Annotated in this window: 47 protein-coding genes, 3 pseudogenes and 2 riboswitches (2 of these 52 only partly in view); of the genes and pseudogenes, 30 read left to right on the top strand and 20 right to left on the bottom strand. The window is 61.9% G+C overall.

Going from position 1 to position 56,888, the window contains the following annotated elements:
* On the bottom strand, positions 1–493 hold the 5' portion of the coding sequence (locus ACIPZB_RS10245) for a metallophosphoesterase (protein ID WP_400640111.1). The gene continues 197 nt to the left of window position 1, outside the view; 493 of the gene's 690 nt are visible here — the first part of the coding sequence; it begins with the start codon at positions 491–493; its stop codon lies beyond the left edge, outside the window.
* Positions 494–567: 74 nt separating this feature from the next.
* Here ACIPZB_RS10245 and ACIPZB_RS10240 point away from each other — a divergent pair, with 74 nt between their 5' ends.
* On the top strand, positions 568–1,083 hold the full coding sequence (locus tag ACIPZB_RS10240; RefSeq protein ID WP_008095644.1) for a DUF3016 domain-containing protein: 516 nt from the start codon (positions 568–570) through the stop codon (positions 1,081–1,083).
* Positions 1,084–1,102: 19 nt separating this feature from the next.
* On the opposite strand, the gene ACIPZB_RS10235 is transcribed toward ACIPZB_RS10240, so the two are convergent.
* Positions 1,103–1,603 (bottom strand): methylated-DNA--[protein]-cysteine S-methyltransferase, encoded by a 501-nt coding sequence (locus ACIPZB_RS10235; protein WP_400640140.1) that lies wholly within the window; start codon positions 1,601–1,603, stop codon positions 1,103–1,105.
* A gap of 86 nt (positions 1,604–1,689) precedes the next feature.
* On the bottom strand, positions 1,690–2,478 hold the full coding sequence (locus ACIPZB_RS10230) for a lipopolysaccharide biosynthesis protein (RefSeq protein ID WP_400640110.1): 789 nt from the start codon (positions 2,476–2,478) through the stop codon (positions 1,690–1,692).
* A 191-nt stretch (positions 2,479–2,669) separates the two neighbouring features.
* Here ACIPZB_RS10230 and ACIPZB_RS10225 point away from each other — a divergent pair, with 191 nt between their 5' ends.
* On the top strand, positions 2,670–2,888 hold the full coding sequence (locus ACIPZB_RS10225) for a hypothetical protein (protein WP_400640109.1): 219 nt from the start codon (positions 2,670–2,672) through the stop codon (positions 2,886–2,888).
* Between the two features lie 143 nt (positions 2,889–3,031).
* Positions 3,032–3,394 (top strand): osmotically-inducible lipoprotein OsmE, encoded by a 363-nt coding sequence (osmE, locus tag ACIPZB_RS10220; RefSeq protein ID WP_008095652.1) that lies wholly within the window; start codon positions 3,032–3,034, stop codon positions 3,392–3,394.
* Positions 3,395–3,416: 22 nt separating this feature from the next.
* Here the strand turns inward: osmE and ACIPZB_RS10215 are convergent, their stop codons facing one another.
* The 3 genes from ACIPZB_RS10215 to ACIPZB_RS10205 all read right to left on the bottom strand — a co-directional run bounded on the left by ACIPZB_RS10215 (position 3,417) and on the right by ACIPZB_RS10205 (position 4,923).
* Entirely contained in the window at positions 3,417–3,776 is a 360-nt protein-coding gene (locus ACIPZB_RS10215) for a hypothetical protein (RefSeq protein WP_400640108.1), read from the bottom strand.
* Between the two features lie 181 nt (positions 3,777–3,957).
* Positions 3,958–4,326, bottom strand: a complete 369-nt coding sequence (locus tag ACIPZB_RS10210; RefSeq protein ID WP_400640107.1) for a hypothetical protein — start codon at positions 4,324–4,326, stop codon at positions 3,958–3,960.
* Positions 4,327–4,494: 168 nt separating this feature from the next.
* Positions 4,495–4,923: an anti-virulence regulator CigR family protein gene (locus ACIPZB_RS10205; RefSeq protein ID WP_400640106.1), complete on the bottom strand. Its 429-nt coding sequence runs from the start codon at positions 4,921–4,923 to the stop codon at positions 4,495–4,497.
* A 319-nt stretch (positions 4,924–5,242) separates the two neighbouring features.
* Between ACIPZB_RS10205 and ACIPZB_RS10200 the strand changes: the two genes are divergently transcribed.
* Both ACIPZB_RS10200 and ACIPZB_RS10195 read left to right on the top strand, forming a co-directional pair.
* Positions 5,243–10,477: a hypothetical protein gene (locus ACIPZB_RS10200; protein WP_400640105.1), complete on the top strand. Its 5,235-nt coding sequence runs from the start codon at positions 5,243–5,245 to the stop codon at positions 10,475–10,477.
* Between the two features lie 11 nt (positions 10,478–10,488).
* Positions 10,489–15,918: a hypothetical protein gene (locus ACIPZB_RS10195; protein WP_400640104.1), complete on the top strand. Its 5,430-nt coding sequence runs from the start codon at positions 10,489–10,491 to the stop codon at positions 15,916–15,918.
* Positions 15,919–16,026: 108 nt separating this feature from the next.
* Here ACIPZB_RS10195 and ACIPZB_RS10190 read toward each other — a convergent pair whose 3' ends face one another.
* On the bottom strand, positions 16,027–16,467 hold the full coding sequence (locus tag ACIPZB_RS10190) for a CopD family copper resistance protein (RefSeq protein WP_400640103.1): 441 nt from the start codon (positions 16,465–16,467) through the stop codon (positions 16,027–16,029).
* Between the two features lie 9 nt (positions 16,468–16,476).
* Positions 16,477–17,664, bottom strand: coding sequence for an NnrS family protein (locus ACIPZB_RS10185; RefSeq protein ID WP_400640102.1), 1,188 nt, complete (start codon positions 17,662–17,664; stop codon positions 16,477–16,479).
* A 693-nt stretch (positions 17,665–18,357) separates the two neighbouring features.
* Between ACIPZB_RS10185 and ACIPZB_RS10180 the strand changes: the two are divergent.
* The 3 genes and pseudogenes from ACIPZB_RS10180 to ACIPZB_RS10170 all read left to right on the top strand — a co-directional run.
* Positions 18,358–18,588, top strand: a pseudogene (locus tag ACIPZB_RS10180) (site-specific integrase); the annotation flags it as partial.
* Positions 18,589–18,608: 20 nt separating this feature from the next.
* A complete protein-coding gene (locus tag ACIPZB_RS10175) occupies positions 18,609–20,195 on the top strand; it encodes an ABC-F family ATPase (RefSeq protein WP_008089163.1) in 1,587 nt (528 codons plus the stop codon).
* Positions 20,196–20,284: 89 nt separating this feature from the next.
* Positions 20,285–21,586, top strand: coding sequence for an MFS transporter (locus ACIPZB_RS10170; RefSeq protein ID WP_400640139.1), 1,302 nt, complete (start codon positions 20,285–20,287; stop codon positions 21,584–21,586).
* Here ACIPZB_RS10170 and ACIPZB_RS10165 read toward each other — a convergent pair.
* Both ACIPZB_RS10165 and ACIPZB_RS10160 read right to left on the bottom strand, forming a co-directional pair.
* The gene (locus tag ACIPZB_RS10165) at positions 21,557–22,594 is read right to left on the bottom strand and encodes an alpha/beta hydrolase family protein (RefSeq protein ID WP_400640101.1); all 1,038 of its coding nucleotides are present in this window, start codon (positions 22,592–22,594) and stop codon (positions 21,557–21,559) included. The genes ACIPZB_RS10170 and ACIPZB_RS10165 overlap by 30 nt on opposite strands.
* Positions 22,595–22,730: 136 nt before the next feature.
* On the bottom strand, positions 22,731–23,342 hold the full coding sequence (locus tag ACIPZB_RS10160; RefSeq protein ID WP_400640100.1) for an FMN-dependent NADH-azoreductase: 612 nt from the start codon (positions 23,340–23,342) through the stop codon (positions 22,731–22,733).
* Between the two features lie 134 nt (positions 23,343–23,476).
* On the opposite strand from ACIPZB_RS10160, the gene ACIPZB_RS10155 reads away from it, so the two are divergent.
* Together ACIPZB_RS10155 and ACIPZB_RS10150 are read left to right on the top strand one after the other, a co-directional pair.
* Positions 23,477–24,379 carry a LysR substrate-binding domain-containing protein gene (locus ACIPZB_RS10155; protein WP_400640099.1) on the top strand — a complete coding sequence of 301 codons (903 nt, stop codon included), beginning with the start codon at positions 23,477–23,479 and terminating at the stop codon, positions 24,377–24,379.
* Positions 24,372–24,731, top strand: coding sequence for an MmcQ/YjbR family DNA-binding protein (locus ACIPZB_RS10150; protein ID WP_400640098.1), 360 nt, complete (start codon positions 24,372–24,374; stop codon positions 24,729–24,731). The genes ACIPZB_RS10155 and ACIPZB_RS10150 overlap by 8 nt, the downstream gene beginning before the upstream one ends.
* Positions 24,732–24,739: 8 nt before the next feature.
* On the opposite strand, the gene ACIPZB_RS10145 is transcribed toward ACIPZB_RS10150, so the two are convergent.
* Positions 24,740–25,102, bottom strand: coding sequence for a DUF1294 domain-containing protein (locus tag ACIPZB_RS10145; RefSeq protein ID WP_400640097.1), 363 nt, complete (start codon positions 25,100–25,102; stop codon positions 24,740–24,742).
* Positions 25,103–25,933, bottom strand: a complete 831-nt coding sequence (locus tag ACIPZB_RS10140) for an undecaprenyl-diphosphate phosphatase (RefSeq protein ID WP_008089245.1) — start codon at positions 25,931–25,933, stop codon at positions 25,103–25,105. It lies immediately after the preceding gene.
* 298 nt (positions 25,934–26,231) lie between these two features.
* On the opposite strand from ACIPZB_RS10140, the gene ACIPZB_RS10135 reads away from it, so the two are divergent.
* From ACIPZB_RS10135 to ACIPZB_RS10090, 10 genes are all read left to right on the top strand, one after another.
* The gene (locus ACIPZB_RS10135; protein WP_400640096.1) at positions 26,232–27,866 is read left to right on the top strand and encodes a methyl-accepting chemotaxis protein; all 1,635 of its coding nucleotides are present in this window, start codon (positions 26,232–26,234) and stop codon (positions 27,864–27,866) included.
* A gap of 95 nt (positions 27,867–27,961) precedes the next feature.
* The gene (gene pnuC / locus ACIPZB_RS10130; protein ID WP_400640095.1) at positions 27,962–28,525 is read left to right on the top strand and encodes a nicotinamide riboside transporter PnuC; all 564 of its coding nucleotides are present in this window, start codon (positions 27,962–27,964) and stop codon (positions 28,523–28,525) included.
* Positions 28,522–29,073 (top strand): AAA family ATPase, encoded by a 552-nt coding sequence (locus tag ACIPZB_RS10125; protein WP_400640094.1) that lies wholly within the window; start codon positions 28,522–28,524, stop codon positions 29,071–29,073. Before pnuC ends, ACIPZB_RS10125 begins: the two co-directional genes overlap by 4 nt.
* Positions 29,074–29,369: 296 nt before the next feature.
* Positions 29,370–29,807 carry a hypothetical protein gene (locus ACIPZB_RS10120; protein WP_400640093.1) on the top strand — a complete coding sequence of 146 codons (438 nt, stop codon included), beginning with the start codon at positions 29,370–29,372 and terminating at the stop codon, positions 29,805–29,807.
* Between the two features lies 1 nt (position 29,808).
* Positions 29,809–30,387, top strand: coding sequence for an adhesin (locus ACIPZB_RS10115; RefSeq protein ID WP_400640092.1), 579 nt, complete (start codon positions 29,809–29,811; stop codon positions 30,385–30,387).
* Positions 30,388–30,452: 65 nt separating this feature from the next.
* Positions 30,453–32,036, top strand: a complete 1,584-nt coding sequence (locus ACIPZB_RS10110) for a heme utilization protein (RefSeq protein ID WP_400640091.1) — start codon at positions 30,453–30,455, stop codon at positions 32,034–32,036.
* A gap of 74 nt (positions 32,037–32,110) precedes the next feature.
* Positions 32,111–32,791 carry a C39 family peptidase gene (locus ACIPZB_RS10105; protein ID WP_400640090.1) on the top strand — a complete coding sequence of 227 codons (681 nt, stop codon included), beginning with the start codon at positions 32,111–32,113 and terminating at the stop codon, positions 32,789–32,791.
* 32 nt (positions 32,792–32,823) lie between these two features.
* Positions 32,824–33,570: a hypothetical protein gene (locus tag ACIPZB_RS10100; RefSeq protein ID WP_400640089.1), complete on the top strand. Its 747-nt coding sequence runs from the start codon at positions 32,824–32,826 to the stop codon at positions 33,568–33,570.
* Between the two features lie 48 nt (positions 33,571–33,618).
* The gene (locus ACIPZB_RS10095; protein WP_400640088.1) at positions 33,619–34,899 is read left to right on the top strand and encodes a hypothetical protein; all 1,281 of its coding nucleotides are present in this window, start codon (positions 33,619–33,621) and stop codon (positions 34,897–34,899) included.
* Between the two features lie 139 nt (positions 34,900–35,038).
* Positions 35,039–37,240 (top strand): LTA synthase family protein, encoded by a 2,202-nt coding sequence (locus ACIPZB_RS10090; RefSeq protein WP_400640087.1) that lies wholly within the window; start codon positions 35,039–35,041, stop codon positions 37,238–37,240.
* A 235-nt stretch (positions 37,241–37,475) separates the two neighbouring features.
* On the opposite strand, the gene ACIPZB_RS10085 is transcribed toward ACIPZB_RS10090, so the two are convergent.
* Positions 37,476–38,801 (bottom strand): sigma 54-interacting transcriptional regulator, encoded by a 1,326-nt coding sequence (locus ACIPZB_RS10085; protein ID WP_400640086.1) that lies wholly within the window; start codon positions 38,799–38,801, stop codon positions 37,476–37,478.
* 343 nt (positions 38,802–39,144) lie between these two features.
* Between ACIPZB_RS10085 and ACIPZB_RS10080 the strand changes: the two genes are divergently transcribed.
* Positions 39,145–39,411 carry a hypothetical protein gene (locus ACIPZB_RS10080; RefSeq protein ID WP_008089269.1) on the top strand — a complete coding sequence of 89 codons (267 nt, stop codon included), beginning with the start codon at positions 39,145–39,147 and terminating at the stop codon, positions 39,409–39,411.
* A gap of 105 nt (positions 39,412–39,516) precedes the next feature.
* Here ACIPZB_RS10080 and ACIPZB_RS10075 read toward each other — a convergent pair whose 3' ends face one another.
* The 4 genes from ACIPZB_RS10075 to cobW are packed head-to-tail and all read right to left on the bottom strand — an operon-like array spanning position 39,517 to position 46,020.
* Positions 39,517–40,149 carry a VWA domain-containing protein gene (locus ACIPZB_RS10075; protein WP_400640085.1) on the bottom strand — a complete coding sequence of 211 codons (633 nt, stop codon included), beginning with the start codon at positions 40,147–40,149 and terminating at the stop codon, positions 39,517–39,519.
* A gap of 35 nt (positions 40,150–40,184) precedes the next feature.
* Positions 40,185–41,186, bottom strand: a complete 1,002-nt coding sequence (locus tag ACIPZB_RS10070; RefSeq protein ID WP_400640084.1) for an ATP-binding protein — start codon at positions 41,184–41,186, stop codon at positions 40,185–40,187.
* A gap of 1 nt (position 41,187) precedes the next feature.
* Positions 41,188–44,949 carry a cobaltochelatase subunit CobN gene (gene cobN / locus ACIPZB_RS10065; protein ID WP_400640083.1) on the bottom strand — a complete coding sequence of 1,254 codons (3,762 nt, stop codon included), beginning with the start codon at positions 44,947–44,949 and terminating at the stop codon, positions 41,188–41,190.
* A 3-nt stretch (positions 44,950–44,952) separates the two neighbouring features.
* A complete protein-coding gene (gene cobW / locus ACIPZB_RS10060) occupies positions 44,953–46,020 on the bottom strand; it encodes a cobalamin biosynthesis protein CobW (RefSeq protein ID WP_400640082.1) in 1,068 nt (355 codons plus the stop codon).
* 99 nt (positions 46,021–46,119) lie between these two features.
* Positions 46,120–46,332, bottom strand: a riboswitch (cobalamin riboswitch).
* Positions 46,333–46,581: 249 nt separating this feature from the next.
* Positions 46,582–46,806, top strand: a riboswitch (cobalamin riboswitch).
* A gap of 95 nt (positions 46,807–46,901) precedes the next feature.
* On the opposite strand from cobW, the gene ACIPZB_RS10055 reads away from it, so the two are divergent.
* From ACIPZB_RS10055 to ACIPZB_RS10025, 7 genes are all read left to right on the top strand, one after another.
* Positions 46,902–47,087, top strand: a complete 186-nt coding sequence (locus tag ACIPZB_RS10055) for a CbtB-domain containing protein (protein ID WP_008089280.1) — start codon at positions 46,902–46,904, stop codon at positions 47,085–47,087.
* Between the two features lie 10 nt (positions 47,088–47,097).
* Positions 47,098–47,790, top strand: coding sequence for a CbtA family protein (locus ACIPZB_RS10050; RefSeq protein WP_400640081.1), 693 nt, complete (start codon positions 47,098–47,100; stop codon positions 47,788–47,790).
* 17 nt (positions 47,791–47,807) lie between these two features.
* Positions 47,808–48,200 carry a cobalamin biosynthesis protein gene (locus ACIPZB_RS10045; protein WP_400640138.1) on the top strand — a complete coding sequence of 131 codons (393 nt, stop codon included), beginning with the start codon at positions 47,808–47,810 and terminating at the stop codon, positions 48,198–48,200.
* Positions 48,201–48,232: 32 nt separating this feature from the next.
* Positions 48,233–48,985, top strand: a complete 753-nt coding sequence (cobM, locus tag ACIPZB_RS10040; protein ID WP_400640080.1) for a precorrin-4 C(11)-methyltransferase — start codon at positions 48,233–48,235, stop codon at positions 48,983–48,985.
* 67 nt (positions 48,986–49,052) lie between these two features.
* Entirely contained in the window at positions 49,053–49,295 is a 243-nt protein-coding gene (locus tag ACIPZB_RS10035) for a DUF1272 domain-containing protein (RefSeq protein ID WP_400640079.1), read from the top strand.
* Positions 49,296–49,512: 217 nt separating this feature from the next.
* Positions 49,513–50,127, top strand: a complete 615-nt coding sequence (locus ACIPZB_RS10030; RefSeq protein WP_400640078.1) for a response regulator — start codon at positions 49,513–49,515, stop codon at positions 50,125–50,127.
* Positions 50,128–50,140: 13 nt separating this feature from the next.
* The gene (locus ACIPZB_RS10025; protein ID WP_400640077.1) at positions 50,141–53,416 is read left to right on the top strand and encodes a transporter substrate-binding domain-containing protein; all 3,276 of its coding nucleotides are present in this window, start codon (positions 50,141–50,143) and stop codon (positions 53,414–53,416) included.
* Here the strand turns inward: ACIPZB_RS10025 and ACIPZB_RS10020 are convergent.
* From ACIPZB_RS10020 to ACIPZB_RS10010, 3 genes and pseudogenes are all read right to left on the bottom strand, one after another.
* A pseudogene (locus ACIPZB_RS10020) lies at positions 53,391–53,822 on the bottom strand (methyl-accepting chemotaxis protein); the annotation flags it as partial. The gene ACIPZB_RS10025 and the pseudogene ACIPZB_RS10020 sit on opposite strands and share 26 nt — an antisense overlap.
* Positions 53,823–53,927: 105 nt before the next feature.
* Positions 53,928–54,710 (bottom strand): annotated as a pseudogene (locus tag ACIPZB_RS10015) (PAS domain-containing protein); the annotation flags it as partial.
* 127 nt (positions 54,711–54,837) lie between these two features.
* Positions 54,838–55,857, bottom strand: a complete 1,020-nt coding sequence (locus ACIPZB_RS10010) for a LacI family DNA-binding transcriptional regulator (protein WP_400640076.1) — start codon at positions 55,855–55,857, stop codon at positions 54,838–54,840.
* A 208-nt stretch (positions 55,858–56,065) separates the two neighbouring features.
* Between ACIPZB_RS10010 and ACIPZB_RS10005 the strand changes: the two genes are divergently transcribed.
* Positions 56,066–56,605: a gluconokinase gene (locus ACIPZB_RS10005; protein ID WP_400640075.1), complete on the top strand. Its 540-nt coding sequence runs from the start codon at positions 56,066–56,068 to the stop codon at positions 56,603–56,605.
* A gap of 113 nt (positions 56,606–56,718) precedes the next feature.
* Positions 56,719–56,888, top strand: partial view of a GntP family permease gene (locus tag ACIPZB_RS10000; RefSeq protein ID WP_400640074.1) — the 5' portion only. Its footprint extends 1,183 nt past the window's final position; 170 of the gene's 1,353 nt are visible here — the first part of the coding sequence; the start codon lies at positions 56,719–56,721; the stop codon falls past the right edge of the window.

The following is a 56,888-nucleotide window of genomic DNA, read 5'->3' as shown; positions in this document are numbered from 1 at the left end:
GGCAAACCTCCCGAACACGGGCGTCGTCATCGAACAGCAGGCTCTCTCGCAAGGCGGCCCAGTCATTGAACGGGCTGTCTGCATGCAGCACGCCGACCAACCCGGCTGATGTCTGAACCTCCAGGGCAATGGGCAGTTGCAGGAACTGTTCGACGAACACTTCCTGCTCATGCCTGGGCAGATCGAGGAACCAGCCGCCCCCGGCCGCACGGTACATCTCCAGGTCAAGGCGCCCTCCGTACAGGTAGGTAATCGCCAACGACTCATGATTGCCCTGCACGGCGTGGAACCAGGGTTTGGCCAGCCACGCCAACGCTTCGGCGCTGTGCGGGCCGCGGTCGACCAGGTCGCCGACACTGATCAAGCGGTCCGTTTCAGGGTCGAAACCCGCTTGATCCAGGCACTGTTGCAGGCGCTGAAAATGGCCGTGGATGTCGCCGACGGCCAGGTCGCGTCCCTTGCTGTTGGCGGCTATCCGCCGAAACCGGCTCATTACAATCTTCCTCAGCTGCCGCATCCGGGCAGGCGTAAAATGGAGCGAAACGCAGTACGCCCCGGAGGTGCATCATGCGTAACACTCTGGTGTGTGCCGTGCTCATGGCGCTCTCTCTCAACAGCATGGCACAAGGCACCTCACCTGCGCAGGTCGAGGTGCGTTTCGATCACCCGGAAAAATTCCGCGACGCAAGCCTGGACAGCGCCGGCTACGAACGCGGCGCCGACGACTACGTGATGAAAACCCTCACCCAGTACCTGCAGACGCTTGGCCAGCGCTACCTGCAGCCAGGCCAGCAACTGGTGATCGACATCCGTGACATAGACCTGGCCGGTCGTTTCGAGCCGTGGCACAGCCGCGCCTACGATGTGCGTTTCATGCGCGATATCACCTGGCCGACCATCGACCTCAGCTACACGCTCAGCCAGCCCGGCAAACCGGATCAACAAGCCCAGGAGCGGGTCAGCGACAAGATGTACCTCAGCCGCCCAGGCCGCATGGCCAGCAGCAATGACCGCCTGTACGCCGAGAAGGCCATGCTGAACGACTGGTTCCGCCAGCGCTTCGCCCCGCACCCGGCCACGTGAGTGGCCCGTGGAGCGTCGGTCAGAAGTCCAGGGCCAGGCTCTGGCGCCCTTCCAGTGCCAGCAGGTACTGCTTGGCCGGCAAACCACCGGCGAACCCGGTCAGGCTACCGGAGGCTCCGATCACCCGGTGGCATGGCGCGATGATCGAAATCGGGTTGCGCCCGTTGGCCGCACCCACCGCTCGCACGGCGCTGGGGTTGCCGATCTGCCGGGCGATATCGCTGTAACTTCGGGTCTGGCCAAAAGGTATGGTCAACAACGCGGCCCACACCTGGCGCTGGAACTCGGTGCCGGCAAAATCCAGCGCAAGTTCGAAGCGCTGGCGGGTGCCGGCGAAGTACTCGCCCAACTGTCGCGCTGTCTCGCGCAAGATCGGGCGCTGGTCATCCCGGTGCAGTTCACCCAGGCGCACGCGGTTTTCACGCTCTTCTTCCCACAGCACGGCAGCAAGCCGTTCGCCGCGAGACACCAGCGTCAAGGTGCCGACAGGGGATTGCAAAAGCGTGAAGGCGCAAGACATAGAGCGGTTTTCCATGGCAAAACACGTTCTGCGCACTCTAACGCCGCACGCTGGCTGGCGCACTCCGTTTCTTGTGCGGCAAATCCTCAGATAGCGATGCGACGTGCTTCAGCCAGGTCGATCCTGGGGATCAACGAGGGGGGAATGCGCGAGGTCGCAGACAGGTTGTAGACACGGAAATGCTCGTTTACCACCTGCTGGGCCATCAAGGTCAGCGACGGCAGGATGCGGCTATCCCAGTGCTGATCGAGCCCACAAGGCGAACGCTCCCCCGTGCCGTTCTCATAAAAGCGACCCGCATTCTGGTCGAGATCCACGCCCACCAGCAGCACCTGCTCGAAACCCAGGTGATAAGCCAGCTGCAGGGCGACGTAAGCCACCGTGCGCGCATCGTAGTAGCCGCTCGACATGTCCTTGCTGAAGGCGATCGAACGCGCCCGTTTGCTCCATATCGAACGGTTGCAGACATGCCTGTCGCCATACCCACGCAAGCCATCCAGCACGCCTGGGTTGTCGGCCTTGTGCAAGGGATAGCACTGTGTATCGGGGGGCACGTCGGCATCGACGAACTGTTCCGGCCACAGCGCCAGGCGTTGGCTGTCGCGCAAGGCCTGGGCAAACAGTGCCGGTTGTTGCTTGCGAAAGCTCTTGTCGGTGCAGACATAAAAGAACGGTTTCACGCCACACGCTGCGGTAAGTGAGACTGAACCATTCATGGCAATCACTGGCAGGTGAGCGAACTCTGCCAACGGGAATTGTTTGGCAGAAGCGCCCGAGGCAAGAATGATCACGGGGCCTTTCTGGGTATTGCGACACGCCTCGAAACTGGAGAACGCCCCGCGTTGCGCATTGAGCTGCGACGGAAGTGGGTTCATCAGGTACATCATCAGGTCTGAATTATTTCAACAGGATACGCGCCCCAGAGCCTTCGGAGAACTCTTTTACAAAACGCTTACAGACTGCGACTAATGAGTCTTATTTCGCAAGTCCAAATATTCATGAGCAACCTTGATGGTTACCCACGCACGAACTAATACTTAGGTCTCTGCCTGGGGAGGCACGAAACATGCAACCAAGATTCGTTATCGTTCCGGCTGTGCCGATCGAAAAGGAGTCTTTTCGCGTCGGTAGCAGGTATTACGCGGCGACCGTATGCGGTGGCTTCGACATCTATGACAACCAGGCGAAGGAGCGCCTCAAACCCAGTTACCCCAGCAAGACTGCTGCAGAACTGCAATGCCAGCGCTTGAACAAGAATATCGAGCAACCACTGCCGGGGCATTGAACCGGCCAATAGATCAGCCAGTGTCCGGACCTGTTGCTGCCCCCTGCTGATCAAACGCCGGGGGCTGCAGCACAAGCGTATGATGAAGAGCCGACTGGATCGATGAAGTGCCTTTCCGGCGTTCTCAATACGGGAGCACTGTCATGAACAAATCGACATACGCACTGATGTTCGCCTTGTCAGCGTTGGCCGGGTGCTCAACCAACGCCTCGCTCTACCAGGACAACCCGCTGGTGTCGAAAGTGAATACCGGGATGAGCAAGGATCAGGTCATGCAAATCGGTGGCAAGCCCGATGCAGTGTCAGACCGCACAGTCGTACCGGGTACGTGTTTCGACTACATGCTGGCCAAGTCAGGCCAGAAACAACCCTTCAACGTCAGCTTCGACGCCAACGGCAAGGTCGACAAGACCGATTTCATGACCTGTGCCGAATGGAGCAATGCGCAATACCGGGCCAGGCAGCCGCTGCCAAGCATGGGCGGTGTGGGAGGTTCTGGTTACTAGCGACCGCGCGGGTCGCCAGGGATCACTCCAGACAATCCCTTGCGGCCCGGCGCAGTTTGTCGCCCGACAGGAAACTCCCTTTGTAGAAGGTGGCACGGCTACCTTCGCGGTACTCGACGACTTCCAGCACCTCGTCCGAAGTGACCGCGCTGGGCGCAATCAGCCGGTAGCCATGGGCGATGGACTTCTGCGTGGTGAGCGGTGCCACTGCCTGCCATTTTGGCAACACACACGCCGCATATTCGCTGGGCGTCTTGTGAGTAAGCTTGCTGGCCGTCGGCTTGCCGGGATTGGCACAACCCACCAGGCTGACACCCAGAGCGGCACAGAAAAGAATACGAAAATTGAGCATTTGCAATTGACCGAGAAGGACCTGACGCATTTTAACCACGCTCTTGGCAAAGTACTAATCAACCAAGGTAGTGCACACGCAAGACTTCCGTCGAATTCAAAACGCCGACAACTCCCGTAGAATCCACGGCGCTGATGGATCAGCACCCATCACAAAAAGCCCGCACTCCAGAGGGCGGGCTTTTTGTTCTACCGTGCTACAGGAACAGCCGCTAGGCCTTCTTGCACATCAGCGCAGCATCGAGCAGTCGGCCATGGTCATACCAGGCATCCCGTTGATAGGCTGTGAATTGCCGATGGGCACCGGACCCCTGCACTTCTATCAGGCCGTTGGCCTTGTCAGGATCCGTGCTATCGACGAAGAGCTTGACCGAATCACCTGTTCCGACTTCGAACGTAGTTGCATCGCTCTGCAATTCGCCTTTTACGCACCCCAGGTAATCAGGTGCGCTTCTTTCGGTGGTGCCTGAGGTGTAATCGTGGCCCGCCCGAACATCAGGGTTTTGTGCACATCCCGTCATGAAGATCGTTGCAAAGGCCGACATCACTATTGCGCTTGCTAGCGGCGTTGAGCGCTTCACGCGACACACTCCTGGCCCCCATCAAAAAGGTCGAACAAGATAGCGAATGCGTGTAACCCTTGTTTTAGTTTTGTGATCACCCATATTACCCCTCGTAGTGTGTGGGTAATATTCTTGTTTGCTATATGAGTCAGAGAGCGCTCTTGGAAGCGGCAGCGCTTCGCTCACTCAATCCAGCGCGCGATCCAGTACCTCATAGATGATCCCGGTGGCAACGGCCACGAGTATCAGGTCGGCGCCCGCTTGCATCCACTCGTAGCCCTCATAGTAGGGAAGCTGGCTTATCAATCTGCCATCGAGCTTCTTGGCGATACCGGGCGGTAGGGGCTTTCCGCGAGCCAGGTTTTTCTTGATACCCGGGGGCAACGCTTTCCCCGGCGTCCAGTAGCTGCGGTATCCGCTCAGGATGCCAAGTACATCACCTCGATCTATTGAAGGCGCTCCATGCTTATAATCGTAAGCGGCGCTGTTCTTGTTTCCACCGGAGTTTCCGTGGCCTTGTCCCTTGCCTTTACCGGGGTCCGCTAATGCCAGGCAAGGGCCCAGTGCCAATGCAATTGAAGTGACTGCTGCAACGGCAAATCGACGCGTCGCCATTGATGTTTCCTTGCGTGATGGGAAGTCTCTGCACGCTAGACGATGCTCGAAACATCGCTAAGTACCGCGGTTTTGACTGCTGGGATAACGGTCAAGTTCACTCCCTGGGCGAATCCTCGTTCAGGGCCGGGCCCCTTCCCCGCCTTCCACACTGGCAATAAATATCTCTTGCCAGTAAACCTCTCGCTGGCGCCGAACAGCGGCTGAACTAAAGTCCGATAAATCACCTGACAGAACTGCCTGCATTCGTCAGTGATTGGCCTGAGCGGCGCTCGTCCGACACAGGCCCTGTCGCCCTTCACTAGCAGGAGTCAACGCCATGACCACCTTCAAAACGGACTGGAGAAAACATGTCGACGAGGTTGAGGGTGGATTGGCGCAAATGCGTCGTAGCAGCAGGATCAGCCTGTTGCCAAGCTTCGATATTGGCAGCGGTGCGCTGGAGCTTCGCCTCGAGCTGAATAACGCCGCGACCTTATCGTTCAATCCTATCCCGGCACAGGTCTCCGATGTCTCTTGGGCTGGTAACGGATTGAAATTGAACAGCGCGCCTGCTGAGGTGTATATCGATGGTCTTTCGTTTAAGTTCGCCGCGTCAGGCCATAGCGCCAATCTGGACATTCGCGAAAGCGCGGACTACTACAGCTTCGTACGCCTGCAGCTGAGCCAGGCCCAACTAAGCCCGGTCTACCCCAAGAAACCAGAGCTACACGCAGCCCTGCAAAACATGTCGGCCAGCGAGGTAGAGCGGGAGTGGGACAGCTTCGTCGGCCACATGGGCGAGAAGATCACGCTCCCGTACGATACACAATCCGCAACGTTCTATCTGGATGTGGAATACCAGAATCGCGCAGCAGACCGCGACGCAGTGTGGATCATGCGTCTCTATGCGACACCGGTCCCTGCGTCGCAGTCCAAGCTCAACATTCAGGTCTCGCACTCACCGTTTTCGCTCGCTGCCTGGCACTTGCCGGCGTTCGACCTGCAAGCCGGCGAACTGCTCGCCGTGTGGATGAGCAACGACAGCGAAGGCGCGCAATGGCGTTTCGCGGTGCCGACTGTCAAGTTGATACTGCCCCCCCCGGCCATCGGTGAGGCCATGGAGCGAGGCATTCGTTTCTGGGGGGGCGCAGCGCATTCACCCATCGACGACAGTCAGCCAATCGCCCAACGCTTTTCTCCCCCGGTCCGTCTGCAGGTCAGCCCCGGGACCATGCTACGTCGCTACACCGTGCATCCCGGCGACCTGCTCTCGGTACTCAGGAATGCACAGCTGGAAAGCATGAGCGTCGAACTGGGATATCCGCTGGAGCTCAACTATCAACGTAACGAGCATTCGACCCGGACCATCAGAATCGGCGAAGTCAGCGAGCAGATGGGTAAACCGGCAGTGTCTTTGCCACCGGACTATTTCCAGGGCAACCTCGGAACGGTGCCAGCCTGTCTGAGTAGCTCGCTGAGCGATACCTTGGCAGCTTGGTGTGCGGCTGACTCGGGCAGGCGAGATCAGTTGCTACAACGCTACCGACAGCTACGACTTGTGCACCTGGCCAACAGGGCGTCATTGAGTACGCGCCTGGCAGCCTTTCGCCTCAGCGATGCCGCCGCTCCCAACAATGCGCTGAACCTGACTGAAAACCTCAGCGCCCACTTTCGCTCCACCCGCGAAGGTGCCTTGCCGGTATTTCCCCTGGCCGTAGACGAGGTCCCGGAACGTTTTCTCGATCAGGACTGGTATGAAGCGTACATGCCCCAGACTGCAGCCGACATCAAAACTGCGCGCCAGTTACCCATTGGCTTGCTGTACACCTTGGAGTTCGCCTCGGAACTCGAAGCAGTATTACGCAACCCGAAGACTACCAGCGTCTGCCTGGGTGACTTGACCCTTTCGGCCTTGGGCGCGACAGGCAACATGAAGGCCTCATTCGACAACGGCCGTACCACCTTTGAGGTCAACACCAGCGATGGCCAGGCCTGGCGTATCGTGAAGAGTCGCATAGGGCGCATCGCAGCTGCATGGAACCTGGCCCGTCATGTGGTGGTGTATGGGCGCAGCACGGTCCCCAGCGACCAGTTCAAAGGTGAGCAGGCCAGTGCTCCCCATCATGGTCGGCCGATCTTGCGCAAGCTGGAGGAGTACATCGAAATTCTAGAGCCTGACCGGTTGTTCGCCGAGGAAGGCCGGGTTGACGACTACCGCCATGGCAGCTTGCGCTCTTATTGTTTCGCCACCACCCGAATTTATGTCAACGGCGCCTGGGGACGCGACCGCAGCAACCCCAGCGGCTATGAAATCGCCTTGTTCAACCCCGGTGATACCAGCGGCTTTTACGTCAAGCCGTGGCTGGGGCCCGTCACCTTCGACGCCAGCGCAGGCCAAGTCAACCATTGGCATGAGCACCCCGAAGATGTCTATTTCTACAGCAACACCGAGCCAGGAGGGTCAGCCGACCCGCAACGCTGGGAATCGGTGCCCGGCATTGACCGTCCAGCAAGCAAAACGCTGGGCATCATTGCTGATGCAGCCTCCGTCGACCTGAAGGCCAAGCACTTGCCCGGGGTGCACCTCGCGGCGGTAGAGGATCCGCGTTTTGCCCAACGGGTGACGCCACAAGGCCAAACCAACATCGCTCACGGACGCTCTGACAAGGCAATGATGGCCTTGCTGCGTACGGTACATATTGAAAGATCCGGCGATACCACCCGGCTCGACCTCACAAGCGCCAGTAACGCGGCCGCAGCCGACTTGCTGCGCACGGTTGCCCAGTACGGCGCCGCGGCACGCAACCTCGACGGGATTATCAAACGTGTCGCCAACGATGCCCGCACCCTCTGGGAGAATGTCGGGATCAGCGACTGTGAAACCTTCAAGAAGCGCCTCAAGGACGAGGTCAACCGCAGTTTCGGCCAGGCCAAGGCACTTGTCGACACTACCTGCAGTGGGGTCAGTCAGCAGATCGCGCTGATTGCTGACGTGGTCAATGCGCAAGTGAAGGACGCTCGACGCTGGCTTGAAGCGATACTCTCCCCCGCTTTCCTCGAAACCAGCATTGTCAAACTGGCTGATGGCGCGCTGCCAAGGCTCGAGTCGCTCATCAAAAAGGTCGACGCAAACGCTGCCGACACCGGTGAGTCCATGCTGACTCTGGCGCTCAACGAGCTGAGCGATTTGCGCTTCTTCCTACAGCAAGTGGCTCGGCCCCTCAGGAGCCTCGCCAGTGGTCTGAGCAGTGAAGTCGAACGCCTCGATGTCTTGCGCAGTGCCTGGCCAAGTACGGCTGACCTGCGCGCACGTCTAGCCCAGATCGATGCAATGCTCAACCTACCGTGGGATGCTAACGTCGAGCAGCAAATCAATCAGTGGGTCACTTATATCGACACCCGCCTGGCGGCACTGGATGGGCCAATGGAAGCGGCACAAATCAAGCTGGCTTCGCTGGTTAGCCAAGGCACGCTGCATCCACTATTGAAAATGGCAGGCGAGCAATTTCAGCAAGGGCTCGATCAATCTCGAGCGACTCTGCAGCAGGCAATGTATGCGCTGAAACTCTTCAAACAGGACCTTCCTGTCGAGGGCCCGCGAGGGCGCGCCCCGGACTTGTTCACCAAGGTATTTCACAGCGCCCGTGAAGAAGTGAGCCAACTGCTGCCGCTCTGGGAGCGGTACGAAAATCCCGCCAGCTCAAAGCTGGCTGTTTTCCAACATGAACTGGACCTGTTAGCCGGCACCCTGAGCTCTTTCGCCGAGGCAGTGGAGACGCTGGCACCGCAATTTGAAAAGGACCTGGAAGACGCGCTGGTCGCGGCAAAAGCCACCGCAAGCGCGCAAGTACGTAGCCTCTGCGACAAGATGCTTGGGTACCTGGCCGATTTCATTCGCGCCTGCCGTGATCCTGCTATTGGGTTAGTCCATGACTATCGAGAAATGCTGAAAACCGCCCCGCTCGATAAATCTTTGAGTGCACTGGCAACGCTGCTGATCGATAGTCGACAACTGTTAGGGGAGTTCCTGGCCACTAGCAATACACGTGTAATCAAGGCCCTGACGGACGAACAAGAAATCTTGCTCAACACCATCGATCTTATCAACTGCAGCGCGATCAACAGTCTGTTCGAGGCAATCGACACGCAGGTCCAGGGCCTTGCCAACGAACTACGAGAACAAGTAGCAGATCAGGCCACCCGCTTGCTTGATGAAGCGACCGCCCACTATGCCGAATCCATCACCAACGTCGTCAGTAGCGCGGGCTCTGCCATCAAGCTGACCAAGTTACTGATCGACCCCCCGCAAGTCCCCCATTTCACCATCAATACGGACCGCATCGAGTGTGTCTTCGATGACTTGAAGACCCAGATCGAAACTTCACCTTTCGTGGCGCGCTTACGTGAACTTGAAAGTGGTATCCAGGATCTGGGCATGACACTCCCCGTGCAGCACTTTGACGGCAGCTTGAAGATGCTGGAGGACAAGGTTAACGGCACAGACTTTCGCGACATCATTCAGAAAGCCGGCCTGGACTTTGCGCATTTACTGGAAAAATTCACTTTGCAAAACATGCCCGCGGGTGCAATCCGCGTGAGCCACCAGGTAGACCCGCAAAAGCGCAGTGCCTCGGCCCGGGTAGATATCGATCATCAATTCAGCACCACCGAAGCGCTGTTCGAGGTTGCCGGGTTCAGCCTGGATATCAAGCAGCCACAGTTGAAGGTGAGTTCTCAGCTACAGGCCACAGAGAACAGCCTTGTCAGCCATACCGATGCCCGCTTTGCCGGCGACTGGATTCTCAACTTCGGTGGCCAGCCGCTGGTAACTTTTCGCGATGCCGCAGTGCGTTATAACGACGCCGGAGGTTTTCAGTTCGACCTTGACCCTCGCAACGTTGAACCCCATCCGGCCTTGCTGTTCATCACCCAACTGTTGCAAAGCGAAATGCCCAAGTTGCCGGAGGGAGTCAAGGTCGAAAACGGCGCCGATGGCCGACCGATTGGTGTCAGTTTGTGCCAGCAGAGTGCTATCGGCCCCTACACGCTGGGCACCGTGTCGATTGGCCGAGCCACCATCAAGTCATTGTTCGCGGTGCGTGTCGTAAACGGGCAAATGACCATCGACAGCGGCTTCGACCTTGGCACCAAGGCCTCGCCGGTGTTCATGCAGGTGGGGCCGTACGGGGGTGGGGGTTGGCTCAATGCCAGGGCGGGCCTCAGGCCCAAGCACAACTCATCGGACCTGGAGCCATGGTACGAAGCTTCGGTCGCCGTGACCCTGGGCTCAAGCCGCAGCTTTACCTTGGCCAGTGTCGCGACAGGCTCGTATGACGTACGCCTTTTTGTCGAGGCGTCCATCAGCTCCTCGGGGAATACTTTTGTTGCCGGGCTTTACGTCAAAGGCAGCGCCCGCCTGCTCGGCTACCTCAATGCCTACCTGGCCCTTGCTCTGGAGGTCGAACACCAATCTGGCAGCGATATGAAGGGCCGCGGTCGGATCGATGTCGAAATAGAAATTTGCTGGTGCTACAGCGTACGTGTCAGTCGCACGGTGGAACAGACTATCTAGGGGAAAAGACAATGCCCAACTACAGTTGGCTGCTGCACTGCAGCCGCGAAACCGCGAAACCCGACCCCGCAGGCGAAGTCGATTACGCAGTAAATTGGGTAATGCCTCGTTCCGATGATGGAACGGCCCTGATCGACGACAGTTTCTGGGTCACCACCGGCAATCTGTTCTTTCCTTGGCGCCTGGAGGTTGATCACTGGTGGGTGGTGACTGGCACGCTGCCGGGCACGCTTGGCAGTTTCACGCCACTGCTGCACCAAACGGTGCATGATCCAGTACGTAACGGCTTGCAAGCGCAGATCAAGCAGCGCACCAAAGATCAGCCCCTGAGCAGATCCACCCAAGATCTGGATGCAGGCGCCGGTATCACCCTGGTCGACGCAATAGCCCCACTGAGTCACCTTCCGGCAAAGCTGTCCAGCGATGTGCTCGGCACCACAGTGATCGTCAGCACGCCTGCGCCGCTCAATGAGATCCAAGGGCTGGTTCCGGAATTTAACGCAGTGATCGGTGGGGAGAGGATCAGGTTCACCCCTGACAGCATTGATTTGGCTTCGCACTCCCCTCAGGTTGAATATCACTATGCGTTGTCGTTCGCTCAGGCACAGGTGCCCGAGACCCGCACCCTGCCTACCTTCACCTTCTCGGTGGTCAGCAACACGCCCACCTGCTGCGCTACTACTCCCGCGATAGGCCTGGGGCAGGAAGTACCCGGCGGCGCATTGGCGCGGATCAATGACGTCGCTCCCGTACTGAGCCCAGTCAGCGTTCTGGGCACGATGCTGGATGAGCTGCTCAAGGCTTGCGAGGCGCTTGATGTTGCGGGGGAGCCGTCCTGGAAATCGCGTCTGTCCACACTCACACTGGAGGCCTGCCTGGTGCGATTGTTGGGCAGTGGCGAGCAGCGCATGCGACCCGCACCAGGTAGCGTACATCTGACACACTGGGCTCGCGAACTTGGCTTCACGCAGGACAATTTCCTGCTCTTTCTGGACAGACCGGCAACGCTCACCCTAAGGCTGTTTATCGAAGAAGTTTCCAAACTCGTTGCACGGCAGGCTACAGAGCGGCTGCCCTCTACCCTGGCAGATTTGTGCCAGACACTTTCCCCGCTGCTCTCCACTGTCGGCGACCAGATGGTAAATCACGTCCAACAGCCGTTAAGCCAACCTGGGACTCATGCGACAGTCGCAGCCTTCAAGGACTGCCTGACCAACGCGCAGAGCGCACCGAGGCTCTACGCAGCATGGCTCGCAGCCTGCGTAGTGAACTACCACACGGCCCATCCTCCGGTAGAGGAGTTCGATGCACTGTACCTAGCGATATTGCCTAACTTGCATCCTGGCGATGTGAGTCAGATGATGAATTTGCACGTACTCCAAGTCTGTATAGAACACCTTCACGTCAACCCCACTCTGGCTGCCAGCATCGAGACCTGGACACCACCGCCCGGCGTGCAACTTTCACCACTGAGTCACTTCTACGCTCAGGCGTTTTTTGCCGTCTTGCTGGATAGTCAGCCAGAGAATGTCCCGCCGCTGCTGCAATCTGTACTCGATACCTATTTGGGCAAACTTCAACCGCCACGGCTCGGCATGCTGGCCGAAGATGGCGACCTGAGCATTCAGTTCGCGTTGGCGGCAAGCCAGATGGACGAAGCGAAGACCAACAAAGACTTGCGCGGCTATGCCATCGCGGTAGGCGCCGGGTACCAGGACGACCACAACGTTTTCCACTTGAAAGACGAACTTGGTAGCGCCTGGATTACGAACGTTGCCTGTCGAGTCAGGGACGGCGCTGCGCTGTGGAAACCCTTCGAAACGCAAGGCGCACTGCAGGAGTTCCACGAAACCGTGGGTGCCACCCGTGAGAATGGCCGGCAAACAGCCAGTTTCAATTACAGTGGTTTACCGTTGTGCGCGCGTTTGTTGGACAAGGTCGTCGATAGCCCGCCACTAGAAAATGATGTACAGGCCAATCTGGCGCTGGAATTCTATTGGCCAGAAGGACAAGCGAATACACCAGGCTCTCCGTTCTATCTGCCAAAACTTGCTTACGGTGTAACGTATTGCACCGTTGCAAGTGCCCTGTCCAATGCCGGGCGCATACTCGTCGAAGCGCTAAGTGCCGATACGAAATGTCGCGAGTTGCTACCCGCCAAAGAAGCGCTGGCGGACGCCAACGCCACACTCTCGATAGTGCGCTACCTGTCGCGTGTACCACCGGGCGTACCGCATGTTGCAATCGACAAGCGTGATGTTGGCGCACAGTGCGATCGCTATGGCAATGAATCTCGCGCCATGGCCTACCAAGTGCAACAACAGATCACCGATCTGCCGCGGATCGCCTTGATCCGACCTAACACAAAAGAGTGGCGCGGTGGTCTCTCCCAATTGCGCCTCAACTTGAATGGCCCCGATGCCACCCCCCGTGTCATCGAGCGTTGGCTGGAAGCAGACTGGGCGGCACGAACGGCTGGCCAAAATGATTACTGCGATGATTTAACTCTGCTGGAACAACCCTCCAAGATCAAGCAACTGCAGCATGACCTGCTTACCCGCAAAGCGGATGCCACCGCAGAAGGTACAGTGCGCCATCCCGCCGTACGTGCGTTCGGCGTTGAACTACTGTTCCATGATGACAGCTCCAACATCCGGCAGCCTCAGCGTCTGCTGATCGAACCAAAGCTGGACGTAAGCAGTGGCTACATCGCTGCAGTGCCGTTGCTGGTCAAATACGTCGATAACCCGAAAAAGGCCGGTGCAACCGTCACTGCCAATAATGAACTGCACATTTCCCTGGCAGCAGGCTGGTTCGTCAGGGCCACGTTCATGAGCCTTATCCCCGATAAGTTCTTCAGTGGACCGCTGGCCCGTATCGAGACACTGGACAAACGTCAGGACTGGATAGATCCCTCAGGAACCTTTCACTACTTCAACAGCAGCGAACATTGGTTTGAATGCCTGCGCACCCCTGACTGGACCACTGCCACTCACGTGTTGAAACAGATTAGCGACAGCACCCGTGTGGGCAAGAACGGCAACAACGTACAAGCGGTGCTCGAACATCAAGGCGGTATCGTGAGCGAACTGCTCAGTGGGCTCTACATCGAACGCCACGAATGGCACTGGACCGGTTACCCGCTGGCCTTCGCCCATCCGACCTTGGCCGACGGGCGTCTGGAAGACTGGGCCGGGCCTTTCCTAGGAACCGAGTCGACCCGTGACAGCATCGTCTATCGACTGGAGGACGAACTGGATGCCACACGCGGGCTGCGTCTGGCGATGAAACAGCCAAGGATTCTCTCCAGCTATCGCCTTCCCCGCGACCATGGTGCCAACTATTCAGCTTGCCTGATGCGGCCATTGTGGCGCTTCGAGGAGTGGCTGTTCGTGCCCAAGGAACAACATCTCCAGGTAGTCGGTGTCGGTGGCCTGATTCCCGCCTGGGTCGATTGGGCCGACCGCAGCCTGCGCCTGTCGCCCCCCCGCGTACGGCGAGTTCATCCACTGGTGCGCACCTACCAGGTGGATGATCAGCAACGATGGCAGACCAGTACCAATGCGGCGGTACTGGAGCTTGACGATATTCTGTATCGCACCGAAGCCGGCGTACGCTTGGGAGGTGTTGGCGAGAGCATCGAAGTCGACTTGCAGGGCACGCGCCTCAGTCACGTCTACGAGATAGGCCCCAACCCTTTGTTTCATGCCGGGCCGAGGAATACTGGCAACAACACCCAGTCCATGAGCCTGCCCTATCCCAGTGCTTATAGCCTGGGTAAAGGTCGCGCTGCTCAGCAGGACGCCAAGCCCGATCGCGCGCTGGACTGGGGGATCACCGCTGACGCCCCGTTCGGCCTGACTTATGATCTGGACCGCAATGCAAAGGTGGCACAGACAGCGATCATGGTCCGCCCTCACGGTACCGATGTATTTCAGTACTGGGTCATGGCCAGGGTACGCCTGCGCAGGATGCTAGAGCCCGACCCGCGCTGGACCGAGCATGCGGGTATCGAGAAAATCACCCTGGACCAAGACAACCAGGTTGCCACCCTCCAGCGCCGTCCGGATGGTAACGACTGGGTAGCGCAGGACTTCTGTCTGAGCGTTGCCGCGGGCAGCTTCAACCTTGCTTTGAAGGTTGTGGCCGATACGGCTACCGATCCCGTGACTGCCCCGTCCGCTGTATTCAGGCCCGACGACCTCGCCATTGCATGCAGCGAGCCACGCCGGCTGATCTGCAGTTGGCACAAAGGCGGCTGGAACAATGATTCAGAGCAGTTCTGGGGGCTGCAGGTGGTGGTTCAGGCGATCTCGCCAGGACCCGCTAACCAGCGCTGGATAACCCGCAGGACCTATTCACCATACGCAAGCGCTATTCGCCTGAGCCTGAACGAATGCAAGCAGGACACACCGATCAACCTGCTACTTACCAGCAGCACAATGCCCCAAGTGAATGCCAGCCTAAGCCCGGTGTTGCTCAGCGACTATAGCGAAAGCCACTGGCTGACCTTCATTGCAACGCCTTATCGCAACCTGTCCTTCGCCCAGGAGAACGTATGGTTGGAGGAAAGTCGGCAGAGGACGCTGGCTATGTTCCGCAGCAGCAGCAAAGCCAAAGAGTTGAAGAAGGAAAGCATCTCGCGCGACCTGTTGATCAACCCAGTAAGCGCAGGTGACTACAACGCTAGTCTGGAAGAGCGCTTTGAGGTCGAGTCCGCCAGCTTCCACCTGCTACTGGTATTTGAAGCGGTGCATGATGTTGCCACCCCACAGGCCGGCGAACCGCTAGGCAGACTCAAGCATGTGTACAAGCCCACACGACCAGCAATAACCGACGCTACGCCCTCACCGCAAATCGTCTTCACCTCTTTCATGACCAGCAACCCGGGGCAGATCAACTGGCAGAGTTCCAAACATGTCGGCTACCTCTACCGATTTCATCGTGCCACCCTTTCGCCGGCACCCTCAAACTGGGAAGCGATGCTCGAATTGATGTTCCCCGAGAGCCAGGACGATACGCCTGTTGAGGCCAGCATTCGCTGGACGCCAGAATTTCTCGGGCCGATGCCAATCCTTGGCATAGGGCAGGACTGGGAAAAGGAGCAATGGGCCCAGCGTGTTTCGGCGTTCTCGGGGCAGAAGATCAGCCTGAGACTGAAGTCTGCGGCCAGTAAACCATGGGTCAACCTGCAGATCGATCCGCAACTGGGCTGGTATGTCGATGGAAATCTGCCCCCCCCAAAACTGTTCGATAACAGAAACCATGGCAGTTGTCGCGTCACCCACGATGGCAATATCCAAGTTCTGGAACTGTTGGCGGCAGGCGACTGCCTGGTTGCGCAGCTACTCGACTGGCCTGGCAACGCCAACCAGGCAGAAGCCCGGCTGTTCAACAGCGAGGGTGATGCCTGGCAACAAACTTACATATGGAAGAAGTGACAGCGGTCTTTGCTGAAGCACAAAAGGAGATGGGGTGCTGCACGGTGGACCTATCTGCTGGGCTTCACGTTGGTCACAGCAAGCGCCGAAGACCGGGGCTGACGGAACCTACCCGCTCAGCAGAAACATCGCCTTGGCCAGGAACAGGATGCCCAGCATCTGCACCAACACGCTGAGGTGGATCAGCCGTGAACGTGCCGGGGTCATGCGGCCGGTGCGCATCAGGAAGACCACGCCGAGGAAATGCCCGAGGATGCTCACGGCCAGGCAGATCTTCACCGTCAGTAGCGTACCGAAGCTGCTGGCGAAGGGCTCGGCCAGCGCGGCGCGATAATGCCAGGCCAACCCCAGGCCGGCCCCAAACAGCACCAGCACCACCCAGTGCATGACCTTGCGCGCCCGTTGCCCCAGCGCCCTGGACAGCTGCTCGCGCGGCCCGGGTTCCAGGCTGCGGGCAGCCCGGCTAAGGATCATCACTTCGAAGAACACGCCACCGATGAAGAAGGCGGCAGCGGCCAGGTGAGCGAACTTCAGCAGCAGATAGACCATTTCAGCTCCTCATCCGGGATGACCGTCGGCGCGGGTGCGACAGAGCATGGGGGCGTAGCGATAGAGGTACAGGCCGAAGGCGCAGGCCCAGCAGGTGGCCGACAGCCACAGCGACGGCACATACAGGAAGCCGACGCCGAAGACGCGGATCAGACCTCCCAGGTTGAGTAGCAAGAAGGCCAGGGCCATCCCGGGAGGCAATTCCAGCGGCCTGCCGGTATGCCCCAGCGACACCCGCGCCAACATCGCCAGAATCATGCCGCCCGTGGCTCCGACTGTCAGCGCATGCAGCGCCTGGCTGGCGCTGGCGATCAGCCCGCCATGCCACAGCGCCATGCCCATGCAGGCAACGACAATCCACCCATAGGCCAGATGCAGCGACCACAGCAGCGGCAGGCGCAGCAGGCCGGCGTCGAACCAGCGCACCAGGCGGATGCCATGACCGAGCGCCAGCGCGGCGAATGGCAACACGAGCCATGGCTGCGGCGCCAGTCCTGCACCGGCGGCATACAGGACGGCCAGCAACGCGGTGAGCCCCAGCAGTGCCCAGTCCAGCCAAGGCCAGGGCTGGACCATGGCCGCCCGCCCCAATCCGCGTTGCGTGAAGAAGGGAATCACCCGGCCACCGATCAACCCCATCATCGCCGCCACCAGCCAGACGGAGGCCCAGACGCCCTGCCGCTGCCAGCTATCCTGCCCCTGAGCAACCCCGACGAGTGCCAGCAGGTCGGCCAACGTGAACAGTGCCAGCACGGCGACAACCGGGTAGTTGCGGCGCTGACGCACCGCCCAGAGCAGGCGAGCCATGACCCCTGTCGCCGCGACCAGGAACGCTAGGTTGGCCAGGATCAGCAATGCGGGCGAACCCAGCCACCAGGCCAGCCGGGACAGCACCCAGATGGCCACCAAAGCGGCCAGAGGCTTGCCGGACAGGCTGGGCTGGCCCGTCCAGGTTTGTACTGCGGTGAGCAGGAAGCCGGCGATGATGGCACCGGCGAAGCCGAACACCAGCTCATGGCGATGCCAGGCCAGCCATCCGCCCATGGGCTGTGGCAGAGCCTGCGTACCCAGCAATGCGGTGATCCAGAGAGGAATCGCTAAAAGCGCGAGCAGGCTGCCCAGCAGGAAGAAAGGTCTGAAGCCGAGCCGAAACAGCGGTGGTACGCGCATGGCCTTGCGTGCATCGAGAATCTGCATGTTTCATCCTCCAGCGGCATTGGCATCATGCCAAATCCAGCTGTGCCACCCGTGATCGACGTCAAGGAGTGATCACAAGGAAGAGGTATCCGCAGTGGGTATCTACCCTACCGGGCAGAACACCGAGCGCCGGGCGTTTGTATTACCCCTTCTCGGAACAAATTGCCAAGATGCCCCGGTTCGGGGTGTGGCTGAGCCCGCGAGTGGGTCAAACGAGGAGCTTCAGAAACACTAAAGTCGCTAACAGATCCAAGATCAGTACAGCAGCAACAACGAAGATCATGTAATAGCAGTCATCCTGAGTCATTGTTGCCTCTGCACTGTGAGCAATGTTTCTGAATCACAGCAATTCCCATTCCAACATCCTGCCGCACCCCACCATGGATGCGTGGTGAGGGAAACAGCTGGCCCTCAAGGCCACGATCAGGTCTGGGCTGCTATCGATCCAAAGCTGCCACCTGTCCAAAGGACTTCTGTCAGTACCGGCCCCATCGCCGGCAAGCCCGCTCCCACAGGAATCGCGTCAACTTTTAGAAATTGTGCAAGACAGTGCTCCCACCATCGGGTGCCGCGACAGCAATTCCCAGCCCTCCTGGGCGATGTTTGAGCGGATCCTGCTTGAGTCCATCGGGTGTATGCCCTCGTGAGCTCTACGTAACGGACCAAGCCCACCCGCGCGCCCTAGGTCTCCCCAAGGAATTGGGGATCAAGCGTCGCCCCCCATACAACTGCCGTCACACCTATGCGACAATACGCTCAATGTCCGGCCTCAACCCCGCATTTATCGCCCAACAGCTGGGTCACAGCGTTCAGATGCTGCTGTCGACGTATGCCCGTTGGCTCAACTCAAGCTCCGACTGGAGCGAGCTGGAAACACTCAAGATTGGTATCAAATCGGTATCAGCTGAAAATCCAGCGTCGTAAGTTACTGATAGGTAAGCCCTTTGATCTCCACCGCTAACATCACCATGCAGTTCGGCTCCAAGCCGCTGTTCGAAAACGTCTCGGTCAAATTCAACAACGGCAACCGCTACGGCCTGATCGGCGCCAACGGTTGCGGCAAGTCGACCTTCATGAAGATCCTCGGCGGCGACCTGGAGCCGTCCGGTGGTCAGGTCATGCTCGAACCGAACACCCGCCTGGGCAAGCTGCGTCAGGACCAGTTCGCCTACGAGGAATTCACCGTGATCGACACGGTGATCATGGGCCATGGTCAGCTGTGGAAGGTCAAGGCTGAGCGCGATCGCATCTACTCGCTGCCGGAAATGACCGAGGAAGACGGCATGGCCGTCGCCGAGCTGGAAACCGAATTCGCCGAAATGGACGGCTACACCGCCGAATCCCGTGCCGGTGAGCTGCTGCTGGGCCTGGGGATTCCGCTGGAACAGCACTTCGGCCCGATGAGCGAAGTGGCACCCGGCTGGAAGCTGCGTGTGCTGCTGGCCCAGGCACTGTTCTCGGACCCGGACGTGCTGCTGCTCGACGAACCGACCAACCACCTGGACATCAACACCATCCGTTGGCTGGAAACGATTCTGACGGCGCGTAACAGCACCATGATCATCATTTCCCACGACCGTCACTTCCTGAACAGCGTATGCACGCACATGGCCGACCTGGACTACGGTGAGCTGCGCCTGTTCCCGGGCAACTACGACGAGTACATGACCGCAGCGACCCAGTCGCGCGAGCAGCTGCTGTCGGACAACGCCAAGAAGAAAGCCCAGATCGCCGAGCTGCAGACCTTCGTCAGCCGCTTCTCGGCCAACGCCTCCAAGGCCAAGCAGGCGACTTCTCGGGCCAAGCAGATCGACAAGATCCAACTGGCCGAGGTCAAGCCTTCGAGCCGGGTCAGCCCGTTCATCCGCTTCGAGCAGACCAAGAAGCTGCACCGCCAGGCGGTAGTCGTCGAGAAAATGGCCAAGGCCTTCGACGAAAAAGTCCTGTTCAAGAACTTCGACATCACCGTCGAAGCCGGCGAGCGCGTTGCGATCATCGGCCCCAACGGTATCGGCAAGACCACCCTGCTGCGCACCCTGGTAGGCGAGATGACGCCGGATGCAGGCTCGGTGAAATGGACCGACAGCGCTGAAGTGGGCTATTACGCCCAGGACCACGCCCACGACTTCGAAGACGACTTGAGCCTGTTCGACTGGATGGGCCAGTGGACCAGCGGTGAACAGGTCATTCGCGGCACGCTCGGGCGCATGCTGTTCTCCAACGACGAGATCCTCAAGTCGGTGAAGGTGATTTCCGGTGGTGAACAGGGCCGCATGCTGTTCGGCAAACTGATCCTGCAAAAGCCGAACGTGCTGGTGATGGACGAACCGACCAACCACCTGGACATGGAATCGATCGAAGCGCTGAACCTGGCGCTGGAGAACTACCCGGGCACCCTGCTGTTCGTCAGCCATGACCGTGAGTTCGTATCGTCGCTGGCCACCCGCATCATCGAGCTGTCGCCCGATGGCGTAGTGGACTTCAGCGGCACCTATGACGATTACCTGCGTAGCCAGGGCGTCTTGGTCTGAATCAGCTGAGGCTGTAATGGCCTCATCGCCGGCAAGCCGGCTCCCACATAAAAGCACCGTAATCCGGGGTGGGAGCTGACTTGCCAGCGATGAGGGCAGCGCCTCCACAAACCTATAAAATATTAGTTAGCCTGCTTTCTTTTCTTTCGCGCAACGGCCATGATGAAGCCACGCCCCGCCCGCCCGCGAACGAGCCCATGACCGCGCAGCAACCCGCCCCCGCCAGCAATACCTTCGGCATCACCCAGCAGATCCTGTCGATCGTCTTCTACACCTTCATTGCCTTCCTCTGCATCGGCTTGCCGATCGCGGTGCTGCCCAGCTATGTCCACGATCAGCTCGGTTTCGGCGCGGTGATCGCCGGGGTGACCATCGGACTGCAATACCTCTCTACCCTGCTCAGCCGTCCCTTCGCTGGGCGCGTGGCCGATACCCTGGGCGGCAAGAAGGCCATTCGCTATGGCTTGCTGGGGATCGCCGGTTGCGGGGTGTTGACGCTGCTTTCAGCCTGGACCCTGAGCATTCCACTGGTGAGCCTGGCCTTGCTGTTGGGCGGGCGTGTACTACTCGGGCTTGCCCAAGGCCTGATCGGCGTGGCGACACTGAGCTGGGGTATCAACCAAGTGGGGCCGGAGCACACGGCCCGGGTGATTTCCTGGAACGGCATCGCGTCCTACGGTGCCATCGCGATTGGCGCGCCCATGGGCGTGGTGGCGGTCGATGGCTTTGATTTCAGTGTGCTGGGGCCAGCGCTGCTGGTGCTGGCCGGCTTCGCTTTGCTGGTGCTGCGCAAGCGCGCCGATGTGGTCGTGGTGCGCGGGGAGCGCCTGCCCTTCTGGTCGGCGTTCGGCCGGGTGGCCCCGTGCGGCCTAGGGCTGACCTTGGCGTCGATCGGCTATGGAACCCTGACCACCTTCGTTACCCTGTATTACCTGGAGCGCGGCTGGGTCGGCGCGGCCTGGTGCCTCAGTGCCTTTGGCCTGTGTTTCATCGTTTCGCGGCTGCTGTTCGTCAACGCGGTCAACCGTTTTGGCGGCTATAACGTGGCCGTCGCCTGCATGGCCACCGAGGTGCTCGGCTTGGGCCTGTTGTGGCTGGCGCCCTCGCCTGCCTGGGCACTACTGGGTGCCGGGCTTACCGGATTCGGGCTTTCACTGGTGTACCCCGCATTGGGTGTCGAAGCGATCAAGCAGGTGCCGAGCAGCAGCCGCGGTGCCGGGTTGGGCGCCTATGCGGTGTTCTTCGACATGGCGTTGGCCATCGCAGGGCCAGTGATGGGCGCGGTGGCGATGCACCTGGGCTATGCCTCGATCTTCTGTGTAGCGGCCTTGCTGGCCCTGGCCGGTGTTGGCCTGACGCTGCTACTGGCGCGGCGCGGCCGTCGCGCCTGAACGACCTGCATACGCTGGCGCGCCCAGGGTCTGGCTGAAGAACGCCGCGGTGTCGCGCTGCAGGGAATGATGGATATGACGCCGATCGACACCCTCGGCATCCTTGCACAGTACCGGCATACGCGCATGCTGCTCTTCGTCACAGCGGGCCATGAACACGAAATGCCCGGCGCCGGCGAGCAGGCGATAGTCCGGGGTCACGGGCAATTTGCGCGCCAGCGCCTCGGCATTTCGGTCCACCGCCACCAGCTGGTCGCTGTCGCCGCTGTAGATCAGTGCCGGGACCTTTACGCCGGCCAGGGCATGACGGCCGAACATCAGGCTCAGAGGCGCCATCAGCATCACCGCCCCCACCCGTGAGTCAGCCTGGGGGGCCAGCTCGTTGCGGTCGGCGATCAGCACCCCGTGAGTCTTGCAGGCGTCGGCATCGTTGGGGCGTTCGAGGCAGTATTTGCGCAGGCGGTCAAGGTCGGGCCGCGCGCCTGACAGGATCAGCGCCGTCTCGCCACCGGCCGAATAGCCGATCACGCCAACCTTGCCATCGTTCAGGTAGGGGCCCAGCAGCGCATCAACGCGGGCTGCGCTGATCGCGGCGCTGACCTGCAGCGGTCGGCCATACAGGTTACTCAAGGTGCCAAGGCGGCTGTGGTCGCGTGCGTTGTCGCCTGGATGCACCACCGCCACCACCACGAACCCCTGGCGAGCCAGAGATGTCGCCAGGTAATGCAAGGCCAGGGGGCTGCCGGTGTTGCCGTGGGAAAGCACCAGTAGGGGGAACTGGCCTGAGGCAACCGGAGCTTCCTCGGCGACGTCGACGGGGTAACCGTCGATGCGCAGGCTGCGGGGTGTGCCATGGGCGGGGTAGAAGGCCAAGGCCTGCATCGGGCGCGAATCGACCGGATCGTCCAGGGTCATGTGGTGCAGGCCGGCGACCCACGGGGCGGCCTCGGCATGGCCCAGCAGGCCGACGCACAGCAACGGTGCCAGCAAGCAGCGGAGGATGTTCATTGGCCGGCTACCCGAGCGGAGCGAGGGGATCACCAGAGGATAGGGCCGGTCGAGCGAGCAGCAGATGAAAGCTGGATGAAAAATGCGCCTGCACCGGCCTGTGGGTTAACAGGCCGGTGCAGTCAGGCTGGCCAGATCAGGCCGCCGCGAACAGCTCGTTGGCAATCTGCGCCTGTGCAGCATCGATCGCCTTGCTGCGGTGTTCCGGGCCGTAGGCCAGGCCATGGGCGCGGACGATTTCCAGGTCGGTGATACCGATGAAGCCCAGGAACACCTTGAGGAAGTCTTCGTGGCCGGCGCCGCTAGGCTGACCTGCGTGCAGGCCGCCGGCCGTGGACACCAGCACCACTTTCTTGTCACCGCACAGGCCTTCAGGGCCAGCCTCGGTGTAGCGGAAGGTCTTGCCAGCCTCGGCGACGCGGTCGATCCAGGCTTTGAGCTGGGTCGGCACGGTGAAGTTGTACATCGGCGCGCCAATCACCACGGCGTCGGCGGCCAGGAATTCTTCCAGGGTCTCGGCACTGAGCTTGGCCTCGAAGGTCTGGGCGGCATCACGCATGTCTTCCGGGGTGCCTGCCGCCACCAGGGTGGCCGCCGAGAAGTGGGCGATGGCATCGGCAGCGAGGTCGCGGTACACCACTTCGATGCTCGGATCAGCGGCTTTCCAGGCCTCGACCACTTCGCGGCTGAGTTGGCGAGAGGCGGAATTGTCGCCCAGGATGCTCGAATCGATATGCAACAGTTTCATGGGAATCTCCTGTGAATGAAGACCGCGGCGGTGGGCGATCACGATGGGGAGAATCCTACCTAGGCGTCGAATAGCTGATAAGTCGGCAAAAATGCGTTAGTTTGTCCCACAGGTAGAACAGTGAGACAGCCCTCATGCAAGACCTCAATGACCTCTTCTATTTTGCCCAAGTGGTCGAAGCCGGTGGTTTTGCCGCCGCCGGGCGTCAGCTGGGCATTCCCAAGTCGCGTTTGTCGCGCCGCATCGCAGAGCTCGAAGAACGTCTCGGCACCCGCCTGCTGCAACGCACCACGCGGCAGCTGAAGCTGACCACGGTCGGTGAACGCTACCTGCACCATTGCCAGGCCATGTTGATGGAGGCCGAGGCGGCCGACGAAGTAGTGGCCAGCATGAGCAGCGAGCCCCGGGGTCGCCTGCGGGTGTCCTGCCCGGTGGCGTTGGCTCATGCCTTCTTACCGGATGTGATCAGCCGCTTTCTGCAGCAGTACCCCCAGGTGCAATTGGACATGGTGCTGCTCAATCGCCGTGTCGACCTGATTTCCGAAGGCATCGATGTGGCCCTGCGCGTGCGCGACCTGGGCGACGAAGACCCGGCGCTGGTCACCCGCCGCCTGCGCCAGGCGCAGATGCAGCTGGTGGCCGCACCGGGCTTTGCCGACCATGTGCGTGACCCTGCCGAACTGGCCTCCCTGCCGGTGCTGGGCGCTGCCGAAGCCGACCGGCTGGTGCACTTTCGTTTACTTGGGCCCAATGGCCGGCAGCAGGAAATTGCCCTGGAGCCACGCCTGGCGATCGATGACTTCGTGGTACGCAATGCTGCCGTGCGCGCCGGGCTAGGGTTCACGGCCCTGCCGAGCATGTTCTGTGAAGAAGAGCTGGCACGCGGGGAGCTGGTACGGCTGCTGCCGGAGTGGTCGTTGCCAGGGGGCTACTTGCAGGCGGTGTACCCGCACCGGCGTGGGCTGTTACCGGCAGTGCGGGTGTGGATCGACCACCTGGCTACCTCATTCGAAGCCTGTGGAGAGCGTTATGTCTAAGCAGAAGATGACCGAGGACCAGGTGGCAGCCTTCTGCCTGAACCTGCCGGGCGCACGGGAAGACTACAAATGGGGCGGGATCCGAGTGTTCTCGGTGGCGGGCAACAAGATGTTCGCGGTCATCGGGCTGGCCGGGGCGGGATTATCGTTCAAGGTGGGCAACGAGCTGTTTCTGGGTTACTGCGACCGCCCTGGGGTGCGGCCGGCGCCGTACCTGGCGCGGGCGCACTGGGTCATCATGCAGCCCCCCTACCCGATGGGACGCGAGGAGCTGTGCGACCTGTTGCAGCGCTCGCACCAGCTGGTGGTGCGGCGGCTACCGAAGCGCTTGCAGGTGGGTTTGCTGATGTAAGCGGAGCACTACGACAGCAGGTGATTGCCCAGAAACAGCCAGTCGGCCCAGAACACCTGGTGAACCACCACGATGATCCAGAACACGACTTGATAGGAAACCTTGCGCGTCTTGTGCCGAAACAGTTGCTGGGCCACCAGCGCCCCCGGCCAGCCGCCGAGCAGTTCACTGGCGTGGAGCACCTTTTCGGGTGTACGCCAGCCCGCAGTGCGGGCCTGGTGCTTGTCCTGCCAATACAGCAGGACGGTGACCAGGCTAGCCGCCGGATACAGCCCCAGCGGCAACCACGATTGCCCGCTCCAGGCCATCTGCAGCGCCCCTGCCATGGGCAGCAGACACAGCACTGCCAGCGCCAGTAGCTTGATCCGCATTCAGCCGTTCGCCGTCGCCCAGTCGACCCAGCCGAACTGCCAGGTCGCCAGGATCAGCAAGCCGAACACGATGCGGTACCAGGCAAACGCCGCATAGCTATGGTTGGCGATGAACTTGAGCAGCGCACGCACCGCGATCATGGCGAAGATGAACGAGGTCACGAAGCCGATGGCGAACACCGGCAAGTCACTGGGCTGGAACAGATCACGGTACTTGTAGCCCGAGTACACCGCTGCACCGACCATGGTCGGCATCGCCAGGAAGAACGAAAACTCGGTGGCCGCCTTGCGAGACAGGCCGAACAGCAGGCCGCCGATGATGGTCGAGCCCGAGCGCGAGGTACCCGGAATCATCGCCAGGCACTGGACGAAGCCGATTTTCAGGGCATGCGACCAGCGCATGTCATCGACGTGATCGACCTCCACGCGGTGCGAACGGCGCTCGGCCCAGAGCATGATCACGCCACCCACGACCAGCGCGGCCGCCACGGTGATCGGGTTGAACAGGTAATGGTGAATCAGGTCGGCGAACAGCACGCCCAGCACCACGGCCGGCATGAACGCCAGCAGCAGGTTGCCCGTGAAACGCCGCGCCTTCGGCTGGCTGGCCAGGCCGAACACCACTTCGAGAATCTTGCCCCGAAACTCCCACACCACCGCCAGGATCGCCGCCAGCTGGATGATGATGTTGAACGCCATGGCCCGCTCACCGCCAAAACCGATCAGGTCGGCAACGATGATCTGGTGGCCGGTACTGGAGATCGGCAGAAACTCCGTCAGTCCTTCGACCACGCCTAAGATGATTGCCTGGAAGGCAGTCCAAAAATCCATCATTCCCCCGTTGAAGCACTGCTGATCGCAGGCCCCTTGTTCTTGATTTGCTTGTGATTGCCGCTCGCGGCGCGGCTCTTTTACAGCGACTGTTGGGTATAACGCCAGTAGAAAAGTTCACCCCGCCTAAAGGTTTCATCTTGCGCGGCCGAAATCCTAGCAGAGCAACCTGGCGATGGCTCGCGCGGCATGCCGTAACGTCACAACTAAATGGCACTTAGCCATTAGTCGGATACAGACTGACGGCAAAGCATGCTTGGATGCACTGAATAACAAGAACAATGCGGGAGTGCCGTTCATGAAGACCTTGAGGTCGATGTCGATCAGTCGCCGTCTGTGGCTGATCCTGCTGGTTGCGGTGGCGATGCTGGTGGTCCTCGGCCTGCTGATGCTGCGCCAGATCCACGGCGACCTGTACCAGGCCAAGGCAGAAAAGACCCGCCATGTGGTGCAGACCGCCGCGAGCGTGCTCACCTATTACCAGGGGCTGGAAGCCGCCGGCACGCTCAGCCGCGAGGCCGCCCAGCAGCAAGCGCTGCAAGTGGTGCGCGCGCTGCGCTACGACCAGGGCGACTACTTCTGGATCAACGACCTTGGGCCGAAGATGATCATGCACGCGGCCAACCCCAAGCTCGACGGCCAGGATCTTTCCGCCATCCGCGACCCGGACGGGTTTGCCGTGTTCAATGAAATGGCCGCCCTCGCCCGCAGCCAGGGCGCCGGCCCTGTCAACTACCGCTGGCCCAAACCCGGGGCCAGCGAGCCCGTGGCCAAGACTTCGTACATCCAGCTGTTCCAGCCGTGGGGTTGGGTTATCGGCTCGGGCGTGTATGTCGATGACGTTCAGGCCGAATTCGCGCGCCAGCTGCGTGACGCCTCCCTGGTCGGCGTGGGCGTTGCCTTGCTGATGGCCCTGGTGGTCATGCTGATCGCCCGCAGCATCGCCCGCCCGTTGCAGGAGGCAGTGCAGGCAATGGGCAACATCGCCAGCGGCGAAAGCGACCTTACCCGTCGCCTGGACACCCATGGCCGCGACGAAATCACCCAGCTCGGCGAGCACTTCAACCGCTTCAACGGCAAGCTCCAAGGCGTGGTCGGCCAGTTGCAGGACGCCGCCCATGCGCTGGCTCATTCCGCCGGGCATGTCGGCCACAATGCCGGCGCCGCGCAACAACACAGCGCCCAGCAGTCGCTGCAGATGGACCAGGTGGCGACCGCCGTCAATGAAGTCACCTACGCCGTTCAGGACGTGGCCAAGACTGCCGAACAGGCCGCCGGCGAAATGCAGGCCGCACAGCAACAGGTCGAGCATGGCCAGCAGGCCATCGACAGCAGCCTGCTGCAGATCGACCGCCTGTCACTGACCATCGACCAGGCGGTGCAGGTGATCCGCGACCTGGCGGGTCATAGCACCAAGATCGGTGGTGTGCTGGAGGTGATTCGCGCCATTGCCGAGCAGACCAACCTACTCGCCCTCAACGCAGCGATCGAAGCCGCGCGGGCCGGCGAACAGGGTCGCGGCTTTGCCGTGGTGGCCGACGAAGTGCGCCTGCTGGCCCAGCGCACGGCGCAATCGACCGCCGAGATACACACCATGATCGAATACCTGCAAAAGCAGTCGGACGCCGCGGTCAAGGCCATCGATACCAGCAGCGAGGCGTCGCGCCAGACCGTCGAGCAAGCCCGCGAGGCCGGCTCCAGCCTGAGTGCCATCAACCAGGCACTGCACAGCCTCACCGCGCTCAACGCATCGATCGCCAGCGCGACGTTGCAGCAGTCGCATGTGGTCGAGGAAATCAATCGCAATGTGCTGGATACCGCCGGGCTGTCTCAGCAGACCGCCGAAGCGGCGCGTCAGTCCAGTGATGCGGGCGTGGCCTTGGGCCGCTTGAGCGAAGGGCTGGAGCAGTTGCTGCGTCAGTTCAAGGTTTAGCCAAGGACCCGGAGTGGGCGGTGCATGCGCCGCTCTACACCTCCCTTCGCCCACAGGCTACAATCGCGCCCCCCTCAAGCCGCCAAGGAGCGCCGATGTCCGGCCTCGAACTCATCGCCGCCGTGCTCGGCGTCACCGCCGTTTGGCTCACCGTCAAGCAGAATGCCTGGTGCTGGCCGATCGGTCTGGTGATGGTGCTTATATATGGCTGGCTGTTCTACGAGGTGAAGCTGTATTCGGGCATGCTGCTGCAACTGGCCTATGCCGCGCTGCAACTGTACGGCTGGTGGCAATGGACGCGCCCGGGCCGCGTCGAGGATGCCCGCCACGTCTCGCGCCTGCAATTACCGACACTGGTCGCCGGGCTCGTGGGTGGTCTGCTGATCAGCGTGGCGCTGGGCGCGGCCATGGCCAACTGGACGGATGCCGCCCTACCCTGGCTGGACGCCACGCTGACAGGCTTCAGCCTGGTCGCGCAGCTGTGGATGGCGCAAAAACGCGTGCAGTGCTGGCCACTGTGGATGGTGGTGGACGTGGTCTATGTCGGCCAGTACCTGCACCAGCAGCTGTACTTCACCGCAGGCTTCTTCGCCGTGCTGACCCTGATCGCCGTGCGCGGCTGGCTGGAGTGGCGCCGCGACCCGGCGCTGCAGGCATGAAGGTCCTGGTGCTGTGTGGCCCCGAGTCCAGCGGCAAGAGCTGGCTCAGTGGCGAGATCCAGGCGCATTTCGGCGGTGTGGTGGTGGGCGAATATGTGCGCCATTTCATCGACCAGGAATGTCGCGACACCTGCTACGCCGATATCACCCCCATCGCCCTGGGCCAGTTGGCCTGGGAGGATCAGGCACGGCAACAGGCTCCGGAGCTGCTGATCCTCGATACTCATCTGTTGAGCAACATGCTGTGGAGCCGCGCGCTGTTTCAGGATTGCCCGACCTGGTTGGAACAAGCCTTGCTTGCTCGTCAGTATGATCTGCACCTGTTGCTCAGCCCCCATGATGTGGGCTGGGTGGCCGATGGCCAACGCAGCCAGCCGGACCTTGCCGACCGGCATCGCTTCTTCACCGACAGCCTGCAGTGGTTGCAGCGCCATCGGCAAACGGTGCAGGTGATCGAGGGTGACTGGCCCCGGCGCAGTGCGGTGGCATTGCGCGCCGTGCAGGGCCTGTTGCAGGGAAAAACCCCGGTTTGCCCCACCGAGTGTTAACCCTCTGACACACCCCAGTGGGCCTTGACCCCCGTATTTGCGGACTTACCCACTTTTGGTGGTGGGAGTGTCAAGTCGATGAAACAGTGAGCGAAAGCGCCCCCTGAGCAACATCCATACCGGAAAACAGCCCACTTTGCAGATAATCTGTCTCAACCCTGATACATCAACCTCTCGCAACTGCCAACAAGTTACTACAAGGCATTGATTAAAAAAGATTAATCAAAAGCGGCACGCCTCCTGCTCTCCTCCTCGCAACGCCTAATCAGGCCCGCGCTGAAGAAGGAATTGCAGTCATGGGAAAACTGGACAATGGCATCTGCCGTCTGCTGCTGGTCGGCTGTGCTTTGGGCGCAAGCTTCAGCGTGCCGGTACAGGCCGAAAATGGAATCATCGTCATCACCCGCGATGTTCAACCCCGCATCGCAACTCGCGCCCCCCTGGCGCCCGACCCCTACCCCACCACCGCCAACGCCAACCCCTCCGCCTACGTGCTCAAGCAGACCAACGAACTGAGCGATGGGGACTTTGCCAACATCACCAGCGGTACCGGGATTTCTTCGCTGATCACCCAGCAGACCAACAATGTGGGCGGCAACATCGGCAACCAGACCCAACTCCCCAACCTGGCGGCGGGTCGCGGTACAGGCTCCGGCAACGGCATTTCCAACATGGTCAACTCAAGTGTCCAGCGCGGCCTGGCGCCCTTGCAGATCCTGACCGGAGGCAAATGAGATGAGGCAATCGCTGTTAATCCTGGCCACCCTCTGCAGTGCAACGGCCCTCGCCCAATCCCCGGTTCCCGTGATCAACAGCGCCAACATCGACAGTTCCGGCGCGCAGTACCAAGGCAACTTAAGCGTCAACCAGGCGGCAGGCGACCTGCAGCAGCAAGCCAACGCCCGGGCCTTGGCCACCGGCACCACGGCCGCTGCCAACACGCAGATCCGGCAACGCCAGATATCCATCGTCGACCCCAACATGGATGCCCGTGCCAGCATCCAGGGCGACGCCTTCAGTCACGGCAGTGGCGCCCTGGGTGTGAACCAGAGCGCCGGCGCCAGCACCCAGCAGGCCAACGCCCTGCGCATCAGCCTCAGTACACAACCGCAAAGTATCGACGACAGCGTCCTGCTGCAGCAAAACGTGGCGCTGATCAACAGCTCCGATCCAACTGATTCCTCCCCTGGCTATCGCCAGGTCACCACAGGTGACCAGGCATTCACCGGTAGCCGTGGGGTCATTCAGCTGAATCAGAGCGCCGGGGTGGGTAACCAGACGGCAAACACCCTGAGCGTACGGGTCGCGAACTGACCCGAATAGGTAGGTAAGTAAAAAGGTAAGAACAACACTTAACCTAAAGAAGACGGAGAAACACCATGAAACCCTCGATGGCAATCAAGCCTCTGGTTTTCGCAATTGCTGCGGTCATGGCTGTTGCTGCACAAGCGGATCAGAACGACAGACGTGGCCATGGCCACCACAATAACCACACCCCACCGGCAAAAGCGGTGTATACCAACGCCACTGCCGAAGCCAATGATGTTCAGCGCAGTACGGGCAACCGTATCCTCAATGAAGGCACTGTCAACGAAGCCGAAATGAGCAGCTCCGGCACCGGTGCCAGTGGTAACGTCGGCGTCAACGTGGCGGCCGGTAACGGCAACCAACAAGACAACGCCGCGGCCATTGCCAATACCTCGTCCGATAACTCCGCGATCGACAACAGCTTCGTCTTCGGCAACTCCGAAGCCACCGCAAGCGTGCGCCAGTTCAGCAACAACAACACCGTCAAGAACTGGTCGACCCAGAGTTCTGCGGTCATGAGCGGCTCGGCTGACGGCAGCAGCGGCAACATTGGTATCAACATCGCTGGCGGCGACCTGAACCAGCAGAAAAATACCATGGCCATTGCCAACAACGCTGCCGCTATCGGCAACTCCACTGCCACCGCTTCGGCCAACCAGAACGGACCTGGCCTGACCGTCGAAAACCGTGCCGATCGTACCTACACCATCGACACACTGTCCTTCACCACCTCCCAGAGCGGTTCGTCCTCGCGTAGCGGTTCGTTCGATGCCAGCGTTGACAAGAGCTCCAGCTCGAGCTTCAGCGTGGCTGGCAACCAAAGCAGCAGCGCCAGCGGCAGCAAAAGCAGCAGCGCCAGCGGTTCGACCAGCATGACCGCCAGCGGCTCCAACAGCAGCAGCGCAAGTGGCAGCAACAGCAGCAGTGCCAGCGGCTCGAACAGCAGCAGCGCCAGTGGCAGCAACAGCAGCAGCGCCAGCGGTTCCAACAACTGGGCAGCCAATGGCTCGTCGAGCAGCGACCACAGCTCGTCGTCTAGCGCTTCGGTGAACGCTTCGCTCGATGCCAGTGCCAACGGCAGTGCGTCTTCGTCGCAAACCTTCGGCAACTTCACGCGCTCGCGCAGTGCCGACTTCGATGCATCGCTCAGCGCTTCGCTTGACGCATCGATCGACAAGTCGCACGAGTCGTCCACCGACTCGTCGTTCGACAAGTCCTTGAGCTCGTCCTTCGACAGAGCCCGTGACTCCTCGTTTGATCGCAGCCGCGAATCTGCGTATGACCGTACCCGTGACTCTTCGTATGACCGCAGCCGCGACTCGTCCTACGACAAGTCTCGCGATACTGCCTACGAGAAGGCAAACGAGTCGGCATGGGAAAAAGCGCAGGCTTCGGCCTTCGAGAAATCTGGCGAGAAGGCCTCGGAGTCTTCGGACAGCATCTCGAAGAGCTTCAGCGAGGCTAGCGAGTACGCGATGGAAAACACCGTCTCGTTCCAAGTGCTGACCCCGACTGGCTGGGCCAACCCTGTAACCAACACCGCAACCCTGAGTGGCTCGGTGAATGGCGGCAGCGGCAACCTGGGCGTCAACGTGGCAGCCGGTGTGGGCAACCAGCAGAGCAACTCGCTGGCCATCTCCAACACCTCGATGTAACTGCAACCTTGAGGCCCCCTTCGGGGGGCCTCTTTCTACAAAAGCTTTCTATAAAAACAGGGGGGGCATGGAACATGCGCATTATCGCCTTGGCATTCCTGCTGTGCATGGCCAGTGTCAGCGAAGCAGCCCAGATGCCGCTGTCCGTCCTGCCAGGTGGTGCAGTGATCTACAAACCCGTCCAGAGCATCCGCGAGCGCAAGTTCGCCGACCTTGTACAACAGAAAACCGACTTCAGTTGCGGCGCCGCATCGCTGGCGACCATTCTGCGCCAGGCCTATTGGCTGGACGTGGACGAACAACACGTGATCGAGGGCATGCTGGCCAACGCCGACCATGACTTGGTGCGTACCCAGGGCTTCTCGATGCTCGACATGAAGCGCTACGTGGAAAGCCTAGGCATGCGTGCCCGCGGCTACCGGGTAGCGCCCGATACCCTGCACAGCATCCGTATCCCGGTAGTGGTGCTGATGGACATCCGCGGCTACAAGCACTTCGTGGTCATGCAGAAAGTCGACAACGGCTGGGTGTACATCGGCGACCCGGTACTGGGCCACAAACGTTTCAAACTCGATGATTTCGTCAAAGGCTGGAACGGCATCATCTTCGCCGTCATCGGCCAAGGGTACGACAAGTCCAACATCTTGCTCGACCCGCCTCTGCCACTGAGCGCCAAGAACCGCATCAACAACTTCGCCCCGGTGAAGGATGCCGAGTTGATGGACTTCGGTTTCATCCAAAGCGACTTCTTCTAATGACAAGGGGCAAGAGGCCCCGGGAGCATCCCATGAAGACTTCATGCTGGCTCGCAGTCGTTTGCCTGGCCGCCAGCCTGCCGACCCAGGCACAGACGTTCAAACCGATCGAACTAAAAGATCAGGAACTGGCAGAACTGCGCGGGCGCTATGTATTGCCGGGGCGCATCGTCAGTTTTGGCGTGGTCATGACCAGCACCTGGCAGAACGCCAACGGCGAGGTGATCGGCGCTACCTCCTCGATGCAAATCCAGCATTCCACCCTGCAACCGCAGTTCTATGTCTCGATGATCAATGAAAAAGGCACCGGCAATTCGCAATCGCAGAGCCCAGGCACCGGTACCGTTACCGGTGGCAGCGGGCTCAATACCACCGAAGGCGTGACCCAGGTGGTACGTGCCGCCGGTGACTACAACTCGGCTTACAACAACGTCGGTATCACGGTCACCAAGGGCAACGAAGCACCCGCCACGCAAACGCAAGGCCAGGCCCTGGCGGCGGGCACGACGCTGGTGGGCGCCAACGGCGCAGGCTCTCTGAGCGTTTCCGCCAACGGCACCGGCGTGCAGCTCGGCATCGTTGCCAACAACAACCAGGGCAGCGCACTGCAGCGGCTAGGCCAGGGTGGGCTGATGCAGAACACTACCCTGCTCGGCGCTGGCAACCAGGTGCGCAACCTGACGGAGCTCAATGTCGTGCTGCGCGACAGCCCTGCAACGGCTGGCCCGATGAACGCCAACCTTGATCAGCTCAAAGGTCTTCGCACCGGCGGATACTGATCTACGCTCTGTCTCATCGAACAAGTAGTCAGAAGGGACGGCTAATCCATGCATCGTTTGTTGACGTTGAGAGCTATCGTTTGTTTGACGACCTTGGCCCCGGCCACACTGCTACAAGCGGCAACCGACCCTCAAGTCGAAGCGCTGAAACAAGAATTGCTCGCATTGAAACAACGTTACGAAGCCCAACAGAATGCATTGATGGTGCTGGAACAACGCCTGCGTCAGGTCGAGGAAGCCCCTGCTACTCCCGCGCCCAAGCGTTTGACCAAATCACCCGCCGAAGGCGTCAAGGGCGCACAGACCGTGGCCTCCGGGGCACCGGGCACCACCGGCAGCTCCTACGGCCAATCGCTCAAAGAGGACTCGGAACCGGCGCAAAGCGTTTCCAACCTGTATGACGAAGCCAGCGGCTTCTTTGGCGGCGGCAAGTTCAGTGTCGAAACCGGCCTGACCTACACCCACTACGACACCCGTGCCCTGACGCTCAACGGTTTTTTGGCGCTCGATTCGATATTCCTGGGCAATATCAACATCGACCGGATCAAGGCCGACAACTGGACGCTGGACCTGACGGGACGCTACAACGTCGACCAGCGCTGGCAGTTCGACATTAACGTACCGATTGTCTACCGCGAGTCGACCTACTCCTCCGGCGGTGCGGGTGGTGCAGCCGGGGTGAGTTCCGATGGCTCGGTGAAACGTGACCCAACCATCGGCGACGTCAACGTCGGCGTGGCCTACAAATTCATCGACGAGTCGGAAAACTGGCCAGACACCGTCGCCACGCTGCGGATCAAGGCGCCTACCGGCAAGGACCCCTACGGCATCAAGCTTATCCAGGATAGCGCCAACGACAACCTCGCGATCCCTGAAGACCTGCCAACCGGCAATGGCGTGTGGGCCATCACACCCGGTATCTCGCTGGTCAAGACCTTCGACCCGGCCGTGCTCTTCGGCAGCCTGTCGTACACCTACAACATGGAAGATTCGTTCAGCGACATCAGCCCCACCGTCAACACCAAGGTGCCGGGCGACGTGAAACTCGGCGACTCCTGGCAGATTGGCGGTGGTATCGCGTTCGCCCTGAACGAGAAGATGAGTATGTCGTTCTCGGTCACCGACCAGTTTGCCAGCAAGAGCAAGATCAAACCCGACGGCGGCGACTGGCAGTCGATCAGCAACAGCGACTACAACTCGGCGAACTTCAACATCGGCCTGACCTTCGCCGCCACCAACAACCTGACCATCGTGCCAAACCTCGCCATTGGCCTGACGGACGATTCGCCAGACTTCTCCTTCAGCCTGAAATTCCCGTACTACTTCTGACCGGGTTTTGCCAATGCCAGGCCTGCAGCGAGGGCCTGGTTTTGGTAACCAACTTTGTAGCCAACCGCTTTCCTGACACCGGACTGTTATCATCACGCATAGCTATGTGACGTTTTGACGGTAATTAAGGAAAGTTTTCGTGAATATCCAGCTCGGCCACTCGCACACTCGGCTCGTCGCCTTGGCAACCCTGGTGCTGGTGATCCCATTGGCTGCGCGCACCCTCCTGGGGTGGTCCAATCCGCTCGGCTACTTGTCGGACCTGGCCTTCGGCAGCCTCCTGTTGCTGTTGCTGCACCGCCGGCCCTGGTGGCTGGCACTGCCTGTGCTGCTGGCCTGGGCCGCACTCTGGGTAGCTTCCGCAGAGCTGGTCAGCGCTGTCGGGCGGCTGCCCAACAGTGGCGACCTGGCATACCTGATCGACCCGCAATTCATGGAAAACTCCACCGGCGGCGGCCTCGCCCATCCCTGGTTGCCCTGGCTGATGGCAGCGGGCCTGCTGGCCTGGTGCTCGATCACCTGGCGAGGTCGGGTGCATCGCCCTGCAGCGCTGCCGCGCTGGGCCTTGGCCATCCCTGTGCTGCTGTTCGGCCTGCACTGGGGCAGCCAACAGCTGACGCCTTCCGATGCCGACCAGTGGCGCCAATACAATCTCTCTCACCAGTTGCTGTCCGCAGGCGTCAACGACCTGCAACGGCGGGCGCTCACCTGGACTGGCCAGGAGCAGCCCGTCACGCCCCTGTCCAGTGCCGGCCTGACCCAGGCCGACCTGCATGGCCAGAAACTGCTGAGCGCCCCCGGAAGCGCTCGCAACCTGCTGGTGATCACCCTGGAAGGCATCCCCGGCGCCTATGTACGGCCGAACCGCCAGGCCCTGCACAGCCGCTTCGAAGAAGAATTGATGCCCAATCTCAGCCGCTGGGCCGAGCGCGGCATGAACACCCCGGACTACGTGCTGCACACCCACCAGACCATCCGCGGCCTGTATGCCATGCTCTGCGGCGACTACGACAAACTGGCCAACGGCACGCCCAAAGGGATGGAGCTGCTCACCCAGCAGCAACGTAACCAGGCCTGCCTGCCGGCCCAGCTGCGCCAGGCGGGCTTCAGCACACATTACCTGCAGGGCGCCGGCCTGCGCTTCATGGCCAAGGACCGGATCATGCCGCACATCGGCTTCGACTCGGTGCATGGTCTGGAATGGTTCAGCAACGAGAACTACCTGGAGTTCCCCTGGGGCAAGGATGACCGGGCATTCTTCGAGGGTGCCCAGGACTACGTCGGGCAACTGCGCCAACAGGACCGCCCGTGGATGCTGACCCTGCTGACCGTGGGTACCCACCAGCCCTATTCGGCTCCGGCCGACTACCTGGCGCGTTACGACACCGCCAAGCAGGCCGCGGTGGCCTACCTTGACGATGCGCTAGGGGCATTTCTCGACAACCTCGAGCGCCAGGGCGTGCTCAAGGACACGCTGGTGGTGGTGACGTCCGACGAATCCCACGGTATCGACGGGGTGCGCCTGGCCTCCTCCTGGGGCTTCAACCTGATCCTGGCACCGGAGCAGGCGCAACTGCCGCACCTCAAGCAGGGCACCTACGGCCACGTCGACCTGGCCACCTCCCTGCTCGACTACTTTGCCTTGCCGATCCCGGTGGCACTGGCCGGGCGCTCACTGCTGCGCGACTACGACAGCGGGCGGGAGATGATTTCCTACACCAACGGCATGTTGCGCTACCACGATGGCCAAGGTGTATTCACCGAATGCGACTTCCAGCAACGCTGTCGCCGCTACGCGAGCCAAGGCTTCATTGCCGACCAGGCCCGCTACCTCGGCCCGGCCGACGACCACACAGGGCCACAGCTCGGCGCCCTTGCCGGGGTACTCGACCAGTCCTTGTTGCAGACACCGCTCAACCTGCGTTACCAGTTTGGTGGCCCGTCGGCCATCCAATTACAGGCGCGCATTCGCGATGACTGGGCCGACAACCTGATTGGCGCGCAGTACCTGGAAATGCCCGAAGGCTCGCACACCCGGGTGCGGATCAAGGTGCGCGCACTCGATCGACAGCACGTCGCCTACATCCAGCTCAAGGCCAAGGAGCTGGAGCAGGACGTACCGCTGGGTCTGCCAGAGGAGATTCGGGTGACGGCGGATGAACCACTGGAGATGGAGTTCGGCTTCGACAACCCTATAGTGCGCAAGGCATTTTCCTTCCACTTGCTGGGGTATGGCGGGGGTGAAGTGGAAATCAGCGATTTCAGTGTGATCACGGCGTTGCCGGGTGAGGAAGAGACGGTCGAGGAGCTCTCGGACGGGCATATCGCGCAGTCGAGCTGAACTTGCGGTGCAGCTGTTGGATGTGGGAGCCGGCTTGCCGGCGATAGGGCCAGCACAGGCTACATCATCGTGCCTGTCCCGGCCTCATCGCCGGCAAGCCGGCTCCCACAGGAATCGCGTCAACTTTAGGGAATTGAGCAAGACAGCTGATCCCACAGGAATCGCGTCAACTTTTGGAAATTGAGCAAGGCAGTTGATCCCGCAAGATTTCTGCAGGTTTTGATGACCTGCAGGGTCACCGGATCTGGTGCTTGTGCAGCAGCCGGTAGAACGTGGGTCGCGATACACCCAGTACCTTCGCGGCAATGCTGAGGTTGTTGCTGTGCCGGTCGAGCACGTCGCACAACGCCTGACGCTCCGCACGGTGCTTGTAGTCTTCCAGCGTGCCCAGCGGCTGCTCCTCCTGCTGGTGAACATGCAGGCCCAGGTCCTGGGCTTCGATCTGCCGCCCTTCGGCCAGCACCAGCCCCCGTCGCACCCGGTTTGCCAGTTCCCGCACATTGCCCGGCCAATTGTGCCGCCCCATGGCGGCCAGGGCATGATCGCTGAAGGATCGCGGCCGACGGCCTGTCTCCAGGCTGTAGAAGTGTGAAAAATGGTTGGCCAGCATCGACAAGTCGCCATGCCGGTCACGCAATGGTGCAGTCACGACCTGCAACACGTTGAGACGGTAATACAGGTCTTCCCGGAAACGCCCTTGCTCGATGGCCTTTTCCAGGTCCACGTGGGTGGCGGCCAGCACCCGTACATCGACCGGTATCGGCTGGCTGCCACCGACCCGCTCGATATGCTTTTCCTGCAGGAAGCGCAGTAGGTTGGCCTGCAGTTCCAATGGCAGGTCGCCAATTTCGTCGAGGAACAGCGTGCCACCATGGGCCGCCTCGATCCGCCCTACCTTGCGCTGATGCGCGCCGGTGAACGCGCCCTTCTCGTGCCCGAACAACTCGGACTGGATCAGATTTTCGGGGATCGCGCCGCAGTTGATGGGAATAAACGGCATTTCGCAGCGCTGCGACTGACGATGCAACGTACGTGCTACCAACTCCTTGCCCGTGCCGCTCTCGCCCCGGATCAATACCGGTGATTCGGTAGGCGCCAGCTTGCCCAGCAGCTTTCGCAGCTCCAGGATAGGCCGGCTGTCGCCCAGCAGTTCGTGCTCCTGGCCATCGACCGGTACCGCGCCCTTGCCACGCAGGCGTGCCATGCCGAACGCACGCCCCAGGGTGACGAGCACGCGGGATACGTCGAATGGCAAGGTGTGAAAGTCGAAGAACCATTCACAGACGAAGTCACCGACGTTCTGCATCCGCAGTTGTTCGGCGTTGAGCACTGCGATCCATTCGGTATTGCTGCGTTTGATCATGTCCTTGACCGCGTCCGGGTGGCGCAGGTGCGACTCCTGCAGGCGCAACAGGCCAAGGTCGCAGCGGTGCTCCAGCGCCAGGTCCAGGCTACAGCTGTGAACAGCCCAGCCAGCGCTCTCAAGACCTGGCAGCAAGCGGTGACAATCATCGCACGGGTCGACGATGAGCAAACGACGCAGGGCGGCGGTAGCGTGCATGACCGTTCCTTGGCGCCAATTTGTGGTTTTTTACATGAAAACAGTAAGTTGCGGCGCCGTTTTAACAGTAGCAACGAACTTGACGGTGCCCACTACCGTCTGTCTGCCCGATTCTGCGCTGGACAGGCCATGTGGGAATTTTTCAAATTTATCGACGTCACAGGCGGCGCAGATCAATAAAAACAGTTCAAATTTGAAAAAAAGTATCAAGACTGTGTGACTCCCCTACCAACTTGGAGCATCAGTACGAATAACCCCGCACTGCAGATCGCGATAAGCTGAAGCGACATAGCAGTAACGCGGACCTACATTACGCTGTTTGGGACCATAGAGAGACCGAACCATGAATGCCCCGCTCCGTGTCAACGAAGCCCTGCTGATTGCCGACCACGCCTTCGAACCTTTCCAGTGCGTAGCCTGGGATGCACCCAACGGTACTGGTGAGCTGAGCCTGGCCGTGATCGACCGGACCAGCACCCGTATCGGGAGCAAGCAAGTGTCTTCGCGTATCTATTCCGACCCGGCACAATGGGCATGCCTGATCGAGGAAGTGCGCGCCGAGTTGTCCCAGAAGGGTTATGACCTGCAGCCTTGGTCGATGCCGAAGTAATATCACCGACTGACCAGCAAGTGCGTGCTTGTCACGCACTTGTGCAACTTTCAAATTCGCCTGCAAGCAACTTTTCAGTTGCGACATAGTGTCGCGCCAGTTGCCTTATTGCATGACCCTGCACTGTTCCAGGTGCTGGTATTCAGCCTGAAGTTGTTCGGCCAATTGCCGCGCTCGCCCCAGGCGAACCGGCGCCATTTCCATGTCCACCAGCACCGTCGCACACGGCATGGGTTGCACATCCTTCCAGCGCTGCAGGCGGCCATCGGTAAACACCAGACAACGCTGAAGCTCTTGTGGGTAGGCTTTTTGCCGTGCCTGCAACCAGCGACGAGCCTGCTCCAGCGCGGCGATCAACGGGGTTCCTCCCCCGGCCCCCAAGGTTTGCAACCAAGGTTGCAAGGCGGCCGAGGCCTTCAGCCCCTGGCGTTGCCACTGGGGCGCTCCGCCGCTGGCGGTCATCAGCGCCAGCCGGGTGCGCTGGCGATAAGCCTGGTCGAACAATTCGCCCAGCAGGCCTTTGCCGTGCGCCAGCGCCTGGTGGCGCCGGGTCGAGGCCGAAGCATCGACGATCACCAGCCACAACTCGGTGGCCTGAGCCTGACGCTGCTGCCAGCACAGGTCGCGCCGCTGCAGCGGGCGCCCCTTGAGCAAGGTCGGCAGCCAAGCCACACGGCCCTTGCTCGCCGCACGCGCGCGGCCACGGCTAACGCCAGCCAGTTTTCCGGCACGGGGCATGGCATCCGCCACCTTGTTGCCCGGTGGGCGGATGCTCAGGGCTTTTTTGCCCAGTTCGGTACCTCGCGCCTGGCACCGCTGGTGACCGGTTGAGCCGGCATTGCCCCCCAATCCCCTTGCCCACTCTGGCTTTGCGTATCGCGGCCGGCAGACGCAGGCGGCGTGGAATCGGCGGCAGGCTCGGGCAACTGGCGGCGCCGGTGGCGCAAGGCAAACTCCGCCACCGCCTCGACGTCGACCAGCTCGATCGCCTTGCCACCGCGCCAGGCGCAATGCGCGCGGGCGGCGCGCAGCCAAACCAGGTCGGCACGCAGGCCATCGACGCCAGCGGCATAACAACGCTCGGTGATCCAGGCCAGGGCCTGATCGTCCAGGGCAATCGCTGCCAGCCCCTGGCGAGCTGCCTGGCAGCGCTCGCGCAGTAGCGCCTGGGCCGCGGCCCATTGCTCGCAGAAGGCCTGCGGGTCAGTGTCGAAGGCCAAGCGACGGCGAATGATCTGCTGCCGAGCCTCTGGGGCTGGCAACCCTTCGAGCACGACATTGAGCCCGAAGCGGTCAAGCAGCTGAGGACGCAGCTCGCCCTCTTCGGGGTTCATGGTGCCGATAAGGACGAAACGCGCACTGTGCCGGTGAGAAATACCATCGCGCTCGATACGGTTGGTACCGCTGGCGGCAACGTCGAGCAACAGGTCCACTAAGGTATCGGGCAGCAGGTTGACTTCATCGACATACAGCACCCCGCCATCGGCATGCGCCAGTACACCGGGGGAAAACTGCGCCTTGCCCTGCCCCAGCGCGGCATCCAGGTCGAGCGTGCCGACCAGGCGTTCTTCGCTGGCACCCAGCGGCAAGGTGACGAAAGGCCCCTCGCCGAGCAGGTCCGCCAAGCCACGCGCCAGGGTGCTCTTGGCCATGCCGCGCGGCCCCTCGATCAGCACGCCGCCGATCCTGGGGTCGATGGCGGTCAGGCACAACGCAAGCTTCAGGTCGTCGGCGCCGACCACGGCCGCCAGGGGAAATTGCACGGATTCACTCATTTCAAGCCTGTTCCTCGCCATCGAGCAATTGCTCCTCGAGTGCTTCGCGGTAGTCGCCAGGCTGCTCCCAGAGACCACGCTGCTGGGCCTCCAGCAAGCGCTCGGTGAGGTCGCGCAGCGCCTCGGGATTGTGCTCGCGCATGAAGTCGCGGGTCGCCGGGTCGAGCACATAGGCATCGGCCAGCGACTGGTAATGATGATCGTCGATCAAGTGCGTGGTCGCGTCGAAGGCGAACAGGTTGTCGACCGTCGCCGCCAGCTCGAAAGCGCCCTTGTACCCATGGCGCTTGGCGCCGTCGATCCACTTGGGGTTGAGGGCGCGGGCTCGAATCACCCGATTCAGCTCTTCCTTGAGGGTGCGGATACGCGGCCGGTCAACTTGACTGTGATCGCCGTGATAACTCGCTACCGTCGCCCCGGACAAGGTCTCGGACGCTGCCAGCATGCCGCCTTGGAATTGGTAGTAATCGTTGGAATCGAGCACGTCGTGCTCGTGGTTGTCCTGGTTCTGCAGGACGGCCTGAACCTGGCCCAGGCGCCGGGCAAACTGCGCGCGAGCCGGGGTGCCTTCGTCACCTGCTCCATAGGCGTAGCCACCGTGGTTGAGGTACACCTGGGCCAGGTCATCGCGGTTGTGCCACAGCCGGCCATCGATGGCATTTTGCACGCCGGCACCGTAGGCACCAGGCTTGGCGCCGAACACCCGCCAACCGGCCTCGCGCGCAGCCTGCTCAGGCGCGACGCCCTGCGCCTGCAGAGCGTCGCGCTCGTGACGCACGCGGGCGGCCAAGGGGTTGAGATCGGCAGGCTCGTCCAGTGCCGCCACCGCTTGCACTGCCGCATCGAACAGGCGGATCAGGTTGCCGAAGGCATCGCGGAAAAAGCCCGAAACCCGCAAGGTCACGTCTACCCGCGGACGGTCGAGCAGGCTTAATGGCAAAATCTCGAAATCGTCGACGCGTTGGCTGCCCGTGGCCCACACCGGCCGCACGCCCATCAATGCCATGGCCTGGGCGATGTCGTCGCCACCGGTGCGCATGGTCGCCGTGCCCCACACCGACAGGCCGAGCTGACGCAGATGGTCGCCATGGTCCTGCAAGTGCCGTTCGAGGATCAGGTTCGCCGACGCGAAACCCAGACGCCAGGCTGTGGTGGTGGGCAGGTTGCGCACATCCACGGTGTAGAAGTTGCGGCCCGTGGGCAGCACATCCAGCCGGCCACGGCTGGGTGCACCGCTAGGGCCGGCTGGCACGAAGCGCCCCGCCAAGGCGGCGAGCAAGCCGTTCATCTCTGCGAGCCCGCACGCGTCGAGGTTCGGCGCAACCTGTTCGCACAACGCGCCGAGCACCGCCTGCACGGGTTGCCATTGCGGGTCGTCGGGCAGTTGCAGGGCCATTTCCAGTGCTTGCTCGATGTACTGCAGCGCCAACAGTTCGAGGCGCTCACGGGTATCGCCGCAGGTGCGCCACGCCTCTTCGCTCAACGCCTGCAGCGGTGCCGGCCGAGGACCTGCCCAGGGCTGGCCGAGGTCGCAGTCGAGAGGATCGAAGTCCAGCGCCAAAGCCTTGGCCAATGTGCGCAGCAGGCTGGCATTACCGCCGCGCCCGTCACCGCGTTCCACCCGCAGCAGGGCCAGCAGGGTATCGACCCGCAGCCGAGCCTGGGGCGATTGGCCGAACACATGCAGGCCATCACGGATCTGCGATTCCTTGAGGTCACACAGGTAGGTGTCCAGCCGCGGCAGCCACACCGCGGCATCCTCCAGTTGACCTTCCAGTTGCAACTCACGGTCGATGTGGTTGGCCTTGACCAGTTCGAGGATATCGCGTTGCAACTCGCGGGCCCGCCGTGGGTCGAGCAACTGCGCTTCATAGAATTCGTCGGCCAACTGCTCCAGGTGGCGCAAGGGGCCATAGGTTTCGGCGCGGGTCAAAGGGGGCATCAGGTGGTCGATGATCACCGCCTGGGTGCGGCGCTTGGCCTGTGCGCCCTCACCTGGGTCGTTGACGATGAACGGATAGATGTTTGGCAGCGGGCCAAGCAAGGCGTCCGGCCAACACTCGGCGGACAGGCCCACGCCTTTGCCGGGCAACCACTCCAGATTGCCGTGCTTGCCAACATGGATCACCGCATCGGCGGCAAAGGCATGGCGCAGCCAGAAGTGAAACGCCAGGTAGCCATGCGGCGGTACCAGGTCCGGGTCGTGGTACACGGCGCTGGGGTCGACTTGGTAGCCGCGCGCCGGCTGGATGCCGACGAAGGTCAAGCCGAAACGAAGGCCGGCCACCATTAGCCGGCCGCTGCGGTACATCGGGTCCTGCTCGGGCGGGCCCCAGCGTTCGAGCACGGCCTGACGGTTGGCGGCGGGCAGGCGCTCGAACGCTGCCTGGTAGTCCGCCAGGTTCAGGCTCTGCGCGCATGGGCGCTGGTCGAGGTGTTCGAGGTCATTGGTCACGCCACCGAGCAACTGCTGAATCAACTGCGTGCCGCTGTGCGGCAGCTCACCCAGCGGGTAACCCTCGGCTTTGAGGGCCTGGAGTATGTTCAGGGCAGCGGCTGGCGTGTCGAGCCCAACGCCATTGCCGATGCGCCCATCGCGGGTCGGGTAGTTGGCCAGGACCAAGGCCACGCGCTTTTGCCCATTGGGCAGGCGTGCCAGCTCGACCCAGCGCCGCGCCAGTTCGGCGACGAAGTCCATGCGCTCGGGGTGGGCCCGGTAGCAGACCACGTCGGACTGGCTGCGCTCGCTGCGCCAGGCCATGTCCTTGAAGCTGACCGGCCGGGTAATGATGCGCCCGTCCAATTCCGGCAAGGCAATGTGCATGGCCAGGTCGCGGGCGCCCAGTCCCTGCTCGCTGGCTTCCCATCCCGGCTGATTGTCCTGCGCGCAGATGGCCTGCAGCACGGGAATATCGCGACGCAGCGGGCGCAGGTTGGGGCGCTCCGGGCTGGACAAGGCAAAGCCGGTGGTATTGACCAGCACCTCGGCGCCGACCTCGTCCAACCACTGTTCGACCTGATCCAGGCAGGCGCTTTCCTTGAGGCTGGCGACGGCGATAGGCAGCGGGTTGAGCCCGGCTGCCTGCAGGCGTTGGCAAAATACATCGATGAAGGCGGTGTTGGCCGCCTGCAAATGCGAACGGTAGAACAGCAGCGGTGCCACCGGATGCTCGGGGTGCCACTCGCCGTACCAGTCCTCGAGCGTAGCGCTGGCCTTGGTGGGGTGATACACCGAGGTACGTGGCAAGGGTTGCGGTTCGTCCCAAGTGTAATCGCGCCCCAGCCATTGGTTGGCCAAGCAGTTGAACAGGTTGACGGCATTGGCTTTGCCACCTTGGCGCAGGTAGTGCCAGAGGCGCTCTGCCGCCGCACCAGTCACCGTGCCCAGATCGGTCAGTTCCGGGTCCGGGCGGTCGTCGCCCGGCACCAGGATCAACTGCACACCGCGCTCCGCCAGCGTCACCAACTGCTCGACACCGTAGCGCCAGTAGCCGACGCCACCGTGCAACGACACCAGGATGACCTTGGCGTGGCGCAGTACCTCTTCTACATACAGGTCGACCGATGCATGGTTCTGCACCTGCATCGGGTTGGCCAGACGCAGGCTGGGAAAGTCATCCGCCAGTTGCTCGGCGGTTTCGGCGAGCAACGCCAGGTGCGAATCGCCGCTGCAGAGGATCACCAGTTCGGCGGGTGTCTGGCCGAGGTCGGCAATGCTGTCGTCCGGCACGAAGCCGCCGGGCTGAGTCCGCAGCAGATGCATGGGTCAGGCGCCCAGGGCCTGGCGCAGGCGCGCTTCCAGCTGCACGGCATCGAGGTCCTGGCCGATCAGCACCAGGCGGGTGATGCGCGGCTCGTCGGCACGCCAGGCGCGGTCGAAGTGTTTGTCGAAGCGAGTACCCACGCCCTGCACCAGCAGGCGCATCGGCTTGCCGGGAACGGCGGCGAAGCCTTTGGCGCGCAGGATGCCGAACTCCACCACCAGTTGCGTCAGGGCGTCGAGCAGCAGGCTTTCGTCCGCTTCTGGCAGATCGATGGAGATGGAGTCGAACGCGTCGTGGTCATGGTCGTCATGGTCATCGCCGTCGTGGTGCGAATCGTGGTGGGTGCGGCGGCCATCGATGTGCACCTCGGATTCGGCGCCCACGCCCAGCAGCACGTCCAGTGGCAGACGGCCACTGCTGGCCTCGATGACCTTGACCGCTGGAGGCAGCTCTTCGGCCACTTCGGCACGGACCTTGGCCAGGCCTTCGGCGTCGATCAGGTCAGCCTTGTTCAGCACCACCAGGTCGGCACTGGCCAACTGGTCGGCGAACAGCTCATGCAGCGGCGATTCGTGGTCCAGGTTGGGGTCGAGCTTGCGCTGGGCGTCGACCTGGTCCGGGAAAGCGGCGAAGGTGCCGGCGGCCACGGCCGGGCTGTCGACCACAGTGATCACCGCGTCGACGGTGCAGGCCGTGCGGATTTCCGGCCACTGGAAGGCTTGTACCAACGGCTTTGGCAGCGCCAGGCCGCTGGTTTCGATGAGGATGTGGTCCAGGTCGCCGCGACGGGCAACCAGTTCGCGCATGACCGGGAAGAACTCTTCCTGCACGGTGCAGCACAGGCAGCCGTTGGCCAGCTCGTAGACGCGGCCGCTGGCCTCTTCTTCAGTGCAGCCGATGCTGCACTGCTTGAGGATTTCGCCGTCGATGCCGAGCTCGCCGAATTCATTGACGATCACCGCGATGCGGCGGCCCTGGGCGTTGTCGAGCATGTGCCGGAGCAAGGTGGTCTTGCCCGAGCCGAGAAAGCCGGTGACGATGGTGACGGGGAGCTTGGCCAGTGTTTTCATGTCGCGTTGCCCTTGGCAGGTTGGCGCGGGCACACGGGACGAAAGCCGCGGGCCAGGCCGGCCGGGCTCGTTCGCCACCGGATCACCCCGCCCGGTTGAAAGTCGAAAACGTGACGAGGCAGGTCTCCTGGCTTGCACCGTTCCGGCCCCCATCATTCAGGGGGCTGGCAGGATGACGCCTTCCCGCGCCTTTGGCGCAGTGGCTGTGTCGATCCGTTGCCGGTGCCTACAGTTGCGGGGGCAGCCGCGGCTTTTACCGCGTTCCCGTCTTAGCTTCGGCCTGGCCGAAGAACCTCGAAGCGGCAAGGCTACGCGGGGGGTGGCGGGTGGTCAACTCATGGCTTGCGTTTTGTGGTGGCGCAAAGATCGAGCGCAGCGCGAGCAAGCTCGCTGCAACTTTGTTGGGGCTGCTTTGCAGCCCATCGCCGGCAAGCCGGCTCCCACCGGTACAGCGCATTGCTCAAGGGCGACGCTGTACCTGTGGGAGCCGGCTTGCCGGCGATGGGCCGCGCTCCCAGTAATAAAGTGCAACCAATTGACGCAAACCCTGCCTCGTGCTCTCCTTACGTCTTGCGTTCAGGTGCCCCCTCGGGGGTGAAACGGGAAACCGGTGCGTCGCAGGCCCTCGAGCGGGGCCGGACCAGGCCGGTGCTGCCCCCGCAACGGTAAGCGAGCGAAGCGTCTAGACCACTGTGCCACGTCGTTCGGCATGGGAAGGTGACGCTTTCCAAGGAGCCCTGCTCCTCCTCGCAAGCCCGGAGACCGGCCTGGCGTCACATGAACACCCCGCGGTGGGCGGGCGCTGTCGCATTCCCTTGGGCGCTTCGCGTCCGGGGCTGCCGCGCTTGCCCGTTGAGCTTAAAACAACAGAGGAACGCGTCATGCCCATTTCCAGCGCCAAGCACAGCATCGCCACCCCCGTCACCCTCAGCCAGCGCGTCGTCATCGCCGTAGGTGCCAGCCTGCTGGGCCTGTGCCTGGTCTATTTCGCCGGGTTCTCGCACATCGAGGCCGTGCACAACGCCGCCCACGACACCCGCCACAGCGCCGCATTCCCCTGCCACTGAGGCCTGCCCCATGATCAAGCGCATTGCCCGCACCGCTGGGTTCAGCGGCCTGCTCGCAGCCTTGCTGCTGACCCTGTTGCAAAGCTTCTGGGTCGCCCCGTTGATTCTCCAGGCGGAAACCTACGAGTCGGCAGCCCCCGCCGCTGAACACCACAGCCATGACGGCGCGGCCGTTGCGGCCCATGAACACAGTGCAGAGGCCTGGTCGCCCGAAGATGGCTGGCAACGCATTCTCTCGACCACCGGGGGCAACCTGGTAGTGGCCGTTGGCTTCGCCCTGATCCTGGTCGCCCTGTACAGCCTGCGCGAACCCAATCGGGTCAGCACCGGTGCGCTGTGGGGCCTGGCCGGCTTCGCGGTGTTCTGCCTGGCCCCGACCTTGGGTCTGCCACCCGAGTTACCCGGTACCGCCGCCGCCGACCTCGGCCAACGCCAGAGCTGGTGGATCGGCACCGCAGCCGCTACCGCACTGGGGCTGGCACTGCTGGTGTTCTCCCGGCACTGGCTGCTCAAGGCCGTCGGCGTGGTGCTGCTGGTAGTGCCCCACGTCATCGGTGCGCCGCAGCCTGAGGTGCACCAAAGCCTGGCGCCCGACGCACTGGAAACCCAGTTCAAGATTGCCTCCTGGCTCACCAATGCCGCGTTCTGGCTGGCCTTGGGCCTGCTCAGCGCCTGGTTCTACCGTCGTGCCCAACAGGCCTGATGGACCTTGAAACGCCGCTGCCGGCGCTGTACGCCGGCTTCGGTTGCCGTCGAGGTTGCCCGGTGGACGTCCTCGATGCCCTGCTGCGCCAGAGCCTGGCTTCACAAGGCCTGGCACTTGAGGCGCTGCGTGGCATTGCCACTATCAGCCTGAAAGCCGATGAACCAGGGCTGCGCCAGTTGGCCCTGCGTCACGGCTTGATCCTGGTGATATTCGATGCCAGCGAGCTACAGGCATTCGAACCCCTCCTCAGCCATCGCTCAGCACCGGCCTATGCCCACAGCGGCTGCTGGGGCGTTGCCGAAAGCACGGCGTTGGCGCTGGCCAGCCGCGAGCTTGGCTCGGCCAGACTGCGGGTCACGCGGCAAAGCCACGGGCCGGCTACCGTCGCCCTGGCCTGTGGCGGATAATCGCTTCAACCATTCTTCTGCAAGGAATTTCCATGACGGTCTACTTCATCGGTGCCGGCCCTGGCGACCCGGATCTGATCACAGTCAAGGGGCAGCGCCTGATCCGACAGTGCCCGGTCATCATCTACGCCGGCTCCCTGGTACCGGCGGCGGTACTCGAAGGCCACCAGGCCGAGACGGTCATCAACAGTGCCGAGCTGCACCTCGAACAGATCATCGAGGCCATGCGAGCTGCCCATGCACAGGGCCAGGATGTCGCGCGTGTACACAGTGGCGACCCCAGCCTGTACGGCGCAATCGGCGAACAGATCCAGCACTTGCGTGAGCTGGGCATCGACTACCAGATCATTCCCGGGGTCACGGCGACCGCTGCCAGTGCCGCCTTGCTGGGCTGCGAACTGACCCTGCCGGACGTGGCGCAGACGGTCATTCTGACCCGCTACGGCGACAGCTCACCCATGCCGGCCGGGGAGCAACTGGGCGACCTGGCCCGCCATGGTGCGACCCTGGCCATTCACTTGGGCGTCAAACACCTGCCGCGAATCGTCGAGGAACTACGCCCCCACTATGGCGCCGACTGCCCGATCGCCGTGGTCCATCGCGCCACCTGGCCGGACCAGGACTGGGTTCGCGGCACCCTGGCCGATATCGTCGAACAGGTCGCCAGCAAAGGTTTTCGCCGTACAGCGCTGATCCTCGTCGGCCATGTACTGGGCGACACACCGTTCGCCGCGTCGGCCCTGTACCGCGCCGGGCACGCGCATCTGTACCGCCCCGGCGGGTGAGCATTGCCACCGGTACGCCCGCCATAGCAGACTGCAAAACTGTCCCCTGCGTACCGGAGTCACGCCCATGCTGGAGCTACGCCCCAATTGCGAATGCTGCAATGCCGACTTGCCGGGCGATAGCCCAGAGGCATTCATCTGCTCGTTCGAATGTACGTTTTGTCGTAACTGCACCGAAACGCGCTTCCAGGGCCGTTGCCCGAACTGCTCTGGCCAGTTGCTGCCCCGCCCCACACGGGTTGGCCTGGCATTGAGCAACAACCCGGCATCGACGCATCGCGTCCTAAAGCCCCACTCGGCCTGCAAGTAACGGCCCAGCGACACCCGGCATCGCCGCGTCCGGGCGATGCCTCTTCCGACACGTTGTAGGAATTTTCCACAACTCCTGCTTGCTTGTTCAACAGTTCTATACTCGCCATTACCAAGGAATCGGAATGGCCGTATCGTGCTGCGCTGCAGAAAGAACTTGCAGTCGTATTCCTGATTAAGCACAGGAAACGGACCACATTCCGACAGGAGTTAACTACATGACAACAGTGTTGATCGTCGACGACCACCCCATCGTCAGGCTGTCCATGCGCCTGCTGCTGGAGCGTGAGCGCTTCCGTGTGGTTGGCGAGGTAGGCAACGGCAGCGAAGTGGCGCAGGTAGCGCGCGAGCTACGGCCCGATGTGGTGATACTGGACATCGGCCTGCCGGGCCTGGATGGCATGGAGGTGATCAAGCGCCTTCAGCAGCTGGAGCCTACCCCCAAGATCATGGTGCTGACCGGGCAAGCTAGCGACCTTTACGTGCGCCGCTGCCTGGATGCCGGCATTGGCGCGTTCGTGACCAAGGATGAAGACCATGACGCCTTGATTTTCGCCCTCAAGGCATTGGTCAAGGGCTATTCAACGTTTCCGCAGATGTCGGTCAACAGCAATACGCTGGACAGCGAACCCAAACGCCTGGAAAGCCTGTCCAACCGGGAGATGGAAGTGCTGCGACGCCTGGCCCGAGGCGAAAACAACAAGCACATCGGCAGCAGCATGAACCTCAGCGCCAAGACCATCAGCACATACCGGGGGCGCATCATGGAAAAGCTCAAGACCGAATCGTTGGTGGAAATGGTCGATCTGGCCAAACGCAACCACGTCAACTGAGCGCAACCCCGCCATGAATCGCTTCTCGGCCGGCGTGCTCCTGTTCCTGAGCCTGGCCTGCTGCCCCCTGCCAACACTCGCCGATGCCGAGCCACGCCAGTTGCTGGCGCGCGCCACCAGTGCCACCCAGCCGCTGCGCCTGGACAGTCAGGACCGCCAGTGGCTGCAGCAGCGCAAAGCCTTGCTGCTGGGCAGTTCGCGCCCCGACTACCCGCCGTTTGAAATCAATATCAGCCCGTCCGACTACGAAGGCCTGAGTGCCGACTTCGCGGGGCTGATCGGTGAGCAGTTGGGTATCCCGGTGCACGTCAGGCGCTTTGCCAGCCGCCATGAAGCGATCACTGCCCTGCGTGAGGGCAAGATCGACCTGCTGGGCAGCTCCAACGGCTTCGAAGCGGCCGATGCCCAACTCAGCCTCAGCCTGCCCTACGCCGACGATCTGCCCGTGATCGTCATCCGTGAAGGCCGCAGCCTGAAAAACAACCGGGACCTCGCCGGCCTGCGTCTGGCGATGGTCGACCACTACCTGCCCGGCGAGACGGTCCGCGCCCTTTACCCCAAGGCTCAATTGAGCCTTTACCGCTCGACCTTGGCAGGCCTGGCGGCCGTCGAGCTCGGCGAAGCGGACGCATACCTGGGCGATGCCATCAGCACCGACTACCTCATCGGCAAAAGCTACCAGGGCACGGTGAAAATCGATCATTTCTGCCAGGCCAAGCCCGGCAGTTTTTCCTTCGCCCTGGCCAACGACAATCCGCGACTGCATCGCCTGATCGACGCCGCCCTGGACCAAATCACCGAAAGCGAGCGCCTGACCATCCTGCGGCGATGGACCAGTGGCAACACCAGCCTGCTGCTGGAGCGCCACCTCTCTGCACTGAGCGATGAAGAGAAGACCTGGATCGAGCGCCACCCGACGGTCAGCGTGCTGGTCGATCCGGCGCTGGCACCGCTGACGTTCAACGATGCCCAACAACGCACCAGCGGTATTACCGTCGACCTGCTCAAGCAGATCACCTTGCGCACCGGACTGCAGTTCAGGTTCATGGAGCGCCCTGCCGTGCAGACCATGGTCGAGCAGGTGTCGCAAGGCGAAGCGCAAATGATCGGTGCACTCGGCTATGGCGTCGATCGTGCCAACCAATTGCGCTATACCCGGCCCTACCTGGTCAGCCCACGGGTGCTGGTGACACGCAGTCAGGCGGCGTTGCCGCTGCACAGCCGAGACCTTGATGGCAAGCGCATCGCCCTGCTGAGCGGTTCGCCGCTGCGCGACGAGGTGCTGCGCCAGTACCCGAGTGCCAAGGTAGTCGAAGCGTCCAACCCATTGGCGTTGATGGAAGCGGTGGCCAATGGCAATGCCGATGTGGCGTACAGCAGCCATATCAATGCCACGTACTACATCAACCACGTATTCAAGGACCAGTTGCGCATCGCCAGCATCCTGGGCGACGACCCTGCCGTTGCAGCGTTTGCCGTCGCCCCTGATCAACCGCAGCTGCAGGCCATCCTGGACAAGGCGCTGCTCAGCATCCCACCCGAAGAGCTGGATCAGCTGGTCAACCGCTGGCGCACCAGTTCGTTGGTCAGCGACAGTCAATGGCGCAATTACCGCACGCTGGCACTGCAGGTGCTGGTGCTCTCGGCCCTGCTGCTGGCCGGCGTGGTGTTCTGGAACAGTTACCTGCGCAAATTGATCCATCAGCGTACCGAAGCCCAACATGCATTGCAGGCGCAGTTGGCCCTCAGCCGCGGCCTGCTCGAACAATTGCGCCAGGCCAAGGACGATGCAGAACAGGCCAGCCAGACCAAAAGCACCTTCCTGGCTACCATGAGCCATGAAATCCGCACGCCGATGAATGCGGTGATCGGCTTGCTCGAACTGGCCCTGGAGGACAGCGGCGCCGGCCGCAGTGACCCCGCGACGCTGCGCACCGCGCACGATTCGGCGGTCGGCCTGCTAGGGCTGATCGGCGACATTCTGGATATCTCGCGCATCGAGTCCGGGCACATGACCTTGCAGCCTGTGGCCACCGACCTGGTCGAACTGGTGCGAGGCACGCTGCGGGTCTTCGAAGGCAATGCTCGCAGCAAGGGCCTTTACCTGCAAAGCGAGCTGCCGGCGGGCCCGGCCTGGGTATTGGCAGACCCGCTGCGCATCAAGCAGATCCTGTCCAACCTGCTAAGCAATGCCATCAAGTTCACCGATCGCGGCGAGGTGCACACCAGTCTGCAACTACAGCCCAGCACCACGGGCGACGAGATCCAGGTGGAACTGTGCGTGCGTGACACCGGAATCGGCATTGGCGTGGCAGACCAGGCCCGGTTGTTCAGTGCCTTTGCCCAGGCCGAAGGCCCGCGGGCACACCAGGGCGCCGGACTGGGCCTGGTGATCAGCCGCACCCTGGCCGAGCTGATGGGCGGCAAACTGCATTTGCAAAGCGTCGAAGGCGTGGGCACCCGGGTGCACGTCAAGCTGCAACTGCCAGCCGCTTCCGAGCCCCCGCCCGCCGAGCTTGGCCAGCCAGACCCGGAACGCGAAAGCCGGCCGCTGAACATCCTGGTGGTCGACGACTACCCCGCCAACTTGTTACTGCTGGAGAAACAGCTCAATACCCTGGGCCATCGGGTAACCCTGGCCGAGCATGGCGAAGCGGGGTTGGCATCATGGCAAGCGGCGGCATTCGACCTGGTGATCACCGATTGCAGCATGCCGGTGATGGACGGCCATGAACTGACCCGCAGGATTCGCCAACTGGAGCACGCACAGGGAACCCCCGGCTGCAGGATCCTTGGGGTCACCGCCAACGCCCAGGCCGAAGAGCGTGAGCGCTGCCTGGCCAGCGGCATGGATGACTGCCTGTTCAAACCGATTGGCCTGCGCACGCTGAAAATGCACTTGCCGCAGGTCCGTACCGACGCAGAGCCTCCCACCCTGCGGGCCAGCGGCTTCCATCTCAGCGAACTGCGTCACCTGACCCAGGACGACCCGCAACTGATCCGACATCTGCTCGAGCAACTGGCGCAAAGTGCCAGCGAAGACCTCGCCTCACTGCGTGCACTGGGCTCGACACCGGACAACGACACCCTGGGCCGCGTCGCCCACCGAATCAAAGGCGGTGCCAAAATGCTCAAGGTGCGCGGTGTAGTGAGCGATTGCGAGGCCATCGAGCACGCCCAGGCGCAAGGCCTGCCTACCCAGGTGCTGCGCCAGCAGCTGGAAACCAGCCTGCTGGCCCTTCAGCGCGAATTGGCCGACTCGCTCAGTGCAATTGCAACGTCGAACTGATCTGGCTGATGGCGTCGACCACGTGGCGTGACCCCTGCTGAATCTCCATGATCACTGTCCCGGCCTCGTTGGCCAAGGCCACCCCGCGCCCCGTGCGCGTCAAGCTCGATTGCATGCTGGCCACCGCCGTCAGCGAAAGATCATGGTTCTGTCGCACCACATCGACGATTTCCAAGGTCGCCTTGCTGGTGCGCGCCGCCAGGCTGCGCACTTCGTCGGCGACCACGGCAAAACCGCGGCCATGTTCACCGGCACGCGCCGCCTCGATGGCAGCGTTCAGGGCCAGCAGGTTGGTCTGGTCGGCGATGCCGCGAATGGTCAGCACGATCTGCCCGATCACGTCCGACTGTTTGCTCACGGCATCGATGCTGCGCGCGGCGTCATTGAGCTCCTGGGAAATCTGTTCGATGACCTGCACCGTCTGCTGTACCACCTCGGTGCCTTTGCGCGCACAAGCGTCGGTCTGCACCGAACTGGCATGGGCCGCGTCGGCGGCACTTTGCTGGGTGCTGACCTGGGCCGTGATATCGCTGGCGAACTTGACCACCTTGTACAACCGCCCCTTGCTGTCGAAGATCGGGTTGTAGGACGCCTCCAGATACACCGTCTGGCCCTGTTTGTTGACCCGTTCAAAGCGATGGGAATGGTATTCGCCCCGATTCAGCGAGGCCCAGAACTCGCGATACTGGGCCGATTCACGCTCATGGGGCTGGCAGAACAGTCCATGGTGATGGCCGACCACTTCTTCCAGGCGATAGCCCATGGTCGTGAGGAAGTTCTGGTTGGCCTTGATCACCCGCCCCTGCGGGTTGAACTCGACCACGGCCATCGAACGGCCGATGGCCTTGAGCTGGCTCTGGCTTTCATGTTCATCCTTGACCCGCTGGCTGATGTCGGCAGCCACCTTGATGACGCTGGTGACCTGCTGACGTTCATCCACTACCGGCATGTAACTGGCTTCCAGCCAGACCTCGCGGCCCGCCTTGTCGACGCGCTCGAAGGTGCCACTGATGGCCCTGCCCTCGCCCAGGTCGCGCCATAACTGCTGGTATTCGGCGCTTTTGGCGAAGGCCGGGTCACAGAACAACCGATGGTGCTTGCCGCGCAGTTCCTCGGCGCTGTAACCCATGGCCTGGCAGAACTGAGCATTGGCATCGAGGATCGTGCCGTCAGGCGCGAACTCGATCATCGCCATGTTGCGGCTGATCGCAGCGAGCTTGGCTTGCGCTTCGGCGAGGGCCTGGCGGGTGCGTTGAATCTCGAGCAGATCGGACTTGCGATGGAAGTCGAACATGGCGCCGGGGTCCTATGTGCGCAGGGTTTCCTGAGCATAGATCGGCGCGGACGGCATGCAAGCACAATGCTACTACTTAATGATTAGTCATATCGTTGTAACATCGCGCTAACAGAGGTCAGACCTTTCAGGAACTCTCCCGCACCATCAACTCGAACCCCATATCCTGCTGTTCGGTCGCTACCCGCTTGCCATCGAGCAAGGCCAGCAACGCCTGCGCCGCCCCCCGACCAACGGCAGCCCGCGGCGTGCGGATCGAGGTCAGCCGCGGCACCATGTGCGCCGACGCCGGCAGGTCGTTGAACCCGACCATCGCCACCTGACGCGGTACCTCGATGCCCTGGCGCAGCGCCTGCAGTACCGCGCCCTGGGCGAGGTCGTCGTTGCAGAAGAAAATGCCATCCACGTCGGGCGCCTTGGTCAGCAACTGGCTGAACAGTTCGCTGCCCAACCCGATCGACGAGGGCTGCGGCGCCAGAATCTCCAACTCGGTGGCCTGCAGGCCGGCTTCGGCCAGGGCCTGGCGGAAACCTTCGGCACGTTGCATCACCCGCGGGTCAAGCTGTGCGGCGATGAAGGCGAGGCGCCGACGACCACGCTCGATCAGGTGGTGCGCGGCAGCGCGTCCGGCTTGCTGCTGGGAAAAGCCCACCGACAGGGCCCCGGCCTCCCCGCCCAGTTCCATCATGTGCACACAAGGCACACCACTGGCAGTCAGCATCTGCCGCGAGGCTTCGCTGCGGTCGAAACCGGTGAGCAGTATGCCGCACGGCTGATACGCCAGGTAATTGCGGATCAGGTTTTCTTCTTCGTCGATATCGTAGTGATAGTTGCCGATCAACACCTCAAGCCCACGCGGTCGCATGACCTCGTGGATAGCCTCCAGGGTGTCGATGAACAGCTGGTTGGACAGCGACGGAATCAACACCACCACCGACTGGCTGCGTGCCGACGCCAGTGCACGCGCCGCCGGGTTGGCGACGTAACCCAGGCTCGCCGCGGCGGCGATGACCTTTTCCACCAGCGCCGGCGCCACTGTGCTGACGCCGCGCAAGGCGCGGGATGCGGTAATCGGGGAAACCCCGGAAAGCCTGGCGACTTCTGCCAGCGTGGGACGACCGGTGGTACGAGAGCCTGTACGGGACATGGATGTTGTAATTTTACTACTTGCCAAGGGAGGGGAACGGCCACTAAGGTAGCGCTGTCTCAGGACGCAGGCAATGTAATCTTTGGTAGCAGCCACTACACGCACTCTGCCAAGCGTCCATACTGCGTAAGGACAAAATCAATAACACCGGGGAGTGGCGTTTCGTCTATGCCGAGACAGCGCTACCTCACCCCGCAGGAGGTACTGAATGAATGCTCCCCTGTCCGCCATTGTGGTGATGGGCGTAGCCGGCTGCGGCAAAAGCAGCATCGGCGCCGCCATCGCTGCCAGAAGTGGCGGTCGCCTGATCGAAGGCGACGCGTTTCACCCTGCCGAAAACATCCGCAAGATGAGCGCTGGCATCCCTCTGGACGACAACGACCGCGCCGGTTGGCTGGTGCGCCTGGGCCAGGAGCTGCAAGCCACGGTCAAGGCCGGTGAGCGCCCAATCCTCACCTGTTCCGCGCTCAAGCGCCGCTACCGCGATACCCTGCGCGACGCGATGCCCGAGCTGGCGTTCGTGTTCCTCGAACTGACCCCGGCCGAAGCAGAAAAGCGCGTACTCGCCCGCCCCGGCCATTTCATGCCGGCGAGCCTTATAGAAAGCCAGTTCGCCGCCCTTGAGCCGCCCCATGGCGAAGCCCTTACCCTGCCGCTGGATGCCACGCAACCAGTTGCGGCCCTCGCCGAGACCGTCGACGCCTGGCTAAAGCCCTGCGGTGAGCGGAACCTGGCGCGGACCGCCTGAACCGGCGGTTTTCCGGCTCACCTGAGACAGCGCTGTCCCGCCGCCTGAAGGCGGCGAAAGTTCAATAAAGCTACGCCCCAAAAAAACAACGATAAGACCGAGGCATAACCACCATGTTCGGACTGGCTACAGATACCTACCTGCTGCTCGACGCCCTGGTAACCATCATCGGGCTGATCTTGCTGATCACCCATTTCAAAGTGCACCCCTTCGTCGCCCTGACCCTGGCGGCCGGCTTCCTCGGCCTGACCTCCGGCATGCCGGTGGCCAAGGTCATGAAGTC

The organism is Pseudomonas sp. NPDC089396, from assembly GCF_044749545.1.
Classification (GTDB): domain Bacteria; phylum Pseudomonadota; class Gammaproteobacteria; order Pseudomonadales; family Pseudomonadaceae; genus Aquipseudomonas.
The sequence above is the reverse complement of the archived record's forward strand: the minus strand, read 5'-3'. Positions and strand labels throughout refer to the sequence as shown.

Bases quoted from the DNA above. Each gene is read 5' to 3' on its own strand.
- ACIPZB_RS10115 (WP_400640092.1), top strand. From the start codon at position 29,809: ATGAGGCAATCGCTGTTAATCCTGGCCACCCTCTGCAGTGCAACGGCC.
- ACIPZB_RS10155 (WP_400640099.1), top strand. From the start codon at position 23,477: ATGCAAGACCTCAATGACCTCTTCTATTTTGCCCAAGTGGTCGAAGCC.
- ACIPZB_RS10240 (WP_008095644.1), top strand. From the start codon at position 568: ATGCGTAACACTCTGGTGTGTGCCGTGCTCATGGCGCTCTCTCTCAAC.
- ACIPZB_RS10230 (WP_400640110.1), bottom strand. From the start codon at position 2,478: ATGAACCCACTTCCGTCGCAGCTCAATGCGCAACGCGGGGCGTTCTCC.
- ACIPZB_RS10205 (WP_400640106.1), bottom strand. From the start codon at position 4,923: ATGGCGACGCGTCGATTTGCCGTTGCAGCAGTCACTTCAATTGCATTG.
- ACIPZB_RS10025 (WP_400640077.1), top strand. From the start codon at position 50,141: ATGAATCGCTTCTCGGCCGGCGTGCTCCTGTTCCTGAGCCTGGCCTGC.
- cobN (WP_400640083.1), bottom strand. From the start codon at position 44,949: ATGCATCTGCTGCGGACTCAGCCCGGCGGCTTCGTGCCGGACGACAGC.
- ACIPZB_RS10070 (WP_400640084.1), bottom strand. From the start codon at position 41,186: ATGAGTGAATCCGTGCAATTTCCCCTGGCGGCCGTGGTCGGCGCCGAC.
- ACIPZB_RS10075 (WP_400640085.1), bottom strand. From the start codon at position 40,149: ATGCCCCGTGCCGGAAAACTGGCTGGCGTTAGCCGTGGCCGCGCGCGT.
- ACIPZB_RS10135 (WP_400640096.1), top strand. From the start codon at position 26,232: ATGAAGACCTTGAGGTCGATGTCGATCAGTCGCCGTCTGTGGCTGATC.
- ACIPZB_RS10105 (WP_400640090.1), top strand. From the start codon at position 32,111: ATGCGCATTATCGCCTTGGCATTCCTGCTGTGCATGGCCAGTGTCAGC.
- ACIPZB_RS10195 (WP_400640104.1), top strand. From the start codon at position 10,489: ATGCCCAACTACAGTTGGCTGCTGCACTGCAGCCGCGAAACCGCGAAA.
- ACIPZB_RS10140 (WP_008089245.1), bottom strand. From the start codon at position 25,933: ATGGATTTTTGGACTGCCTTCCAGGCAATCATCTTAGGCGTGGTCGAA.
- ACIPZB_RS10170 (WP_400640139.1), top strand. From the start codon at position 20,285: ATGAGGGCAGCGCCTCCACAAACCTATAAAATATTAGTTAGCCTGCTT.
- ACIPZB_RS10085 (WP_400640086.1), bottom strand. From the start codon at position 38,801: ATGCACGCTACCGCCGCCCTGCGTCGTTTGCTCATCGTCGACCCGTGC.
- ACIPZB_RS10055 (WP_008089280.1), top strand. From the start codon at position 46,902: ATGCCCATTTCCAGCGCCAAGCACAGCATCGCCACCCCCGTCACCCTC.
- ACIPZB_RS10010 (WP_400640076.1), bottom strand. From the start codon at position 55,857: ATGTCCCGTACAGGCTCTCGTACCACCGGTCGTCCCACGCTGGCAGAA.
- ACIPZB_RS10165 (WP_400640101.1), bottom strand. From the start codon at position 22,594: ATGAACATCCTCCGCTGCTTGCTGGCACCGTTGCTGTGCGTCGGCCTG.
- ACIPZB_RS10080 (WP_008089269.1), top strand. From the start codon at position 39,145: ATGAATGCCCCGCTCCGTGTCAACGAAGCCCTGCTGATTGCCGACCAC.
- ACIPZB_RS10145 (WP_400640097.1), bottom strand. From the start codon at position 25,102: ATGCGGATCAAGCTACTGGCGCTGGCAGTGCTGTGTCTGCTGCCCATG.
- ACIPZB_RS10095 (WP_400640088.1), top strand. From the start codon at position 33,619: ATGCATCGTTTGTTGACGTTGAGAGCTATCGTTTGTTTGACGACCTTG.
- ACIPZB_RS10235 (WP_400640140.1), bottom strand. From the start codon at position 1,603: ATGTCTTGCGCCTTCACGCTTTTGCAATCCCCTGTCGGCACCTTGACG.
- ACIPZB_RS10160 (WP_400640100.1), bottom strand. From the start codon at position 23,342: ATGAAACTGTTGCATATCGATTCGAGCATCCTGGGCGACAATTCCGCC.
- ACIPZB_RS10005 (WP_400640075.1), top strand. From the start codon at position 56,066: ATGAATGCTCCCCTGTCCGCCATTGTGGTGATGGGCGTAGCCGGCTGC.
- pnuC (WP_400640095.1), top strand. From the start codon at position 27,962: ATGTCCGGCCTCGAACTCATCGCCGCCGTGCTCGGCGTCACCGCCGTT.
- ACIPZB_RS10125 (WP_400640094.1), top strand. From the start codon at position 28,522: ATGAAGGTCCTGGTGCTGTGTGGCCCCGAGTCCAGCGGCAAGAGCTGG.
- cobW (WP_400640082.1), bottom strand. From the start codon at position 46,020: ATGAAAACACTGGCCAAGCTCCCCGTCACCATCGTCACCGGCTTTCTC.
- ACIPZB_RS10150 (WP_400640098.1), top strand. From the start codon at position 24,372: ATGTCTAAGCAGAAGATGACCGAGGACCAGGTGGCAGCCTTCTGCCTG.
- ACIPZB_RS10190 (WP_400640103.1), bottom strand. From the start codon at position 16,467: ATGGTCTATCTGCTGCTGAAGTTCGCTCACCTGGCCGCTGCCGCCTTC.
- ACIPZB_RS10050 (WP_400640081.1), top strand. From the start codon at position 47,098: ATGATCAAGCGCATTGCCCGCACCGCTGGGTTCAGCGGCCTGCTCGCA.
- ACIPZB_RS10200 (WP_400640105.1), top strand. From the start codon at position 5,243: ATGACCACCTTCAAAACGGACTGGAGAAAACATGTCGACGAGGTTGAG.
- ACIPZB_RS10225 (WP_400640109.1), top strand. From the start codon at position 2,670: ATGCAACCAAGATTCGTTATCGTTCCGGCTGTGCCGATCGAAAAGGAG.
- ACIPZB_RS10035 (WP_400640079.1), top strand. From the start codon at position 49,053: ATGCTGGAGCTACGCCCCAATTGCGAATGCTGCAATGCCGACTTGCCG.
- ACIPZB_RS10120 (WP_400640093.1), top strand. From the start codon at position 29,370: ATGGGAAAACTGGACAATGGCATCTGCCGTCTGCTGCTGGTCGGCTGT.
- cobM (WP_400640080.1), top strand. From the start codon at position 48,233: ATGACGGTCTACTTCATCGGTGCCGGCCCTGGCGACCCGGATCTGATC.
- ACIPZB_RS10100 (WP_400640089.1), top strand. From the start codon at position 32,824: ATGAAGACTTCATGCTGGCTCGCAGTCGTTTGCCTGGCCGCCAGCCTG.
- ACIPZB_RS10215 (WP_400640108.1), bottom strand. From the start codon at position 3,776: ATGCGTCAGGTCCTTCTCGGTCAATTGCAAATGCTCAATTTTCGTATT.
- ACIPZB_RS10185 (WP_400640102.1), bottom strand. From the start codon at position 17,664: ATGCAGATTCTCGATGCACGCAAGGCCATGCGCGTACCACCGCTGTTT.
- osmE (WP_008095652.1), top strand. From the start codon at position 3,032: ATGAACAAATCGACATACGCACTGATGTTCGCCTTGTCAGCGTTGGCC.
- ACIPZB_RS10110 (WP_400640091.1), top strand. From the start codon at position 30,453: ATGAAACCCTCGATGGCAATCAAGCCTCTGGTTTTCGCAATTGCTGCG.
- ACIPZB_RS10030 (WP_400640078.1), top strand. From the start codon at position 49,513: ATGACAACAGTGTTGATCGTCGACGACCACCCCATCGTCAGGCTGTCC.